Source organism: Streptomyces sp. NBC_00096, from assembly GCF_045041305.1.
In the GTDB taxonomy this organism is placed as follows: domain Bacteria; phylum Actinomycetota; class Actinomycetes; order Streptomycetales; family Streptomycetaceae; genus Streptomyces.
The window spans coordinates 56,283-112,614 of the sequence record NZ_CP108221.1 but is presented as its reverse complement, the minus strand read 5'-3'; the positions used below and the strand labels follow the sequence as shown (position 1 = coordinate 112,614).

Genomic DNA, 56,332 nt, shown 5'->3' with positions numbered 1-56,332 from the left:
GACCGGCCGCGAGAGCGACCGCCAGGTCATGACCGGCCCGTTCGCCTACGAGAAGGGCAACTGGACGGTCACCGTGGGCATCACCGAGGCCCGCTTCCTGACCCGGAACCTGGGCCGGCCGCAGAACCCGATCAGCCTGCCGACCCCGGCCGAGCTCCAGTGGGCGATCGACGACCCGACGTACGACAGCTCGCCCTGGGACTCGACCGCGGCGCGCGGCGGCTTCCGCAACAAACTGGAGGGCTGGGCCGCCCCCAAGAGCGAGAAGTGGCGCAACCACAACAAGGTGCACCAGTGGATCGGCGGCCACATGACGGGCGGCACGGCACCCAACGACCCGGCGTTCTGGCTGCACCACGCCTTCGTGGACCTGCTCTGGGACCGCTGGCAGCAGAAGCACGCCGGATCCGGCTACCTGCCCGCCGCCCCGCTCGCCCCCGGCGACCTCCAGCGCGGCCGGGTGATCGCCCTGGACGAGCCGATGCCGCCGTGGGACGTCACCCCGCGCGAGATGCTCGGCCACCAGGGTTCCTACCGCTACGAATGAGCGGCCGGGCGCGGCCGACGGGCGCGCCGGGCACGGGGAAGGGCCCCCGCCGGGAGGCGGGGGCCCTTCGGGTCACCGGGCGATCAGCCGCCGTAGTTGCCCTCGGTGTGGTGCTCGCCACCCGACGCGTTGACGCAGGTGTTGCCGAACGCCGGGTTCAGCAGGCCGACCACGTTGACGGTGTTGCCGCAGACGTTGACCGGGACGTGCACCGGGACCTGGAGCAGGTTGCCCGAGAGGACACCGGGGGAGTTGGCCGCCGCGCCGTGCGCTCCGGCGTCGGCAGCCGCCAGACCCGCACCAGCGGCCAGGGCGCTACCGGCGGCAGCGGTGATGACGAATGCCTTCGCGATACGCGACATCAAGATCTCCTCGAGTGAAACGGGGGAACCGCGGGGAAAGAACCCGCGGCGTTCGACATGGCATACAACGCGGGGAGCGCCCAAGGGTCACGGCCGCTGGGCCGCCGGTGATCCTGAAACCCGCTTCTGCTCGAACGCGGCACCCTTCTGGACGCCGCACCCGCTCGAACGCGGTACCTACGGAGCGCGGCACTTCCGGAGCGCGGTACCTCCGGAGCGCCGCGCCTCCGGAACGCCGCGCCTCCGGAACTACGTGGCGCTCCCGAAGCGCGCGGAGGCGAAGTACGGGCGCACCGGCATGACGGCGCCCGGCCGCAGGACCTCCACCGGGGTGCCCGCGCAGCCCGGCTCCCGGTACAGCGCCACCCGTCCCCGGGTCTTGTTCGTCACCGCCCGCCCGCCACCGCCCCGCGCGTCCACGCAGCCCTTGGGGGAGGCGACGCCGTGCGGCCGGTCGTCGGTGCCCAGGTACTGGAAGGCGGGCCCCACGGACGACGGGGTCCCGAGGGCCGCGGTGGGGCCGTCGGCCGCGTGCGCGGAGGCGGCGGCCAGCGGCCCGGCCGCCGCCACGAGCAGCAGGACGGGGACCGATCCGGCCCGGACGAGACTGCGGAGGGCGGGGTGGAGAGTGAGGGATCGCATGCCCGCCCAACCCGGCCCGCCCCGGCCGGGGTCACGCCTTGTCACCCGGTGCACGCCTGTGCGACCGTGCGACCGACGGTGCGCGGAAGAGGAGGGTCGATGGCCACAGCGGCCGGCGAGGACCGGGATCCGGACCGCCCCCGGGTCCGTACGGAGTACGGCGTGGTCGAGGGCAGGACCGGACCGGGCGGCACCGCCGTCTTCCGGGGCGTCCCCTACGCCGCCCCGCCCGTCGGCGCCCGCCGGTTCGCCGCGCCAGGGCCTCCCGGGGCGTGGGACGGCGTACGGGACGCGGGTGCGTACGGCCCCACCGCGCCCAAGGTGCCCTACCCCGAGGCCTTCGCCGCGCTGCTGCCCGATCCGGAGATCCCCGGGGACGACTGCCTGAACCTCAACGTCTGGACCCCGCGGCCGCGGCCGGGGGCCCGGCTTCCGGTCATGGTGTGGATCCACGGCGGCGCCCTCACCCGGGGCTCCTCGGCGGTGCCCGTCTACGACGGCTCAGCCTTCGCCCGCGACGGCGTCGTGCTCGTCTCCGTCAACTACCGCCTGGGCGTCCTCGGCTACGGGCTCTTCCCCGACGCCCCCGCCAACCGCGGCCTGCTCGACCAGATCGCCGCCCTGACCTGGGTGCGGGAGAACATCGCGGCCTTCGGCGGCGACCCCGGCCGGGTCACCGTCTTCGGCGAGTCCGCCGGGGCCATCAGCACCGGCGCCCTGCTCGCCGCACCCCGCGCCGCCGGCCTCTTCCACCGGGCGGTCCTGCAGAGCGGCGCACCCGAGGCGCTGCCGCGGGACCGGGTGCGCGCCATGGTCCGGCGGATGGCCTCGCTGCTCAAGGTGCCGGCCACCGCCGAGGCGTTCACCGGGGTCGCGCTGCCCGACCTGCTCGCCGCCCAGGCGACCGTACTGCGCCGCTCCTCACCGCTGGTCGGCGGCCCCGCCTGCGGCCTGGTCACCGACCCGGACACGCTGCCGCAGGATCCGCTCGAGGCGGCGGCCGCCACCGACGTCCCGCTGCTGCTGGGCTGGACCGCCGAGGAGCACCGGCTCTGGCTGGCCCCGACCGGGGCCGTGCGGCTGCTGGACCGGCTGGGCCCGCTGTCCGTGGCCCTGGGCCGGATCCGCAGCGGCAAGGACCGGGCCGCCGTACGGGCGCTGCGTGCCGAGCGGCCCGGCGCGGGCCCGGCCGATCTCCTCGGCCACCTGCTCACCGACCGGCTGCTGCGCGATCCGCTGCGCGCCCTGGCCACGGCGGCCGGGCGCACCGAGCCGGCCTTCGTGTACGAGTTCGCCTGGCCGTCCGGGGTGGCGGGCCTCGGATCCTGCCACGCGCTGGAGCTGGGCTTCGTCTTCGACACCCTGGACGTGCCCGAGGCATCCTGGCTGGCCGGGCCGGGCGCCCCGCAGGAACTGGCCGCCGAGATGCACACGGCCTGGGTGCGCTTCGCCGTGGAGGGGGATCCCGGCTGGGCCCCCTGGAACGGCAGCGGCCCGCCGAGGGTGTTCGGCGGACCGGGGCTGGAGGAACCGCGGCCGGTTACTCCACGGGTCCTTCCATGACCTTGCTGATGAACTGGATCGGCCCCTCACCCATGTTGGGCACATAGGTCTTGGCGTTGTGCTGGCCGCCCTGGATGACCCTCAACTCGGTGTGGACCGGCCCCTTGCCGTACGTGGCGATGAACTTCTGCACGTTCGGCAGGGTGTTCTTGTTGCTCTCGTTGGTCCCGACCTGGAAGGCCAGGTAGACGTCCGGGCCCTTCTTGTCGATCAGCTCCTTGGCCAGCAGCTCGGGGTTGTTCTCCGCCTTCTCCTTGTCGTGGCCCTTCCACAGCGAGGAGTCGGGGACGATGTCGGGACCGGAGCAGATGGCGGCCTTGAACTTCTCGGGGTACTTCAGCACGGCCTTCAGGCTGGCGAAGCCGCCGGTGGAGGAGCCCATGTAGGCCCAGCCGTCGCGCGACTTGACCGTGCGGAAGTTCGCCCGCATCAGGTCCGGGACGTCGTCGGTCAGCCAGGTGCCCATCTTGGGCTGGCCCGGAATGTCGGATGCGTCCCAGTAGATGCCCTTGTCGTCCGGCGCCGGGTTCAGCACCGGCATGGCCAGGATGAAGGGCTTGCTCTTGCCCTCGCTGTACCACTTGCTGATGCTGGTCTGGAGCCCCAGGTCGGTGCCCATCCAGTAGTTGTTCGGGTAACCGGCGCCGCCGGGCAGGGCGATCATGACCGGGAAACCGCTCTTGGCGAACTTCGGGTCGTTGTACTCCTTGGGAGCCCAGACCCAGACCTTGCCCTTGAAGCCGGACTTCTTGCCGTCCAGCGTGGTGACGGCGACGTGCGTACCGTCGGGCAGCGTCATCGAGTTCTTGAAGTCGGCCTGCGGCCCGGTCGGCATCGACATCTTCGAGTTCGCCGGAGGCTTGGCGGCCGCACCGCCGTTGCCGCCACCGGCGGAGCCGGCGGGCGGCTGCCCGAAGGAGACGGCCTCGCCCTTGTCGGTGAAGGGCGGTATTTCGTAGTGGTTCATCACGAGTGCCGCGACACCCGCGAGCGCCAGCACGGAGGCACCCGCGATCACCCACCGCCGGACCCGGGACGGCCGCCGCACCTCCTGGGGCTGCTGGTACGGCTCCCCGTAGGACTGCTCGTACGGCTGCGTGTGCTGCTGCTCGTACTGGTGCTGCCCGTACTGCTGCTGCCCGTACTGGTGCTGCTCGTCCTGCTGCCGGCCGCGTTGCTGTCCGTACTGCCCGTACTGCTCTCCGTGGGGCTGTGCGTGCGGCTGCCCGTACTGCTGGGCCCGCTGCTGCCCGGATTGCTGCCCGTATTGCTGCCCGTACTGCTGTGCGTGCTGCTGACCGTACGGATCGCCGTAGGGAGGCTGCTGCTGGTAGGGCCCTTCCGACCGGTACGGCTGCTGCTGTCCGTCGGGTGAGTGCGACATGAGGGGTTGCTCTCCGGCTGGTGCTGCCCCGTTGGGGCGGGGTGGGACTGCTTTCGATCGAAAGATGAGCGTACGTGGTTGCGGGTTCCCGATTTTTACGTCTCTTGGTGTTCCGCTGAGAAGGACGTTGCCCGACGCGAAATCGGCCTGTGGAGTTCCCGTGCTGTTCGCCAAGTATCTCTGGCCCATGCACATGCCCCTCGGTACGGTACGTCCGCGCCGCCCCCAGACCCCCCTGCCCGGAGGTAATTTCCGTGTTCGGCATGCCACTTTCACGGTCCCGTCGCAAGACCGCCCTCGCCACCGCCTTCGGCGTCACCGCCGTCGGCGCCGCGCTGTGGGCGGGCATCGGTTCCGCCCAGCCCGCGCACGCGGCCGGCCTGCCCGCACCCGACCACATCGTCGTCGTGGTCTTCGAGAACCACGCCTACAACCAGGTCATAGGCAGCTCCAGCGCCCCGTACATCAACTCCCTCAAGACGGGCGGAGCCAACCTCACCAACTCCTTCGGGGTCACGCACCCCAGCCAGCCCAACTACATGCAGCTCTTCTCGGGCTCCAACCAGGGCGTCACCGACGACAGCTGTTACACCCCCGGCTTCAGCTCCGCGCCCAACCTGGCCTCCGAGCTGATCGCCGCGGGCAAGACCTGGGGCAGCTACAACGAGACCCTGCCGAGCCAGGGCTCGACCACTTGCTCCAGCGGCAAGTACGCCCGCAAGCACAACCCCTGGTTCGCCTTCTCCAACGTGCCCACCAGCACCGCGAAGACGATGACCCAGTTCCCGACGGACTTCACGACCCTGCCCAAGACGTCGTTCGTCGTCCCGAACCTGTGCAGCGACATGCACGACTGCTCGGTGGGCACGGGCGACACCTGGCTCAAGAACAACCTGAAGGCCTACGCGGACTGGGCCAAGACCCACAACAGCCTGCTCGTCGTCACCTTCGACGAGGACAACAGGCTCGCCGGAAACAAGATCCCGACCGTGTTCTACGGCCAGCCCGTCACCCCGGGGGCCACCGCCTCCACCACCTACAACCACTACGACATGCTGCGCACCCTGGAGGGCCTCTCCGGCCTGACCACCCACGCCGGGAACGCGGCCACCGCCACCGACATCACGGGGATCTGGGCTTCCTGACCATGTACGTTGCGGACAGCCGCGGTACCCCCGCGCCCGCCGTGACCCCCGAGCCGCAGCGCGTCGCCCCGGGCATCCGCCCGGGGCGGCGCGCCGCGCTCGCCCCCACGGTGCTCGCCCTCGGCACGGTCAGCCTCATCACCGACGTCTCCTCGGAGATGGTCACGGCCGTGCTCCCCCTCTATCTCGTCGCCGGACTCGGGCTCACCCCGCTCGGCTTCGGTCTGCTCGACGGCCTCTACAACGGGGTCAGCGCCCTGGTCCGGCTCACCGGAGGCCACCTCGGCGACCGCTTCGGCCGCCACAAGGCGCTCGCCGGCATCGGCTACGGGCTCTCCGCCCTGTGCAATCGGCTGCTGCTGCTCGCCCACACGCCACCGGCGGGATCGGCGCGGTCCTCGCCCTCGACCGCACCGGCAAGGGCCTGCGCACCGCCCCGCGCGACGCGCTGATCTCCCTGGCCGCGGCCCCCGCGGAACGCGGCCGGGCCTTCGGCGTGCACCGGGCCATGGACACCGCCGGCGCGCTGATCGGGCCGATCCTGGCCTTCCTGATCCTGCGCGGCGCCGCCGACGGGTACGACGCCGTCTTCACCGTCAGCGCCTGCGTGGCCGCGCTCGGCGTCCTGGTGCTGGTGCTCTTCGTACCCGGCCGTCGCACCGAGCCCGTACCGGCTCCGGCGGCGCACGCCGGCCCTCCAGCGGCCGCCTCCCTCGGCCCGCAAGGTGTTCGGCGCCCTGCGCGATCCCGCCTTCCGGCGGATCCTCTGGGCCGCCGCCCTGCTCGGCGCCGCCACCGTCAGCGACGCCTTCGTCTACCTGCTGCTCCAGCGCCGCACTGGGACTCGACGCCGGCTGGTTCCCGCTGCTGCCGCTGGGCACCGCCGCCGGCTATCTGCTCCTCGCCGTGCCGGTGGGCCGGCTCGCCGACCGGGTCGGGCGCCGGCTGCCGTCTTCCTGTGCGGACACCTCGCACTGCTCGGCGCCTACCTCGTCCTGCTCGCCCCGGCCGGCGGCACCGGACCGATCCTGCCGTACGCCGTCCTCGCGCTGCTCGGCATCTTCTACGCGGCCACCGACGGGGTGCTCATGGCGGCCGCCGCCGGACCCGTCCCCGAACAGCACCGCGGCGGAGGTCTCGCCCTCGTCCAGACCGGTCAGTCCCTCGCCCGGTTCGCCGCCTCCCTCGGCTTCGGCGCCGCCTGGACCTTCTGGGGAGCCCGCCCCGCCCTGGCCGTCGCCGCCGCCCTGCTGGCCGGAGCCGTGCTGCTCTGCGTCCGGCTGCGGCCGGGCGACCCGGTCGCGGACGCCGCAGCAGCAGCCTGAACCATCCCCGCAGATCCAGAAAGGCCCCCACACATGCCCCTCCAGCGCCGGATCCTGATCCTCGTCTCGGCCGTGGTCCTGCTCGCCGTCGTCGGCGCGCTCGCCGTCGTACGGGCCTCCTCGCGCGCCGAGGAGAAGAACCGGGTCCAGGCCGGCGGGCCGTCGATAGCCCCGGGCGAGGTCTCCCTCACCCCGGGCGACGGCGGCCGGCGGATCGTGTTCCGGAACATGGCCTGGGGGCCGCACCGCGACGAGCTCGCCACCGCGGCGGCCGACGCCCCCGAAGGCCCGCGGACCGCCTCCGGGGTCAGCTGCCTGCGCTTCCACTCCGCCGCCGGCACCGGCATCTGCCTGCGGGCCGACAAGGGCGGGGTGCAGGACAGCTACCGGGCCGTGGTCCTCGACGCCAGGCTGAAGGAGGTCACCAGCCGCCCGCTGGCCGGCATACCGACCCGGGCGAGGGTCTCGCCCGGCGGCCACCTGGTCGCCTGGACGGTGTTCGTGGGCGGGGACTCGTACGCCGGTACGAACTTCTCCACCCGGACCTCGCTGCTGGACCTGCGCAGCGGGAAGTACGACGCCTCGCTGGAGGACTTCACGATCCACAAGGACGGCAAGGCGTACCGCAACGCCGACGTCAACTTCTGGGGGGTCACCTTCACCCCCGACGAACAGGGGTTCTACGCGACGCTCGCGACCGGCGGCCAGACCTACCTGGTCCGCGGCGACCTGGCCGCACGCACGGTGACCACGCTGCGGGAGAACCTGGAGTGCCCGTCGCTGTCGCCCGACGGGAAGCGGCTGGTGTTCAAGAAGCGGGTACCCGGACTGTCGCCGGACGCGCCGTGGCGGCTGTACGTCCTGGACTTGGCCTCGATGGCCGAGACCCCGCTCGCCGAGGAGCGCAGCGTCGACGACCAGGTGGTGTGGACCGACGAGAAGACCGTCGTGTACTCGCTGCCCGGCGACTTCGGCGCCGACCTGTACTCCCTGCCCGCCGACGGCAGCGGCGCCCCGGCCCGGCTGATGACGTCGGCCCTCGCCCCCGCCTTCCTCGGCTGACACCGGGAAGAGGGGATGAGGGCCGTCCGCCGTCCGGGCAGAAGGACCGTTACGCCGGGATGAGCGTCTTGCGGCGGCGCTTTCGCTGCGCGGCCGCCGAGAGCCTGAGCTCGATGACCGACCGCACGGTCGGCCACTCCTCGTCGAGGATCGAGTAGAAGGCCGTACTGCGGACCGCCCCGTCGAGCCCCCGCGAATGGGCCCGGCGGACCCCTTCACTGGTGAACCCGAGCCGTTCCATCGCGGCGCGCGAGCGTCCGTTACGGGCGTCCGCGCGCAGCGAGATGCGCCGGACGCCCCAGGTTTCGAAGGCATGGCGGAGCATGAGCAGCTTCGCCTCGGTATTGATGCCGGTTCCCTGGGCTGCCGGGGACAACCAGGTATTGCCGATCTCGGCGGCATCGGGGATCGCCGTCGCAGGATCGCCGAACGGGACTCCCGGCACGGCGGGCCACACCAGCGGCCCCTGCCAGTAGTCCAGTTCCAGGAACCGGGTCGAACCGACCACCCGGCCGTCGGTGGCTCTGACCACCGCGAACGGGAGCGATCGACCCGCTGCCTGATCGGCGAGGGCACGGTCGATGTACTCGTGGGACGCCTGCACGCCGTGGGGTACGGGGGTGAAGGCGTAAGTCGTACGATCCTCGGCCCCGGCCATGGCCAAGGCCTCGGTGTGGTGGGGGGCGAGGGGCTCGAGCCGCACGGAGCGGCCGGCGAGGAGTACGGGTACGGGCACGGAGCCTTCGGTCCTTCTGGGCGGTGGGGTGGTTGCACAGTCTGCGTCTCTGACGTCGCCCCCCGTGCAAAACACGGGTGAAAGGCAACGGGCTGTCAGGTGAACGCGAGTGGCTCAATGTAGCCCCTTAGAGTCCTCTCATGAACCCCCTAATCGGCAATGGCGCGACACTCTTTTTCGAGGACTTGGGTCCCCGCGACGGAGCCCCCGTAATCCTGATCCACGGACATCCGTTCAACCACACGATGTGGGCCCCCCAGACGGCGGCACTGATAGCGGCCGGTTACCGTGTGATCGCCCCTGACCTGCGGGGATACGGGCAGAGCCCGGTGCTGCCGGGCAAGACGCTGCTCGCCGACTTCGCCGATGACCTGGCCGCTCTGCTCGACCGTCTCGGCGTCGAACAGGCGGTCGTCGGCGGTGTGTCCATGGGCGGGCAGATCGCCATGGAGATGCGGCTGCGCCACCCGGGCCGGGTGCGGGCCCTCGTCCTCTCCGACACCTCCTCTCCGCCCGAGACGGAAGAGGGCAAGACCTTCCGCCGCGACCTCGCCGAGCGGCTCCTCGCGGAGGGCATGAAGCCCTACACCGACGAGGTCATCGACAAGATGCTCGCGCCGTACAACGTGACCGGGATGCCGCAGGCCGCGGCGAAGGTGACCGCGATGATGTACGCGACCGCCCCCGAGGGCGCGGCCGCCGCGCTGCGCGGGCGGGCCGAGCGGCCCGACTACGCCCCGGTGCTCGCGGCGCTCCCGGCCGGGGTGCCCTGCCTGATCGTGGTCGGCCGGGACGACGTCTACACCCCGGTCGCCGAGGCCGAGTCCCTGCACGCGCTGGTGCCGCATTCGGTGCTCGCGGTCGTGGAGCGGGCCGGGCACCTGCCGGGCGTGGAACAGCCGGAGGCCTTCAACGAGGCGCTGCTGGGGTTCCTCGCAGGGCTCTGACCGGCCGGGAGGCGGCCCGTGAACGGCCGCGAAGTGGCCCGGGAAACCGAACGGGAACCGGACCACCGGAATGGGCCATTCGGCTGGTCCAATGATCCGGTGACGATACGGATCCTGCCCCCGCCCGGAGCGCCCCGCCGACTGGCCGCCGCCCAGCTGAGCAACTCCGTCGGCGACGGAGCCTATTACGTGTGCTCGGCGCTCTACTTCACCCGGGTGGTCGGCCTCTCGCCCGCCCAGATCGGCCTGGGCCTCACCATCGCCTGGGCGATCGGCTCGGTCGCCGGAGTCCCGCTCGGGGCGCTGGCCGACCGGCGGGGGCCGCGCGGTACCTCCGTGGTGCTGGCCGTGGCCACGGCCGCCTCCGTCTGCTCCTTCCTGGTCATCCGCTCCTTCTGGGCCCTCCTGGCCGCCGTGGTCGTCTACGCCACCGCCCAGTGCGGGCTGGCCGCCGCCCGCCAGGCCCTCCTGGCGGGTCTGGTCGCTCCCGGGGAGCGGACCGGGGTGCTGGCCCACCTCCAGGCCGTCCTCAACGGCGGCCTCGCGGTCGGCGCGGCCCTGGGCGGGCTCGCGCTCGGCATCGGCACCGAGCGCGCCTACCTCGCCGTCTTCGCGCTGGACGCCGTGGCCTTCCTGCTCTGCGCCGGCGTGCTGCTGCGCCTGCCGGCGGTGGCGCCCACCGCGGACCGCAATGCGGGGGAGCCGCGGCTGGCCGTGCTCCGGGACCGCCCGTACGCGCTGGTCACGCTGCTCAACGCGATCCTGCTGCTGCGGATGCCGCTGCTGAGCCTCGCGATCCCGCTGTGGATCGTGGAGCGCACGCAGGCCCCCGGCTGGCTGGTCTCGGCGCTGTTCGTGCTCAACACGGTGGCGGTGATGCTCTTCCAGGTGCGCACGGCCCGCCCGGTGACCGACCTGGACAGCGCCCGCCGGGCGGTACGGGTCTCCGGGCTGGTGATGGCCGCGTCGTGCGCGGTGTTCGCCGTCTCCGCGCTGCCCCGGGCGGGGTGGGCGGCCGCGGCGCTGCTCGTGGCGGGGGCCGTGCTCCAGGTGGACGCGGAGATGCGGCAGTCCGCGGGGTCCTGGCAGATCGGCTTCGAGCTGGCCCCCGCCGAGCGGATGGGCCAGTACCAGGGGTTCTTCGGCACGGGGGTGCCCGTGGCCCGGACCCTGGGCCCGCTGGTGCTGACCTCGCTGCTCCTGCTCTGGGGGATCCCGGGCTGGCTGTTCCTCGGAGCGCTCCTGCTGGCCGCCTCGTACGCGATGGGCCCGGCCGTGCGCCGGGCCGGGGCCTCCCGGACCGGCGGTGGAGCCGCGGAGGCGGCCGTACGGTCGTAGGGCCCGCCCGGGCCGGGCCGTACGGTCGTAGGGCCCGCCCGGGCCGGGCTTCCGTGGGGTTTTCGTCGGGGCCTCCAGCGGGGCTTTCAGCGGGGCCGGAGCGGCCCTTCGGCGTGCGGACGGGTGCCGAACGGGGCTACCGGGTGCCGGAGGGCCGGTGTCAGTCTGTCTGCAGGGTGGTGCGCAGCCGGTAGCGGTCACCGCTGTACTCCACCGTGGACAGCAGCAGGGGTCGCTGGTCGCGGGTGTACACGGTCTGGTCGAGGACGAGTACGGGCGCGCCCTCGGCGATGCCCAGGTGCCCGGCGAGCCCGGGGTCGGCGTTGCGCGCCTCGATGGTCGCCTCGGCGCGGTCGGGCTCCACGCCCCAGCGGCGCAGTTCCTCGAAGAGGGACGTCTCGCGGAAGTCGGTCCGGGCGAGGTCGGGTGCGAGGTCGGCGACGACCAGGGTCCGGTCGAGGGCGATCCGGACGTCGTTGAGCAGCCGGACCCGCTCCAGGAGCAGCAGCGGGGTGCCGGCGGGCACCCCGAGGCGGTCCGCGTCGTCGAGTGATGCGGTCACCGTGTCGTGGCGCAGGACCACCGAGCTGGCGCGCATGTGCTTGCGGCGGGCGGTGGCGGTGAACGACTCCAGGTCCTTGGGCCACTCGCGGGCGGGCGCGGGGGCCACGGGCGCCGCGACGAACCATCCGCGCCCGTGGGACGCGGTGACCAGGCCCTGCTCGACGAGGTGACCGAGCGCGCGGCGCAGGGTGACGCGGGAGACGTCCAGCCGGGTGCAGAGCTCGCGCTCCGGCGGCAGCTTGCTGCCCGCGGACAGGCCGCGGCGGGCGATCTCCTCACGGATCCGGTCCGCGGCCTGGGACCAGAGGGGGTCGGCGGCGCGGGCGGAGGTGGAGGCGGCGGCGATGGCAGCGTCGTCGGTCATGGGGAGACCATACCACTTGGTACCACTTTGTTTCGGCTTCCGACCTCGGGACAGTGGGACCTAAGCCCTCATCTTGATATTTTCCGTAAGACCACTAAAGACCACCATTGACCAATCCAAAACCACTAGTTACCTTCGAGTCGTCCCCACCACCCCGCTCGACGAGGAGTACCCGCGATGAGTACGGCCACAGTCCCGGCCACCGCACCGGCCGCCGGAAAGAAGCCGGGCCGGATCATGCCGGTCATGCAGCGCATCGGCCGCAGCCTGATGCTGCCCGTGGCCACGCTCCCGGCCGCCGCCCTGCTGACCCGGCTCGGCGGAGCCGACCTGCTGGGCCGCGAGAACTTCCCGCTGATCATCCAGAAGTTCGCGATGGTGCTGGCGGCCGCCGGTGACACCGTCTTCGCCAACCTGCCGCTGCTCTTCGCGGTGGGCGTGGCCATCGGCTTCGCCAGGAAGTCCGACGGCTCCACCGCTCTGGCGGCCGTGGTCGGTTACCTGGTCTTCAAGGCCGTACTCGCCAGCCCCGCCTTCCCCAAGGGGGTGGACGGCGAACCGCTCGACGCCAAGGTCCTCGGCGGCATCGTGATGGGCCTGATCGCGGCCCTCCTCTACCAGCGCTTCAGCCGCACCAAGCTGCCCGAATGGCTCGGCTTCTTCGGCGGCCGCCGGCTCGTGCCCATCCTGAGCGCCTTCGCGGGCGTCGGCATGGGAGTGGTATTCGGAGTGGTCTGGCCGACCGTCGGCGGCTGGTTCTTCCACTTCGGTGAGTGGCTCGTCGGCACCGGCGCCTGGGGCGCGGGCCTCTTCGGCCTCGTCGTCCGGGCCCTGATCCCGATCGGGATGCACCACTTCTTCTCGGTCTTCCCCTGGTTCGAGGCCGGCTCCTTCGTCAACCCGGCCACCGGCACCGAGGTGCACGGGGACATCGCCCGCTTCCTCGCCGGCGACCCGACCGCGGGCCAGTTCATGACCGGCGGGTTCCCGATCTACATGTTCGCGCTCCCGGCCGCCGCCATGGCCATCGCGCACACCGCCCGCCCCGAGAACCGGACCATGGTCAAGGGCATGATGATCTCCGTCGCGCTGACCTCCTTCGTCACCGGCGTGACCGAGCCCATCGAGTTCGCCTTCATGTTCGTGGCCCCGGTCCTCTACGCGATCCACGCCTTCCTCTTCGGCGTCTCGATGGCCGTCTGCTACGCCCTCGGCATCCGTGACGGCTTCGGCTTCTCCTCCGGCGCCATCGACTACATCGTGAACTACGGCATCGCCACCAAGCCCTGGATGCTCATACCGATCGGCCTGGCCTTCGCCGCCATCTACTACGTGCTCTTCCGCTGGGCGATCGTGAAGTTCGACCTCCCGACCCCGGGCCGCGAACGCGAAGAGGAGCCCCGGCCGGGCGCCGGGGCCGACGCCTCCGCCTGAGCCCCGGCCCCCGCGCCGCCGACCCAGCCCCGCCCGATCGCACCGCCCCGCGATCGCACCGCCCCACCGTCGCCCATGCCGGCGGGGGCACCGCGGCCCACGGGCACCCCGAGACTTCAAAGGACCCCCCACCATGTCCGGATCCCGCATCACGTTCCTCGATGGCCAGGCCGGCCAGGGCGCAGCCCTCGCCCGGATCGCCGACCGCGTCCGCACCCAGCTCGCCTCCCCGGAGCTCGCCGGGCTGCGCGCCGCCGAGCGCCCCCTGTTCACCGGCATCGGTGCCTCGTACGCCGCCCTCGCCGTCCCCGTACAGCAGCTGCGCGAGGCCGGGATCGTCACCCAGCGCGTCCTGTCCAGCGAGATCGAGACCGGCACCGCCGGCTTCGACACCGACTGCCTGATCGCCGTCTCCCAGGGCGGCCGCAGCTCCGAGACCATCGCCGCCTTCGAGTGCGCCGCCCCCGGCATCACCAGGACCGCGCTGCTCAACGTCGTCCCCTCGCCGCTCGGCGACCTCGCCGACCTGACCGTGGACCTCGGCAACGAGCCCGACTCGTACGCCTCGACCATCGGCTACACCGGCACCGTCGTCGCCCTCGACCTGATCGCCGGCGCAGTCGCCGGCCGCGAGGGCGACCCGTGGGGCGAGATCGCGGAGCAGACCACCGCGGTCCACCAGCAGGCCACCGGGATCATCGCCGGTCTGCGGGAGCGCGGCGCCCGCTGCATCGCCTCCGACGGAGTGGCGGCCGGGGCCTCCCGGGCCTCCGCCGAGGAGGGCGCGCTGCTGCTGCGCGAGGTGGTGCGGATGACCGCGGCCGCCTCGGCGACCCGGAACTACCTGCACGGCGAGATGGAGTCGGCGGGCAACACCCTCCACCTCGTCTACGGCGACGGCCGCGAGATCGAGCTGGCCCGCTCGCTGGCGGGCGCCGGACACCTCACGCTGCTGATCACGGCGGCCGGGGTGGAGCCTGCGGACAGCCTGTCGGTGGTCCGCCTGCCCCAGGTCGCGGACGCGGTCCGGGTGGTCCTGGAGACGGTGGTCCTCCAGGAGCTGGTCGCCCAGCTCAGCGACGAGCGGAACGTCCCGATCGAGTCCTTCGTCTTCGCCAACGACGACACCAAGCAGGGCGGCCTCGACATGTCCGACTTCGAGGTCGCGGCCTTCACCCAGCCCGTCCAGGCCTGACGGCCCGCACGGGCCGACGGGCACGCGCCGACACGCGGCAGCGGCCCGAGGCGGCGGCCCGAGGCGGCGCCGGGACCCGCGGATCTTCCGGATCCGCGGGTCCCGGCGTTTCACGTGCCGGGCCCTGCCGCCCGTACCGGTGGGCGGACGCCGTCCGGCACGGTGAGATCATCGGCGCATGGATACGGAGCCCGGGATGGACGGCGTACTGCGGCAGCTGAGCTCCGTCGGACCGTTCTTCACGGTGGCCTGCGGGAAGGAAGCGCCGGGGCCCGGCTTCCGGCCGCTCGGCGAGCTGTACGGGGAGCGGCTGGAGCCCTACGTGGCCGAGGTCGGGCGGCGGATCGGGAGCGGGCCGGGCCGGGTGGCCGCCTCGACCGCGCAGTTCGGGATCGCCGGACGGCTCTGGTCGCTCGCGCTCGGCTGCGCCGTGCTGTCAGGGCGGGTGCCGGACCTCGGACCCGACCGCCTGCGCTGGCGGCTGCCCGGCGCGGGGTCGCTGGAGCTGTGGCTGCCCGGGCCCGCCGAACTGCCCGGTCCGACGCCCGCGCGGGCCCTGGCGGACACCGTGCTCGGCAACCTCGCGGTGCTCGACGCGGAGCTGCGCGAGCGGTTCGGCGTCTCCCCGCAGGTGCTGCGCGGCAACGCCGCCTCCGGTCTGGTCGGCGCCGTCCGGGTGCTCACCGACCGGGTGCCGGGGGAGACGGCCGCCGCCCTCGCCGCCGAACTGCTCGCCGACGGCGGTCCGCTCGGCGGGACGGGCACCTTCGTCCATGAACCCGGGCTCGGGGTGGCCTTCGTGCGCCGCAGCTGCTGCCTGTACTACAAGGTGCCGGGCGGTGGCCTCTGCGGGGACTGCGTGCTGCGGACCGGGCAGGGCCGTTCGAAGCAGTGAAGGGTGTGGCGGACGGCCCGGCGCCCGTGGGCGCTCCTACGTTCCCTGCCATGACGCACGATCAAGCCGGTACCCCGGCCCCCGCCCGTCCCGCTCGCCCGGCCCACCCCGCTCGCCCCGCCCGCCCCGCGCTCCCCGACGCGTCCGGGATCTCCCGCCGCGCCGCCCTGACCGGGCTGGCCGCCGGGACCGGGTCCCTCGCCGTCGGAGCGGCGACCGTGCCCGCCGCGGCCCTCCCGGCGCCCGCGCCGAAGGCCCTGCGGGCCACGGCGGCCGCGGCCCCGGAGCCCGCGCCCGGAGCCATGAAGCTCTTCGCGGACCCCGGCTTCAACTTCGCCGGCCTCTTCGCCCTGGGGGCCGCCGGCATGCGCGCCTCCGAGGTCGGCGAGGTCCTCACCGCCGTCAACGCGATCAACACCGCCGGGCTGTCCGAGCAGACCTTCACCGACACCTTCCGCGCCTGGGGAGACCGGCTCGCCGCGCCCCCGGCCGCCGGCCGGCACGGTGGCGGGTCCCCCTCGCAGACCCACAGGTTCCGCTCGCTGCGGGCCGCGCAGTACTACGCGCAGGCGCTCTTCTACGTCCTGGGCACCGACCGGCCGGGGGACGAGAAGGAGGTCTACCTCGCGGGGCGCCGCGCCTGGGACACCTTCACCCAGCTCTGCTCCCCGGCCGCCGTCCGCGCGAAGGTCCCGTACGGCAGGACCCGGCTGCCGGTGTGGTTCTTCCGTCCCGGCGGCCACGGCCCGGCCGAACCCCGCCCCACGGTGATCCTCACCAACGGCAGCGACGGCCAGAACGTCGACATGTGGACGTACGGGGTGTCCGCAGCCCTCGACCGGGGCTGGAACGCCCTGGTCTACGACGGCCCCGGCCAGGGGGAGCTCCTCTTCGTCCAGGAGCTGCCGTTCACGCCCCGCTGGGAGAAGGTGGTCGGCCCGCTGATCGACTGGCTGGACCGGCGCGAGGACGTGGACAGCTCGCGCATCGCGCTCACCGGCCTCAGCATGGGCGGCAACCTCGTGGCCCGCGCCGCCGCCTTCGAACCCCGCATCGCGGCCCTGGTCTGCCAGCCCGGCTGCGTCAGCCCGTGGCTCGGCTTCGACAAGGAGCTGCGCGACGTGGTCACCGCCGACAAGGCGGAGACCAACCGGGTGTGGAACGAGGAGGTGGTCCCCGAGCTCACCCCGCAGCTCGCGTACACGGTCAGGAAGCGGTTCGAGATCTTCTCGGAGGAGGCGCTGCGGGAGGCCCGCGCCGGGCGGGTCCTCACCGACCTGTGGACCCCGGCCCAGCTGGCCATCGGCCTCGACGTCACCACCGTCGTCCCGAAGATCAAGGCTCCGACCCTGGTCCTGGACTACGACTTCGAGCAGTTCTACCCCGGCCAGCCGAAGCAGATGTACGACCTGCTCCGGTCGCGGCGCGAGTACGTGAAACTGACGCAGGCCACCGGGGCGCAGTTGCACTGCTCCCCGATGGCCCCGCAACAGCACTGTGACCTCGTCTTCGACTGGCTGGCGGACGTCCTGCACCACTGATCCGGTGCGGGGACGTGCTGCCCGGCCGGTTAGAAGGTCAGGTTCCAGGCGTCGATCTTGCCGGTGTCCGCGTTGGCGTTGTCGTTCACGCGGAGAATCCAGACGCCGTTGGCGACCTCGGAGGAGGCGTTGACGGTGAAGGTCTGGACGATGTTGTCCGTGCCGCCGCCGGCCCGGTTGCTCAGGGTGTAGACCGAGCCGTCCGGAGCCACCAGGTCGACCTTGAGGTCACCGATGTAGGTGTGCTTGATGTCCACGCCCACCTTGAGGGTGGCCGGCGCGTTGCCGGTCACCCCGCTGACGGTGATCGGGCTGTCGACGGTCGCGTTGTCGTTGACCGCGTAGTCGGTGAGGTTCTCGAAGTACTTGCCGGTGGGCGGCGTGGTCGTGCCGCCGACCGCCTTCAGCGCGTCGACCTGGCCCTCGCCGAAGAATCCGTTGTTGGCCGTGGTCCCGGTGCAGCGGCTGTCCGACGGGCAGGCGGTGTCGTTGGCCTGGGTGGCCAGCGCGGTGCGGATCTGCGCCGGGGTGAAGGACGGGTTGGCGCTGGCGATGAGCGCCGCGACGCCGACGACGTGCGGGGTGGCCATCGAGGTGCCGCTCTTGGTGCTGTACCCGCCGCCCGGAGCGGTGGAGTACACGTTGCTGCCCGGCGCCGCGACGTCGATGACGCCCTGGCCGAAGTTGGAGAACGAGGCCTTGGTGACTCCGGTGCCGTTGGCCGCGACCGTGACCACGCCCGGGAGCTCGGTCGGGATGTCGAGGCAGGCGTTGGTGATGGTGCGGGTGGTCGGGGTGGAGTCGTTGGGGCTCGCGGTGTCCGTGGTCTTGTGGGCGAGGTCGTAGTTCTCGTTGCCCGCCGCGGCGACCTGGAGCGAGCCCTTGCTCTCCGCGTACTCCTGGGCGCGCTTGACGCCCTCGATGATGGCGGCCTGGTCGATGTTGTCCGGGCAGTTGTACTGCCAGGGGTCCGTGTAATAGCTGTTGTTGGTGACCTTGAACCCGTGGTCGCCGGACCAGACGAAGGCGCAGATGGTGTTCTCGGCGAAGAAGAAGGAGTTGCCGGGCTCGGCCACGCGGACCGAGGAGATCTTCACGCCCGGGGCCACGCCGACGACGCCCTTGCCGTTCTTGGCGGCGGCCACGGTGCCCGCCACGTGCGTGCCGTGGGTGTCCACGTCGCGCCAGGCGCCGACCCGGGTGTCCGGCTTGCCGTAGGCGCAGGAGGCGGAGTCGGCGGCATTGAAGTTCGGCGCCAGGTCCTGGTGCTGGTCGTCCACACCGGTGTCCAGGATGCCGACCTTGACGGAGGCCGAGCCGGTGGTCACGGCCCAGGCCTGGTCGGCCTTGATCTGGCTCATGTCGGCGCGTACGGGCTCGCCCGCCGGGGTCGTCGACTGCGCCGGGTTGGCGGGCAGCGCCGGGTTGTAGGCGTCGGCCGGGACGTCCGAGGTGCGCGTCGCGCCGACCTTCTGGACTCCGCTGACCCCGCGCATGGTGGCGGCGAAGGTCGAGGAGGTCGAGTGGGCGACGATCACGCCGATGGAGTCGAAGTACGAGAAGACCGTGCCGCCGTTGGCCGTGACGGCGGACCGGACCGCCGAGCTGTCACCGGCGGCGGTGATCACCAGGTAGGCGCGGGTGCCGGCAGCCCAGGTCGCACTCTGGGAAGACGGCGCCGCGGCCGGGGCCTTGGCGGGTGCGGAGGTGACCGGGGTCCCGGCCGGGGAAACGGGCGCGGTGCCGGCGAGCGCGGCCGGAGCACCGAAGGCCAGGGCGGCGAGGGCGGCCGCCAGCACGAGGGTACGTCGAGGTCGGCTGGATATGTGGGGTATCAATGCGTCCTCCGAAGACGGCCCCGCGGTGCGGATGGCACCTACAGGGCCGTACGAAACGAGTGGTGGACGCAAGATGTCAGAAGCACGCCCCGCTATGGAAGTACCTTTTACAGCAGGACAGTTCATGTGATCTTGGCTGGAAAATGACCCTGGCTCGAGGTGTCGGGACCGGCCGGACTGGGCACCGTGGGGGCGAGCCCTGGCCGGCCGGTCCGCGGGGCGTACGCGCTAGGCGGGTACGCCGTCCTTGGCGCCGCCGGACTGGACGGGTACGGCGGCGGTCCGTTCGGGCCCCTCATCGCTCAGGGTGGTCTCGTCGAACGGCAGTCGGCCCGCGAGGACTTCGGTGGCCCGGGCCCGGTCGAACTCCTTCGTCCAGGTCCCGATCAGCACGGTGGCGATTGCGTTCCCCGCGAAGTTCGTCAGCGCCCGCGCCTCGCTCATGAACCGGTCGATGCCCACGATCAGGCCGACGCCGTCGACCAGTTCAGGCCGGTGCGACTGGAGCCCGCCCGCCAGTGTGGCCAGGCCCGCGCCCGTCACCCCGGCCGCGCCCTTCGAGGCCACGATCATGAACAGCAGCAGCGAGATCTGCTCACCCAGGGCCAGGGGCTTGCCCATCGCCTCCGCGACGAAGAGCGAGGACATCGTCAGGTAGATCGCGGTCCCGTCCAGGTTGAAGGAGTAACCCGTGGGGACCGTGATGCCGACCACCGGCCGCGAGACCCCGACGTGCTCCATCTTGGCGATCAGCCGGGGCAGCGCCGACTCCGAGGAGGAGGTGGAGAGGATCAGCAGGAACTCCCGGCCCAGGTAGCGCAGCAGGGCGAAGACGCTGATCCCCGTGCACACCCGCAGCAGGGTGCCCAGGACCACGAACACGAAGAGCAGGCAGGTCGTGTAGAAGCCGATCATGATGACCGCCAGGGACTTCAGCGCGTCCATGCCGGTCGCCCCGACCACCGCCGCGATCGCGCCGAACGCGCCCACCGGAGCCGCCCACATGATCATCGCGAGCACCCGGAACACCAGCTTCTGCACGTGCCCGATCCCGCGCAGCACCGGCTCGCCCGCCGCGCCCATCGCCTGCAGCGCGAACCCGCACAGCAGCGCCACCAGCAGGGTCTGCAGCACCTCGCCCCCGGTGAAGGCCGACACCAGGGTGGTGGGGATGATCCCCAGCAGGAACTCCGGCGTGCTCTGCGCGCCGCCCGCCTTGGCCTGTGCCTCGCCCGCGTGCCGGGCCGCCTCGGTCAGGTGCAGCCCGCTGCCCGGCTCCAGCAGGTTGCCGACCAGCAGCCCGATGGCCAGTGCCACCGTCGACATCACCATGAAGTAGCCGAGTGCCAGCCCGCCCACCGCGCCGACCTTTGTGGCCTTGCGGACCGAGCCGATGCCCAGCACGATCGTGCAGAAGATGATCGGCGAGATCATCATCTTGATCAGGTTCACGAACCCGGTGCCCAGCGGCTTCAGTTCCACGGCCGTGCCGGGTGCGGCGAAACCGACGGCGATGCCGAGCAGCACCGCGCCGATCACGGCGATGTACAGATAATGCGTCTTGTCGCGCCTGGCGGCCACGATGCCTCCCGGTGATGCACCCACGTGCCTCCTGGTGGTGAAGGCGTCCCGGGAGACCATCGCCCACCGCTGTGACCCCGGTCACCCTTGCGTTCATTGAGTTCACGCTCCGGTGCACACTGAGCGCCATGTTCCGCTTCCCCCGGCCGCCGCGCAGCCTCGCCGGCCAGCTCTTCGTCATGCAGGTGGTGCTGGTCGCCGTGGTCGTCGCCGGCTGCGCCGTCTTCGCCTACGCCACCGCCCGCGGCCAGGCGGAGGAGGCCGCCCGGCGCCAGGCCGGAGCGGTGGCCCGCGCGGTCGCCGACTCGCCGTCCGTACGGGACGCGGTACGGGAGGCGGCGCGCGGGGCGGCGAGCGGTCCGGCCGCCGGGGCGCTACGCGGGGCGGCGAGCGGGGGCGATCCGTCCGGCGGCCCCTCCGCGGCCCTGCAGTCCTACGCGGAGCGGGTCAGGCTCGACGCGGGCGTGGACTTCGTGACGATCATGGCTCCGGACGGGCGGCGCTGGACCCACCCCGACCCGCTGCGCATAGGGGAGCCCTTCCTCGGCAACACCGCCCCCGCGCTGCGGGGCGAGACCTTCAGCGAGACCTACACCGGCACCCTCGGCCCCTCCCTCCGCGTGGTCACCCCGCTCGTGGACGGCGGCCGCGTCGTCGGCATGGTCGCCGCCGGCATCACCGTCCGCGCGGTCAGCGCCCGGCTCGCCGCGCAGCTCTCCGCACTCGCCTGGGTGGCCGGCGGGGCCCTCGCCCTCGGCGGGGCGGGCACGTACATCGTCAACGCCCGGCTGCGCCGCCACACGCACGGCATGAACGCGGGCGAGCTGAGCCGGATGTACGACTACCACCAGGCGGCCCTGCACGGGGTCCGCGAAGGACTGCTGATGCTCGACGGCCAGCGCAGGATCACCCTCGTCAACGACGCCGGCCGCGAACTCCTCGGGCTGCGCGGGGAGATCAGGGGAACCGGGGTCGCCGAGCTGGGCCTGCCCGCCCCGCTCACCGGGGCACTGCTCGCCGACCGGTCCCGTGTCGACGAGGTCCACCTGACCGCCGACCGGGTGCTCGTGCTCAACAGTTCGCCCGTGGCCGGCGGCGGCCGCCGGGGCACGGTGATCACCTTGCGCGACCGCACCGAACTGCTCTCCCTGGCCGGGGAACTGGACCAGGAGCGGGGATTCACCCGGGCGCTGCGCGCGCAGGCCCACGAGGCGGCCAACCGGCTGCACACCGTGGTGTCCCTCATCGAACTGGGCCGCAGCGAGGAGGCGGTGGAGTTCGCCACCGCCGAACTGTCCCTCGCCCAGGCCCTGACCGACGAGGTGATCGCCGCCGTCGGCGAGCCGGTGCTCGTCGCCCTGCTGCTCGGCAAGGCCGCGCAGGCCCACGAACGGGGCGTCGAACTGGTCGTGACCCCGGACAGCGGGGCCATCGACACCGGGCCCGGCGGCCTGCCCGCCCGGGACCTCGTCACCGTCCTCGGCAACCTCATCGACAATGCCGTCGACGCGCTCACCGGCATCCCCGGCGGCCGCGTCCAGGTCACCGTCCGCCCCGACGGCCCGGCCGGCCCCCACGGAAGCGGCCTGCTGCTCCGGGTGGCCGACAACGGCCCCGGACTCCCCGAGGGCGCGGACGTGTTCCGGCGCGGCTGGTCGGGCAAGGGTGAGGGGCGGGGCCTGGGCCTCGCGCTCGTGCGGCAGGTGGCCCAGCGGCACGGTGGCAGCGCGGACGCCGATCAACTGCCCGGGGGAGGCGCGCGGTTCACCGTACGGCTGCCCGCGCGCGGGGAGGCGGGCGCGTGAGCTCAGCCGAGGTGCGGGTCCTGGTGGTCGAGGACGATCCGGTGGCCGCCGACGCGCACGTGCTGTACGTCGGCCGCGTGCCCGGCTTCACCGCCGTGGCGGCCGTCCACTCCCTGGCGCAGGCCACCCGGGTCCTCGAGCGGACCCGGATCGACCTGCTGCTGCTCGACCTGACCCTGCCCGACGGCCACGGGCTGCGCTTCGCGCGCGGCCTGCGGGCCGCCGGGCATCCCGCCGATGTGATCGTGGTGACCTCGGCGCGGGACCTGGGGGTGGTCCGCGAGAGCGTCTCGCTCGGGGTCGTGCAGTACGTACTGAAGCCCTTCGCCTTCCCCACCCTGCGCGAACGGCTGCTGCGCTACGCCGAGTTCCGCGCGACGGCGGCGGGAGAGGCGGCCGGCCAGGACGACGTGGACCGGGCCATGGCGGCCCTGCGTCCACCCCGTCCGGCCGAACTCCCCAAGGGGATCGGCGCGCCGACCCTGGTCCGGGTCGCCGCACTGCTGCGGGCGGCCCCCGAGGGGCTGACCGCAGCAGCGACGGCCGGGGCGGCCGGGATCTCGCGGATCACCGCCCGCCGGTACCTGGAGCACCTGGTGGACACCGGCCGCGCGGACCGGACCCCCGGTACGGCCAGGTCGGCCGCCCAGAACTGCACTACCGCTGGCTGGCCGAGGCTCAGGCCGCGGCCGGCTCGGTGTCGAAGGTGTAGAACTTCCGGTGGTCCAGCATGTCCGCCGGCGTCACGTTGTTCCACGGCCGCATGGTGTCGCGCAGGTCCACGACGTTCGCGGTGCCGGCGGCGGGCAGGTAGGGCGACTGCGGGTGCAGCGCCTGCCAGTCCGCCCACAGCTTGTCGACGAAGGCGTGGTGCAGCCAGAACACGGGGTCGTTGGGCGAGGCCCCGGTGGCCATCTGGCCGCCCACCCAGACGTGGATCCGGTTGTGCAGGTTGACCCCGCGCCAGCCCTCCAGGTTGTTGCGGAAGCCGTTGGAGGAGCTGTTCCAGGGCGCCGCGTCGTACACCTGCATCGCGAGGACCGAGTCCACCTCGGCCCGCGTGGGCAGCTGGGCCACGCCGGCGCCGATGTCACGGCGCAGGTAGTTGCGCCCGTCGACCCGTACGGTTATCTCCCACTTGCCCGCCGAGTACGCGAACGGCCCGTCGATGACCTGGCCGTCGCGGGACCGTCCCGTGCCTCCGAGGAAGTCCGCGCCCCAGAGGGAGGAGCGGGGCGTCCGGTCCGTCGTCCAGTCCCAGTACGGCAGGGTCACCTTCGGATCCACCGACTGCAGCGCCGCTTCGAACTCCAGCAGAAACCGGCGGTGCCAGGGAAGGAAGGAGGGGGAGCGGTGGCCGACCCGGTCGCCCGTGTCGGTGTCGTTCGTGATGAAGCCGTTGTGGGTGGTGACGAAGCGGTCGTAGCGGCCGGTGCGCTTGAGTTCGAGGATCGCCGCGACGAAGGCGCGCTTCTCCTCGGCGGTGAGCTTGGCCTGGTTCTTGCGAACGGCCATCACATGCCTGCCATCGGGACGAGGTCGGCACCCTGGAGCTCGCGCACGGCGGCACGGGCGAGCGGAAGCGGATCGGCGAAGGTCTCGTAGTGGTTGACGACACTGATCCAGGTGCCGTCGGCGTTCTGCATGACGTGCAGTGCGCGGCCGTCGATGAGGACGGTCGGCATGCCGGTCATGTCGTGTCCGGCGTGGTGGCCGGTGTGGTGGTCCATGCCCGTGGCGGCGGGGGTTATGCGTATGTGACGGCCCTGGTAGACCTCGTCGATGGTGCCCGCAGGGGTGGCGGGTTCGGCGGGGCGGGATCCGGTGACGGCCGCGTGCGCGGTGGCGCCGGCGAGGCCGAGAGCGGCGAGTGCGCCGACAGTGCTGCCTAGAGCTTGACGGCGGGTGATCTTCTTCATGGCCCGAGAGGTATCAGGGCGCGAGGGGCAGGGGACCTGTATCCGGACATCAAAGGATAAGTTGCCCATCGAACTATTTGGATGATCTTCCCGTCCGGACCGGCTCCGGTGGCCCGAACGGGAAGACCTGCCCGAAAAAGATTAACTGACAAGAAATACTGCGGTCATGCGGGGAAGGTATGGAGGGGATCACACCGCCGAGTCGGCTGGAAGCCGCAGCCGGAATCATGACCTCCGAGGCCCGGTCCGGCGCTCGGCACACCCCCGCGCGCGCGACCGCGATGGACCGCCCCGCGTCGAGGCGGGCCCGTTCTCACGGCCCCGCCCGAACCGTCCCCGAAGGATCCTGAAACCGACTTCTCGACGATCCGTCACCTATAGTCCCGATATGGCTCTCCACGAGACGAAGGACGCACGCTCCCGCGACGCCGACACGGACGTGTTCGCGTCCGCCCTCAGCGGCGAGGTCCTGCCCAAGTACCGGATGCCCGAGGACCACTCGTCCTCCGAGGTGGTCTACGAGCTCCTCCACAACGAGCTGCTCCTCGACGGCAACGCCGCCCAGAACCTGGCCACCTTCTGCACCACCTGGTCGGACGACGGGGTCCACCGGCTGATGAACGAGTGCCTCGACAAGAACATGATCGACAAGGACGAGTACCCGCAGACGGCGGAGATCGAGTCCCGCTGCGTGAACATCCTGGCCGACCTGTGGAACGCCCCCGCCGGCAGCACCGGCACCGGCTGCTCCACCACCGGATCCAGCGAGGCCGCCATGCTCGGCGGCCTCGCCCTCAAGTGGCGCTGGCGCGAACGCCGCCGCGCCGCCGGACTCCCCACCGACAGGCCGAACCTGGTGTGCGGGCCGGTCCAGATCTGCTGGGAGAAGTTCGCCCGCTACTTCGACGTCGAGCTCCGCCAGGTCCCGCTGGCGCCGGGCGCCAACGGACTGCTCCCCGAACAGCTCGCCGCGCACGTCGACGAGAACACCATCGGTGTCGTCGCCATCCTCGGCGTCACCTACACCTGCGTCTACGAGCCGGTGGCCGAGATCGCCGCCGAGCTCGACCGGATCCAGGCCGAACACGGCTGGGACGTGCCCATCCACGTCGACGCCGCGAGCGGCGGCTTCGTGGCGCCCTTCCTCCACCCCGAGGTGGTCTGGGACTTCCGGCTGCCGCGCGTGGCCTCCGTCAACACCTCCGGGCACAAGTACGGCCTCGCCCCGCTCGGCGTCGGCTGGATCGTCTGGCGCACCGCGGACCTGCTCCCCGCCGACCTCGTCTTCTCCGTGGACTACCTCGGCGGGGACATGCCCACCTTCGCCCTCAACTTCTCCCGCCCCGGCGGCGAGATCATCGCCCAGTACTACCTGTTCCTGCGGCTGGGCCGGGGCGGCTACCGCCGGGTCCAGCAGGCCTGCGCCGACACCGCCCAGTACCTGGCCGGCGAGATCGGGAAGATGGGCCCCTTCACCCTCCTGTACGACGGGCGGGGAGCACTGCCCGCCGTCTCCTACCGGCTCACCGACCCGGAGGGCGCCGGGTTCAGCCTGTACGACCTCTCCGACAGGCTGCGCATGCGCGGCTGGCAGGTTCCCTCGTACCCGCTGCCGGCCGACCGCGGGGACACGGTCATCCAGCGCGTCCTGGTCCGGCACGGGGTGACTCGGGACCAGATCGCGCTGCTCGTCGCCGATCTGCGCCGGTCCGTGGAGCACCTGGCCGCGCATCCGCAGCCCGTCACCGACGCCGCGCCCCGGTCCGGCTTCCACCACTGACGCGGGGCGCCGGGGCGCGGGGCCGCCGGGGCGCGGGGCCGCCGGGCGGGGGTACGCGGGGCCGGGTGCGCGGGGCCGCCGGGACGCACGCCTCCCGGCGGCCCTCCCGGCGCGGCACGGTCAGGAGGCCGGCCAGCGCATCCCCAGTTCCGTCAGCGCGGCCGTCCGCTCCGGGGTGAGGGACGCGGCGCGGGAGCGCTGGTTGGCGATCCAGGCGCCGAGCCGCACCTCCCGGTCACCGACCCGCTCCACGTGCGTACGGGGCACCCGCAGGTGCCGCTCGCGGCCGTGGAACTGCCGGGCCGCCTCCAGGTGCGTCGCCCACGCGGCCGCGTGACCCACCCGGGGCTTCGGCCGGTCCGCCTCCCCGGGCGGGGTCACCCCGAGGGCGTGCTCCAGCAGCCAGCGCTGTGCCCAGGCGAGCCGCTCCCAGCCGGTGCGCTGGCCCCGCACCCACACGCCGAGGTCCTCGCCCTGGACGACGGCCTCCCCGGGGCGGGCCGGGAGCCGGCCGCCCGCGTCCAGGTGGACCCGCGTGAGGTGGAAGGCCCGCTGCCAGGAGATCTCCCAGTCCGGACACCAGGACGCGTCGACGGCCTCCAGGGCCTCCCGCCGCTCCTCCGACAGGGCGCCCGGGCCCTCCCGGCGGGCCGCCGCGCGCTGGTTCTTGACCCACACCCCGACCGGGGCGCCCCGCCAGGTGGCCTCCACCGGCGGCAGCAGGTGCCCGTGCTCGGCCGCCCAGCCGCTCGCCGCCGCCAGCCCCTCCTCGAAGGCCACGTCGAAGTGGCTCCACACCATGCCCAGTTCGTCGAGCTGGGCCACCCGCTCCCGGCCCAGCGCGCCACGGCGGTACGTGCGCCGCACGTCCGCGATCCACTGGCCGAGCGGGAACCGGGCCAGCCCGGCCGGCCACTCCTGCCCGGCCCCCTCCGTCCCGGTGGCGGGCCCACCCGTCCCGGTGGCGACCCCGGCGTCGCCGGGACGGACGGCGTGCGCGGCCTGGCCGGCCAGGACGGCCCGCCCGGCTTCCCCGGCCCGCCCCGTTTCCCCGGGCGCCGCATCCCCGGCGTCCGGGCCCTCGGGCACCTTGAACGCGAAGGGCACCTTCAGGTCCCCGACGGCCCTGGCGTAGACCCGTGCCGCCTCCACCCCGCGCCGCCAGTGCTCGTGCTCCGGGTGCAGGACCCGGAGCCGGATGAAGGCCGCCAGGAGCGCCGGGTCGCGCGGCGTGGAGAAGCTGAGCAGGGACTGCGCGCCGTCGCGCAGCCCGGGGCCGCTCACGCTCTCCGTTCCGGCGGAGCCCCGCGCGCCGCGCCGGCTCGGTGCCTGAGGCTGCGCCAGGGACTCGACGAGCCGGGTGTCGTGGGCCCGCAGCGCCTCCAGGAGCCGCGCGAGGTCCCCGTACGCCCGTGAGGTCAGCATCGTCTCGGGGGACTCGCCCGGTCCCAGCAGCACCGGGACCACCAGGGAGGCGACCTTGCCCTCGCCGGGCCGGATGCGCAGCGCCCGGCCGACGGCCTGGACCAGGTCGGGCATGGAACCCCGTACGTCGGCCCAGAAGACCGAGTCGCACTCCTTGGTGTCCACGCCCTCGCCCAGCACCCGGACGCTGCCGAGGAAGGCCTTGTCGGCGACCCGGTCGTCCGCGAAGGCGCTCAGCACCCGCCGCCGGTGCGCCGCGGTGTGCTGGCCGCACAGCCAGTCCGCCCAGACGGTGCGCGGGTACACCGGCCGGGGGGCCCAGCTCGTGGCGCGCAGCCGGGCGGCCACCGCGGGCAGCCCGGCCGCGAAGGCCTCGGCCTCCTTGGTCAGGTGGTGGAAGACGAGCGTGCGCCGGAACCCCTGCCGCACGGCCGCCGTCACCAGCGCCGTCTGCAGCGCGGCGAGCCGCACTCCGCGCACCGCGTCGGAGCGTCCCTCCGGCCCGAGCAGCACGGCCGCCTGGAACTCGGGATCGCTGACGTCCACGCAGACCACCCGGTACGGAGCGCAGATGCCCCGGTCGATGGCCTCGGAGAGGGTCAGGGTGTAGCAGCGGGCGCCGAACGGTCCGTCCGCGTCGTCCTCCATGGAGGCCACGAGGTCGCCCCGGCCGCGCGCCTCCCGCTGACGGTCGGCGCCTTCGGAGCCGCCGGCGTCGTCGGAGTACGCGGTGCCTTCCGCACCCTCGGTGCCTTCCGCACCCTCCGCGCCTTCTGTGCCCTCCGCGTATTCGCCGTCCTGCCAGACCCGGGGCGTGGCCGTCATGTACAGCCGGCGGACCGAGGGGATCCGGGTGTTGTCGTGCACCACCGCCCAGGGCTTGCCGATCCGCCCGGAGGTCCGGTGCGCCTCGTCGACCACGATCAGGTCCCAGCCGGGCAGCCCCTCCCGGTGCGCGCGTTCGATGGTGCCGAGACCGAGCGAGGCGTACGTGGCGTACACCGTCACCCGGTCGACGGGCGGGCCCGCCCAGCCGGCCAGCTCGGCCGGGTCCGTGGTGGTGGGCACCCCCGCGTCCTCGCCGCGCAGCGAGCACACGGCGAAGGCGCGGCCGGTCCGGCCGCCCTCGCGCCAGGCCGCCGCGGTCTGCACGAGGAGGTCGAGCGAGGGCACCAGCACCAGGACCCGCCCGGCCCGCAGCTCGTCGGCCGTGTGCACGGCCACCAGCGACTTGCCGGATCCGGTCGCCATGATGACCTGTGTACGGAGCCCCGCCCGCGGCACCCGGCGCCCGGCGGGCAGCTCGAGCGCCCGCACCGCGGCGTCGACGGCCTCACGCTGGTGCGGACGGAGTTTCTGCCTGACCATGCGGACCACCTCCCCCGTGAACTGCCCGTTCGCTTCCAGCCCCTATCTTGCCCCGGTTTTGAATCACGGTGGGAAGATCGGCGGAGCGGGTTCGGGCGATTCGTGGCGGTCCGCGGCGGGCCCGGCGGGGAGGGCTACATCCGCGCCCCGAAGTTCTGCGTCCACCAGGGGCCGCCGGGGCCCTGGTGGACGCCCACGCCGATGTCCTTGAAGGAGCAGTTGAGGATGTTCTCGCGGTGTCCCTGGCTCTTCATCCAGGTGTCCATGACCTGCGCGGGGGTCTGCTGCCCCTTCGCGATGTTCTCCCCGTACGTGGACCAGCGGTACCCGGCGGCGGTCGTCCGCTTGCCCGGGTCCGCGCCGTCCGGGTCGGTGTGCGAGAAGTAGTCCCGCCGCGCCATGTCGTCGGAGTGTCCCTGAGCGGCCGTACGCAGCTGCGCGTCCTCCTTGAGCGGCCCGCAGCCGGCCGCCGCGCGCTCGGAGTTGACCAGCGCTATCACCTGCGCGGCGGCCCCGCCGCCCTGCGGGGCGGGAGCGGGGCTCTTCGGCGGGGTCGACTTCGGGCTCGGCTGCGCGGAGGCCGGGGGCGTCGGAGCGGCACTCGGGCTCGCGCTCGGGCTGCCGCTCGGGGAGGCGGACACCGAGGGGCTCGGGGTGGGCGAGGGCGACTCCGGGGGCAGCGCGCGCCCCGACCCGGGCGCCGCCAGCGCGGCCGCCGGCGCCTCGGGGGAGACGGCGCCGGGCCGGGTGACGAGGTAGGTCAGCCCGCCTCCCGCGACACAGGCGGCGAGCACCGCACCGCCGATCACCCGGCGCCGGCCCCGGGTGCGGCGGAGCCTGCGCAGGGAGGCGCGGCTGGCGCCGGCATCTCCCGCCGGGGCGAGCTGCGTGGCGGTGTCGTGGGCATCGAGCCCGTCGCCGCCGGGGCCGAAGCCCGCGTCGCCGGCGGGGCCGAGGTCAGCGGCGGGACCGGAGCCCGCGTCGCCGCCGGGGCCGAAGCCCGTGGCGGGACCGGAGCCCAGGCCCGCGGTGGGGTCGGCGGCCGGGCCCGCGTCGAACGCCGCAGCGGCGGTGGTCATGCCCGGGGAGGCGAAGCCGCCCGCCAGGGCCGACCGTACGCCCGCGAGCAGTGCCACCGAGACCGGTACCAGCGCCAGCCCGGCCAGCAGTCCCTCGGCGGGGAGCAGACCGCTCCACAGCCCGGAGCACCGCAGGCACTCGCGGGCGTGCCGGGCTATTCGCTTGCGCCACAGCGCGGAGGGCAGGCCGTCCCAGCCCGCCGCCACCGCCCGCAGGTCCTCGCACGGGGGCTGGACGGCCAGCGCCCGCTCCACCACCCGGGCCGCTTCCAGCTGCGCCTTCATCCGCTGCACCCGTACCGCGGTGTGCTGCGGGGACAGCTCCAGCGCCTGCGCCAGCTCCGGACGCGTCAGCTCCCCGGCGCACTCCAGCCACCACAGGGACAGCAGCGCCCGGTCGTCGGGCTCCAGCCAGCGCGTGGCCCGGGCCGTCTCGCGCCGCTGGCCCTCCAGCTGGAGCCGCACCACGGTCAGGTCCACGAAGTCGGCGCCCGGATCGGCCAGTTCCCAGGCAGCCTCCAGGCCGCTCTCACCGGGGGCGCTGCGGCGGTCCTGCCAGTGGGCGCGTACGCGGTTCATGGCGATGGCGACCAGCCAGGACCGGAAGCTGTGGTCGTCGCGCAGGCCGCCCAGCCCGTCGAGCGCCCGCAGCATCGTGTCCTGGACCACGTCGTCCACGTCGACGGACCCGTTCAGGGCCCGGCCGACGATGTTGTAGACCAGGGGCAGATACGCGCTGACCAGGTCGTCCTGTGCGCGGGCATCGCCCGCGCGGGCCGCTGCGACCAGCGCTGCCGTGTGCTGAGTGCTCATGTGAAATTCCCTGTCCCTACCGGCGGCCGATGATGCCCAATACCTGGGAGACCGTCGAGGGGGACTCCGATAACACTTATCCGCCGATTGAATCAGGGGAAGTGGAATCCGGTGCCACCGGGCCCCGGGCGGGGGCGGGAGCCGCGGCCGGAGCGAGGCGGGCGGCCAGGGCGTCGAGGTCGGGCAGGAACCAGATGTGGCGGCCCCCGTTCGATTCCCGTACCAGGTCGGCGAGTGCCGACCCGGCCCGCAGGCGGTCCGTGAGGTCCCCCAGGACCGCGAGCCTGACCCGGTAGTTCACGAACTTCTGCATGACCGCCCCGGCGAGACCGGTGCTGAGGTCGAAGAAGCTCTCGTCCAGCCGCTCCGCCGGGACGGCGACCACATCGGTCCGGTGGAAGGCCGCGCCGATCAGCTGGTCGAGCGCGTCCTGGGCGCTGGCGACGGGCGGGCCGTCGGCGGAGCAGAGCAGGACGGGTACGCCGTGGCGCTCCACGATGAGGTCAGCCACGGCGCACCGTCCCCATGCCGTTGTCCGGGCCGAGCACGCCGTCGACCAGTTGCAGCAGGTCGGCGGTGGTGGCGGCGTCGCCGAGGATCACGATCTTCATGCGGGCCCGCTCCTTGTCGTAGACGGTCTGGACGCGCAGGGCGGCCGGGGATTCCCGCGGGGACTGGGCGGTCGCCGTGACGAGGTTCGCGAGCCGGCTCGCGGCGTCGGGGCCGATCGCGTCGATCTGCACGATGCTCGACACCTCCAGGTGTGGCCCCCGCCCCTCGCCGCCAGCGGAGGCCTCCGCGGCGGCCGGTGCGGGGAGGCTGGTCAGGGCCTCGAGGTCCTCGCGGCTGATCCGGTACTGCTTGCCGATCCGGACTGCCTTCAGCCGGCCCTCGCGGACGTAGTTCCGGACGGTGCGGACGTGCAGTCCGAGCAGTTCGGCGACCTCGCCGACGGTGTAGAGCTCGCGTCCTTCGTTACTCATAGATCCGGATCCTACCTCTTTGAGGTGCGGATGAGGAGTGATGGGGAAGGTTAGGGAATTCTCGATGGGGGTGACGGTCCGGAAGCCCCCGAACAAATCGCCGTGGCGGTCGCCCGGGGCTCTCCTACGATCGCGAGATGACGGTTCCCCGCTACCCCGCCAAGCCCCGACCCGGAGACGCGGTCGCGGTCCTCTCCCCCTCGGCCGGTCTGCCCGCGCTCTTCCCGCACCCCTACGAACTGGGGCTGCGGCGGCTCCGGGACGAGTTCGGGCTGAATCCGGTGGAGTACCCGACGACCCGCGCGACGGGTGCGACGCCCCGGGCGCGGGCAGCCGACATCCACGCGGCCTTCGCCGACCCCGGGATCAAGGCGGTGATCGCGAGCATCGGCGGAGACGACCAGATCACCGTGCTCCCGCACCTGGACGCGGATCTGCTGCGCGCCAACCCCAAGCCGTTCTTCGGATACAGCGACAACACCAACCTGCTCCTGTACCTGCGGGAGCTGGGGCTGGTCGGCTACCACGGGGGCTCGGTGATGGTCGAGCTCGGACGGCCCGGTGCGCTGCACCCGATGACGGCCGGCTCCCTGCGGGCGGCACTGTTCACCTCGGGCGAGTGCGAACTCACCCCCGCAGCCGCCAGCGGGGACGTCAACGGCCCCTGGGACGACCCGCGCACCTTCGACGGCGAACCGGAGCTGGAGCCCACCGCCGGCTGGACCTGGCACAACGCCGACCGGGTGGTCGAGGGCCTCGGCTGGGGCGGCAACCTGGAGATCATCTCCTGGCTGCTGATGGCCGACCGCGCGGTGCGGCCCGCCGGGGAGTACGCGGGCGGCGTGCTCTTCCTGGAGACCTCGGAGGACATGCCGCGCGCCCGGGAGGTCTACTGGATCCTGCGCGCCATGGGTGAGCGCGGACTGCTGGGGCAGTTCCCCGCCCTGCTGATGGGCCGGGCGAAGAGCTGGTCGTTCGAGAACCGCCTGGCCGCGGGGGAACGGGAGCGCTACCGGCGCGAGCAGCGCGAGGCCGTGCTGCGGGCCCTGCGCGAGTACGCCCCCGACACCATGGCCGTCTTCGACGTGGACCTCGGGCACACCGACCCGCAGGTCGTGATCCCCGTGGGGGGCCTCATCCGGGTGGACGGCCGGGCCCGGCGGGTCTTCGTCACTTACTGACCCCGGGGGTCCTGTGATCCCAGGGCCCGCGCGTACGCCCTTACCGGGCGTGCTACAGCAGCGGGGCCAGTGCCCGCGTGGCCGCCAGCAGGGCCGGTGCGTAGGCCTCGATCTCCGTGCGCGTGACCAGGAAGGTGACGGTGGTGACGCTGACGCCGCCGACCGGACGGCCCTGCGGTCCCGGGATCGCGGCCCCGATGCAGCGGATGGTCGCCTCGTTCTCCTCGTCGTCCAGGGCGAACCCCCGCGCCCGCACCGTCTCCAGCTCCGCCTCCAGGCCCTCCGGCGTCGTGAGCGTGCGGGGCGTGCGCCGCGGCAGCCCCGTGGCGGAGACCAGCTCGCGGAGCTCGGCCCGCGGCAGGCCGGCCAGGATGGCCTTGCCGATCGCGGTGGTGTGCAGCGGCATCCGCATGCCGACCCGCGAGGCGGTCCGGAAGGGCTGCTCGCTCTCCAGCTTCCGGATGTAGGTGATGGTCTCGCCGCTGTGCAGGGCGAGATGGACCGCCTGGCCGGTGGCCTGCTGGAGCTCGCGCAGGATCTGCTCGATGCTCGCCGGCTCCCCGCCGCTGACCAGGGCGGACAGTGCGCGCAGCCGGGGGCCGACGCCGTAGCGGCTGTCGCCCTCGGAGCGTACGAAGCCCTGCTCGACCAGCGAGGCCAGGATGCGGAAGGTGCTCGACTTCGGCACGGCGGCGGCCGCCATGACGTCGGTGAGCCGGTGCGGGCCACCGGGGGCGGCCACGGCTTCGAGGATCCGCATCGACTTCTCCAGCGCCGTGCCCGCGGCGGAGGTCCGGCCGCCGCGGGCGGCGCCGGCCGCCTCCGCACTCTCAAGTCCTTCGTCCGTGGACACGTGATCTCCAAAGCTGGGTATGGTCTGGAGCGGGAGTTCCGCTACACGATACCAAGTTCCACTACGTGGAACAAATGGAGGATCCTTTGTCCTGCCACCCGTATGCGGCCATCGCCGCGCAGCGACTGCTGCCGGTCCTGCGCAACGCCGACGCCGACGAGGCCGTCCGCCAGACCGCGGCCCTGCTCGCTGCCGGGTGCCGGGTCGTCGAACTCACCACCTCCACCCCCGGCTGGGCCGGTGCGGTGGCCCGCACCGTGCCGCTCACCGACGCACGGGGCCGCCCCGCCCTCATCGGAGTCGGCACCGTCACCACCGCCGGGGCGGCGCGCACCGCACTCGACGCGGGCGCCGCCTTCCTGATCTCCCCCCACCCGGCCCCCGAGGTCCGCGAGGTCTCCCGGGAACGCGGAGCCGTCTTCATCGAGGGCGGCTTCACCCCGGGCGAGATCGCCGCCGCCGTCCGGTTCGGCGGCGCCGCGAAGGTGTTCCCCGCCCATGTGGGCGGCCCCCGGTTCATCCGCTCCCTCAAGGCCGTCCTCCCCGAAGCCCTGATCATCCCGACCGGCGGGATCCGGCCGGGCGAGGTCGGCGACTGGCTCGACGCGGGAGCCGCGGCCGTCGGGATGGGCGACGGCCTGCCGGCCGACCCGGGTGAACTGGCCGCCGTCTTCGCCGGCCTCGCCCGGCCCTGCTGCCCACGCTGCGCGGACCGGGCGGGTACGGAGCGCACGGGTACGGAGCGCACGGGTACGGAGCGCACGGGTACGGAGCGCACGGGTACGGAGCGCACGGGTACGGAGCGCACGGGTACGGAGCGCCGGCCGTGACCCGATCCGCCACCTCGGCCCCTTCGGCCCCATCGGCCCCTTCGGCTCCCGTGGAGGGCTACGACGTCCTCGTCCTCGGCGAGGTGCTCGTCGAGATCCACGCGGACACCGCCCTGCGGGAGGCGGCCGACGGCACCACCGCCCGCGTCTCCTACTCCGGCGACGCCCTCAACGCCGCGGCCGCCTCCGCGGCCGCCGGGGCGCGCACCGCCCTGCTGGCCGTCGTCGGCGACGACGAGCTGAGCCTCCCGCTGCTGGCCCGCGCCACCGAGCTCGGCGTCGACGTCTCCCACGTACGCCGGGCCCCGCGCCCCAACGGCGCCTACCTGCTCTGCGCCGACACCGAGGGCGACCGCGAGTTCGTGTACTGGCGCACCGGCAGCGCCGGCTCCACCCTCTCGGTGGAACACATCGAGTCCTGGCGGGAGTTGCTGACCGGCTGCAAGGCCCTCATCACCAGCGGCATCACCGGCGCCCTGTCACCGGGCAGCCGCGACGCCGTGCTCCTCGCCGCCGAGACCGTCCACGGGGCCGGCGGACACCTCTCCTACGACCCCAACTTCCGTTCCCGGCTCACCGGTCGGGGCGAGGCCCGCTCCCTGCTGGCGCGCATCGCCCCGCTCACCGGACTGCTGAAGACCTCCTGCCCGGCCGACGCGCTGGCGATGGTCGGCACCGACTACCCCGCCGAGGCCGCCGCCCGGTACCGGGCACTGGGCGCCCGTACCGTCGTGGTCACCGCGGGCGCCGACCGGCTGCTGCTGGACACCGGCGCGGGGGCGGGGTACGTCCCGGTCCCCGTCGACCCCGACCCCGTCGACGCGACCGGCGCCGGGGACTGCTTCACCGGCACCGCGACCGCCCGCCTCGCGCTGGGCGACACCCTCGCGGACGCCGTCGCGTACGCCACGGCCGCCGCCTCGCTCTCCGTGTCCGGCCGCGGTGGCACCGGGTACGTTCCCGGGTTCACCGAGACGGCCGCCCTCGCGGCCGCGCACCGCGAGCACGTCCTGCGCCTGCGGACGGGGCGGGCACCTACACGTACGGCGTGAAGCCGGGCGCGTTCCCGGGCCGGGCCCCCGCGCGTTCGGGTGGCCCGGCAGGATCCGAAAGGGGCGGCCTAAGCCGCTTCGAGCAGCGCGATCTCCTCGGGCGACAGCCGCAGCGCCCCGGCGGCGACGTTCTCGGCCAGGTGCCCGGGGTTCCCGGTGCCCGGGATGGCCAGGACGTGCGCGCCCCGGCTCAGGGTCCACGCCAGGCGCAGCTGGGCCGTGGAGACGCCGCGGGCCCGCGCGAGTTCGAGTACCGCCGGACCGTCCTCGGTGACCACCCCGGCCTCCCTTCCCGCGCCGGCGATCGCGAAGAAGGGGACGAAGGCGATCCCCTGCTCGCCGCACGCGTCGAGGAAGGCGTGCTCCCCGGCCGGGGAGCCGATCCCGTACGCGTTCTGCACGCACACCACGGGCGCGATGGCCCGCGCTTCGGCCAGCTGCTCCGGCCGTACGTTGGACACGCCGAGGTGGCGGATCAGCCCGGCCGTGCGCAGTTCGGCGAGCACCCCGAAGTGCTCGGCGATCGAACCGGGCGTCTGCGATCGCGGGGCGCGCAGGTTGACGACGTCCAGGTGGTCGCGGCCGAGCTGGCGGAGGTTCTCCTCGACCTGCCCGCGCAGTTGCCCGGGGGTGGCCCACCACCAGTTGCCGGACGGATCGCGGCCCGGCCCCACCTTGGTGGTGATGACCAGCTCATCGGCGTAGGGGGCGAGGGCCCGGTTGATGAGCTCGTTGGCGGAGCGGGTCGGGGAGAAGTAGAAGGAGGCGGTGTCGATGTGGTTGACCCCCAGCTCGACCGCCCGCCTCAGTACCCCGGTCACCCGGTCCCGGTCGCTGGGCGTGCCGTCGGCGAGGTGCGTGAGACGCATCGCGCCGAAGCCGACGCGGCGGACGGTGAGGTCGCCGAGCCGCCAGGTGCCGGAGTCGGCCGCGGTGGTGCCGTCCGCGATCCCGTGGGCGGGGGTTTGGTGCGAAGTCATCGGGTGAGCGTATCCCTCTCCGTGGGCCCGTCCCGAGGAGAGCCCGAGGGCAGGGCGTCAGCCGGCGGTGCCCCGGGGGGTTCCGCCCCACTCCTGCGCATCCGCGTCGGCCCAGTCCTCCGCTTCCCGCGCCGCGTGGTCCTCCTCCTCGTACCCGACGGGTTGCGCCACCCAGCCCCCGGCGAGGACCAGACGGGAGGTCCGGTGGACGGCGAGGAAGCCGAAAGGGCGGTGGAAGGCCACACCGGCCCGGCGGACGCGGTACCTCAGCCGGGAGCCGGGCGCGGCGCCGGCGACGGCGGCGAGCGCCGTCACCGCGGCGGCCTCGAAGCCTTCGGCGTGGAAGCGCGCCATGGCCGACTGCCGCGCCGAACCGATGGCCAGCGGGTCGGCGCTGATGCCCGGGAAACGGCCCCTGTCCGTGTCCGCGGCGCTCGCCAGCCCGAACAGCCCGGGGCGCGCCAGGAGATCGTGCTCGCCCGTCACCTCGAAGGCCACCGTCTTGATGTGCAGCCGGTCGCGGCGGTCGGCCGAGGGCACCTGCTCGATGTGCAGCCCCGGCCCCGGGCCGCCATCGGGGAGCGCGCCCGCGCCCGTCGAGGGAACGGCCCGGGTGACGGCCGCGATACCGGCACGGAGGGTCTGGCCCGGCGGAGCCTGCGGCTCGCCGAGGACGAGGTGGACGTCCACCCCGCCGTCTCCCACCACCTCCAGCAGGGTCACCGGCCCCGTGGGTGCCTGCGCCACGCGGACCCGGTCCAGGAGGGTCGTGGTGCGGGACAGCCCGAGTACGGGACCCCCGGCCCAGGGGCCTTCGTCCAGCCACGTGGCCCGGGACGTGAAGGGCCGGATCCACCGCAGACCGAGCGCCAGCGCGGAGGCGAGGACGAGGCGCGTGTCCTCGTCGACGCGTACCGGCATCCTCTCGATGAGGCCGCCGGTACGATCGGCCGCCCAGGCGTCCAGGGCCTTGCGGTCGGTGTCCCTGTCGCCCGTGAGGGTGCCCCGGGTGCCGGCGGGCAGCCCCTGCGACCACCGCTCCTCCAGCGGGAGGTCCCGCCGCGCCCACAGGCCGGTGGCCGCGCGCAGGCCACGTACGCCGTCCAGCGCGCTCAGCAGCTCCCGCGCGGCCCCGGCCGCCTCCCCGGCGGGTATGCCGAGGGCTTGCTCCAGCTCGGTGCGGGCCGGGCCGCCGGCGCCGTCGGCGAGGAGGGCCAGCAGCGGCCAGACCCCGGCGGCGGTGAACGCCGTGCCCGCGCCGTCCGTGGCCGCGTGCCCGGCCCAGCGCGAGGTGAGTGAGTTGACCGCCCGTACCGTTGTCGCCTTCATGCGGGGGAGCGTAAGGGTTGGGGCGCCGCCGGGACGGGTCATTTTCCACGGCCCGGCGGCGCTGTTCGGGGGCTGGTCAGTGGCCGCGCAGGCCCTGATCGACCGCGGTGATGAGCTCGCCGTCGGCGGTGTCCGCGTCCAGGGACCAGAACATCGCGCCGCCGAGGCCCTCTTCGCGGATGTACCGGGTCTTGGTGCGCAGCACCGTCGGGTCGTCGTACGTCCACAGGGTGGTGCCGTCGAACAGCCAGGCGCTGCCGGCCCGCCGGTCCCGGTAGACCTTGTACGCGCCCGAATCGGCCAGCTTCTTCAGCGCCTTGTAGTCCTCGTACCCGGCCGACCAGGTGGCCGGCGCCGGACCCGTCGCGGGCTGCCCCATGCCGTCCCCGCCGCCGCCGACACCGGTCCAGCCCTGCCCGTAGAACGGCATGCCCATCACCAGCTTGTCCGCGGGCGCGCCGCGCCGCAGCCAGGCGTCCACGGTGCCGTCCACGCTGAAGTCGTTCCTCGCGTACAGCGCGGACTGCTGGGCGGTGGTCTTCTCGCCGGAGACGTGGAAGTCGTAGCCCTGGAGGGTCACGAAGTCGAGGTCGCGCATGATCCGGCGGACGTCGAAGCCCGCGTCGATCTTGGCGGGGGCGGTCGGGACGAAGGCGGACAGCTCGTACTTCGATTTCCGCTTCTGGCTCCGGGCGTAGTCGTCGAGCTGCGCGCGGAACTCGCCGACCAGGGCCGCGAAGTTCTTCTTGTCCTCGGGGCGGTAGGTGGTGTCGGAGTCACCGGCCGAACCGGGCCACTCCCAGTCGATGTCGAACCCGTCGAAGATCCCGGCGGCCGAACCCGCGCCACCGCGGCTGCCGTCCTGCGGGAGGTTGCCCTTGATGTACAGGTCGATGCAGGAGGCCACCAGGGCCTTGCGGGAGGCCGGGGTGAGCGCGGCGTCCGAGAAGTGCGTGGACCAGCTCCAACCGCCCAGCGAGAGCAGCACCTTGAGGCCGGGGTGCTTGGCCTTGAGCTCGCGCAGCTGGTTGAAGTTGCCGGCGACCGGCTGCACCCAGTCGTCGGCGACCCCGTCCACGGAGTTCTCGGCGTCCAGCGGGCGGACGTAGTCGGCCCAGGCGTCGGCCTCACCGGGGACGTTGCCGGTGAAGCACTTGCCGTCCGCGCCGATGTTGCCGAAGGCGTAGTTGATGTGCGTGAGCTTGCTCGCGCTGCCGTTCTTCTCCAGGTCCTGGACCTGGAAGTCCCGCCCGTAGACACCCCATTGGGTGAAGTAGCCGACCTTCTTGTACGAGCGGCCGTGCCCGGAGTCGTCGTGCCCGACGCCGTCGTGGGCGGGCGCGAAGGCGGTCAGCAGGGAGAGGGAGCAGGCGGCGACGGCCAGCCTGCCGAGCATGCTGCGGCGCATGGGCTTCCTTTGCGGATGCGGGGAGTGGTGCCGGGGCGCGTGCGCTGTGCATGCGGAAACTATTGGTCTGGACCACAGTGGGTCAAGGGGGGCGGCGCGATCCGCCACGATCCGTCACGATCCGACTCGGCGGGGCCGTGCCGTTGAGTCGTGTGCCGGCGGCGTCTGCGGCCGCGTCCACGGCTGCGGGCATGGCTGCGTCCACGGCAGCGTCCAGGGCCGCGGGCTCGTCGAAAACCCACGTGCGTCGAACAGTGCCGTCCGTGCACACTCCCCGCATGGATGCTGACACTGCCGTATCGCCCCAGGAGAAGGCTCTGCGGCATGTCGCGGCTTCGGGCAGGGGAGGGCCGCTCGCCCGCGACCTGCGGGTCACGATGCACTTCCATCCCGATCGCCTCGCGGGGGACCGGCTGACCCTGGCCCGGATGGCGGAAGACGGTTTCTACCGGTCACAGTTCGTGACGGGCACGAGCAACGGTGGGCTGACCGCTCATCCCGGTGGTGACCGATGGCGCTGGGAGTGCCGCATCTTCGGCGGCGCGTACGACGACGTCCCCGCTGATCAGCGCCCCGTATACGGCGCGTTGAACCACCGCCGCCATCCGGTCGGTGGCGCACCGCGGTTCGGCTCCTCGTACTTCAGGCTCAACGCCGGGACCCTCGCTCGCACCACGTTCTGTTATCCCGACAGTTGTACCGAACCGTCCGACTTCGGCACGGCCGACAGCTGCTCGCTCATCGAGCTTGCCGAGGGCGACGCCCTGGATGCCCTGGACGATCACATCGAGGCGCAGATCCACGGACCGGTCGGGTTCGACCGTGACGTGGAGGCGCTGGTGCTGGATCCCAGCTACCGCGGCACGGACGTCGAATCTGCGGCTCATGACCTCCCGTGCCCCATCGAATGGCATCCCGGGTTCCGGCTCGGCGTGGCTGAACTGCGACGCCACCCGAGCTTCCGCGGACAGGAATGCGTCGATCTGGGTGCTGAGATCGCCGTTGACGGCTCGCTCGATCCCAAGGTCATCGGGGACGCCGCCCGTACGGGCCGATACGGGCTTCAGGACCTCAAGAAGGTCTGGCACTGCCTCGCCCGCTTCGGGCAGCGCACCACCTGCTGACCGGCAACACCGCCTCAGGGCCGTCCCGTACCCGTACCCGCTCCCGCACCCGCTCCCGTACCCGCTCCCGCACCCGCTCCCGCTCCCGCTCCCGCTCCCGCTCCCGCTCCCGCTCCCGCTCCCGCACCCGCTCCCGCTCCCGCTCCCGCACCCGCTCCCGCTCCCGCTCCCGCTCCCGCACCCGCTCCCGCACCGGTACCGGCACCGGCCCGTGCCCCGTGATGTCGACGCCGGCCGCGGCCGGCGAACTCGTAGCCTGGGCGGCATGCTCTCTCTCGCATCGGACGACCCGCTCGCCGTCGCCGTCGCGGCGGCGATCCGCGGCGGCGACCTGGACGGACTCCAGCGCTTGCTGGCAGAACACCCCGGGCTCGCCGGGGGCCGGATCGTGAAGCGGGGCGAGGCGGAGGGTGAGCGGAGCCTGCTGCACATCGCCGTGGACTGGCCCGGCCACCGCCCCCGGACCGCGGAGGTGATCCGTACCGCCGCCGGGGCCGACCCGGGGGCCCCGTTCATCGGCGCGCACGCCGAGACCCCGCTGCACTGGGCCGCGAGCAACGACGACGTCACCGCGATCGACGCCCTCGTCGAATCGGGTGCGGACGTCGACGCCCCGGGTTCGGTGCTGGGCGGCGGCGGCCCACTGGCCGACGCGAGCGGCTTCGGACAGTGGCGGGCGGCGCGCAGACTCCTCGAGCTCGGCGCGCGCCCCACCCTCCAGGACGCGGCCACCCTCGGACTGCTGTCCCCGGTCGAGGAGTTCGTCGCCGCGGGCGCCGCCCCCGGGGAGGTCAACAGCGCCTTCTGGGGGGCGTGTCACGGGGGTCAACTGTCCATTGCGCAATACCTGTTGTCTCAAGGCGCGGACATCAACTGGATCGGCTACGACGGGCTGACCCCGCTCGACGCCGCCCTGACCAGCGAAGACGAGCCGCTGCTCGGCTGGCTCCGGTCCTCGGGCGCCAGGACCCGCGAGGAATTTTCTCGCGGCTGATCGCCGAATTCAGTGGATCTTCGGCGTGCGCCATGACATGGTTGGTCCCACCGAAGGGGTGTAGCTCAGCTGGTCAGAGCGCTGGTCTCCAAAACCAGATGTCGCAGGTTCGACTCCTGCCACCCCTGCAAGATCAGATGGCAGACGCGAGTCTGCTCTCGGCCCCCCGGCCGTACTAGGCCGGGGGGCTTTCCTGTGTCCGCCGGGGCGTGGGGCTACGCGGTCCGGATCGTGGCCGCGGGGATCTCGAAGACGAGCGTGATCCCCTCCTGTTCGTTCCCCTGCTCGCCGACGCGGGTGAAGCCGAAGCCTGCGATGGTGGCCAGGGAAGGGGTGTTGTCGGATCTGATACGGGCCCGCACGGTCCGGACGTCAGGGTCGGCGGCGGCCCTGGCGAGCAGCGCGGCCAGTATGGCGCGGGCATAGCCCTGGCGGCGGTACCCGGGCACGACGGTGAAGCCGACCTCGACCATGCCGGCCCCGTCCGGCGGGCCGTGGAACCCGGCGTCGCCGACCACGGTCCCGTCCGGCTCGGAGACCGCGGCCCGAACGGTCCACGGTGCGGCGGACGGATCCCTGGCGAGCTGGTCGGCACGGTAGCCGAAGATCCAGCGGGCCCGTTCACCCACGAAGTGTTCGTCAAGGACGGCCCCGGCCTCGGCGCTGCCGCCGGCGAGGTCGCCGTCGGCCAGCGCGCGCAGCGCCCTCTCGCTGAGCTCGAGGAAGCGGATGCGTCGGGGGGTGGGGAGGAGTTCGTTGTTCATCGCGGAGATGCTCGCCCGGAACCGGAGGCCTGTCCATTGCATTTACGCGGGGTGGGGGCCGTGCCCCTGGTTCGGGGCGGGGCGGGGAAGAGGTGGGTCAGGCCTGCTGGCCGGTGGAGGCGAGCACGATCTCGCGGATGGTGACGTTGCGGGGCTGCCCGTAGGCGTACGCGATCGCCTCCGCCACCACCTGGGGCGCGAGCGCACCACCCGCGGACTCCTTCCACGCCTGGTAGTCGCTCTTGATCCGCTCGTCGCTGGTGTGGGAGAGCAGCTCGGTCTCCACGGCGCCCGGTGCGATGGTCACCACCCGGACCCCGGTCGCGGCCACCTCCTCGCGCAGGTTCTCCGACATCGCGTGGACGGCGAACTTCGTCCCGACGTACGCCGCGTGGTTCGGAAAGGTCTTGCGGCCCGCGACGGAGCTGATGTTCACGATCGTGCCTGCGCCGCGCGCGATCATGCCGGGGAGGACCGCGCGGGTTCCGTAGAGCAGGCCCTTGACGTTGATGTCGATCATCCGCTCCCACTCGTCCACCGGCTGGTCGGCGATCCGCCCCAGCAGCATCGCGCCGGCGTTGTTGACCAGCAGGTCCACCGGGCCGAACCGCTCCTCGGCCGCGCGGACCGCCGCCTCCACGGCCGCCCGGTCGGTGACGTCGACCTTGAGGCACAGGGTGTCGGGCAGTCCGAGCTCCTCCAGCTTGTCCAGCCGGCGGGCGAGCAGGAGCAGGGGGTGTCCCTGGGAGGACAGCAGGCGGGCGGTGGCCGCGCCGATGCCGGAGCTGGCGCCGGTGACGACGACGAGGGGCTTCGCCATGGTGATCTTGATCCTTTGCGGGGAGGGGAGACGGGGGAGGGGTGGAGGGGCGGAGGGGTGGAGCGGGGACGCAGGGCGAGCGGGCTACCTCTCCAGGAGAGCACCGTCCGGCGGGCTCCACCGGCCGCCCCGGGGGTGGAGTCGTACCAGGGGTACGCAAGACCCCCCCCTTACAGCGGATCGGCCGCTTCCATTCCTGCCCGGGCGCCCCCGGCAAGATTCGGAAGGGACGGCCTAGCCTGGAGGGATGACCGTCACTGCCGGGCGCGAGCCCAATCCCGACCTGCGGGACTTCCTGCGCTCCCGGCGCGCCCGGATCGCTCCAGAGGAGATCGGCGCCGCCGCGCACGCGGGCCGGCGACGGGTGCCAGGGCTCCGCCGCGAGGAGGTCGCGCAGCTGGCCGGGGTCAGCGTCGACTACTACATCCGGCTGGAGCAGGGCCGCAACCTGCACGTTTCCACCGAGGTGCTCGACGCGGTGGCCCGTGCGCTACGGCTCGACGCCACCGAGCGCAGCCACCTCTTCGACCTGGCCCGGCCGCAGCGGGCCGACGGGCGCGGGTCCGGAGGCGGAGGCGGAAACGGCCACGGACATGGGCACGGGCTCGGGCTCGGGCTCGGGCTCGGGCTCGGGCTCGGAGATGGGCTCAGAGATGGGCCAGGACATGGGCCAGGACATGGGCTCGGGCATGGGCGCGGACACCAGCCGGGAAGCGACCCCGTACGCGGATCCGCGCCCGGAACCGTCCGCGCCGCCGGATCCACCGGAGCCGCCGTACCGCAGCGCGTGCGGGCCGGGCTGTACCGGGTGCTGGACGCCCTGGACGGCACCCCGGCGATGATCATGGGGCACCGGCTGGACGTCCTGGCCGCGAACCGGCTCGCCAAGGCCCTCTACACCGACTTCGACGCACTGGCCCACCGGGACCGCAACCTCGCCCGCTTCATCTTCCTCGACCCCGCCGCCCGCGAGCTCCTCGCCGACTGGGAGACCGGCGCGCGCGGAGCCGTCGCCGCGCTGCGGCTCTACGCGGGCCGGCACCCGTACGACCCCGCGCTGCGCCCCCTCGTCGACGAACTGTCGGAGAGCGACGAGGACTTCCGGCAGTGGTGGGCCGCGCACGACGTGCTCGAATACACCCACGGCACCAAGCGCTACCGCCACCCCGTCGTCGGTGAACTGGCCCTGGAGTACGAGTCCCTCACCCTCCCGGACGACCCCGACCAGGCCCTCTACCTCTACACCGCCGAGCCGGGATCCCCCTCCGAAGAGGCCCTGCGGACGCTCGCCTCCCGGACGGCCGACGCGCTGCACCCGAACGGATGATCGCACTCCGTATGGCAGAGTGGACCGGGTCATCCAGGCGGTGCAGGACAGGAATCCGGTGCGAATCCGGTGCGGTCCCGCCACTGTGACCGGAACCCCCAGGGGAACCGGGAGCCAGACACTGACGCACCGCCTTTTCGGTTCGACCAGGGGACGCGGATCCCCCGGAGAGGCTTCGTCATGCCGTCGTACCCCCGCGCACTTCTGCGCGCGCTCCTGCCCGTCCCGCTCCTGATACCGCTGACCGCGTGCGGGGCCCCGGCGGGATCCCCGGCCGGGGCGAACGACGCGGCCGCGGGGGCGGGCGCCGCGCCCGGGTACCCGTACACCGTCACCAACTGCGGTGTCAGCAGCACCTATCAGGCGCCGCCGCGGCGCGCCGTCGCGATGAACCAGCACGCCACCGAGATCCTCCTGGCCCTCGGGCTGGAGGAGAAGATGGCCGGGACGGCCTACCTCGACGACGCCGTGCTGCCCGCCTACCGACCCGCCTACGACAAGATCAAGGTGCTGGCGAAGGAGTACCCCTCCAAGGAGGTCCTGCTCGGCGCCAACCCCGATTTCGTGTACGGGGGTTACTCCAGCGCCTTCGACAAGGCGCAGGGCCGCGACCGCGAGGGCCTCGCGAAGTCCGGCATCAACTCCCGGCTCAGCGTGGAGTACTGCACCGACGGGAAGGTCGGCCTGGAACAGCTCAGGACCGAGATCACCGAAGTGGCGCGGACCTTCGGTGTGCCCGAGCGCGGCGACAAGCTCATCGCGGACGAACAGCGCCGCATCGACGCCGTTCGCGGGCGGGTGAAGGACAAGGCCCGGCCCGCCGTCTTCGTCTACGACTCGGGCGAGGCCTCCGCCTTCACCTCGGGAGGCAAGGGCATCGGCAACGAGATCGTCTCGCTGGCGGGCGGGACGAACGTGTTCGCCGACCTCGAGGACACCTTCGGCGACGTGTCGTGGGAGAAGGTCATCGAGCGCAAGCCCGAGGTCGTCCTCATCTACGACTACGGCGGCACCACCGTCGAAGCCAAGAAGCAGCGCCTGTTGAACGACCCGGCGCTGGCGCAGGTTCCCGCCGTCAGGAACCAGCGGTTCGTCGTACTGCCGCTGTCCTCCGCGGTACTCGGCGTGCGCGTGGCCGACGCCGTGGAGTCGCTGGGCGGCGGGCTCCACCCCGACGCCGCGTGAGGCGTCGGTTCGCCCGCGCGTCCACCCGTACACCGCTCGTCCTGGCCGTACTCGCCGGCGCGCTGGCCGCGTCGGCCGTGGCGGGGCTGGCCCTGGGGCCGGTACGGATCCCTCCCGGCCAGGTGCTCGACATCGTGCTCGGGGGACCCGGACCGGGAGGGGGCGCGGGCGCCTTCGGGGCGATCGTGTGGGACGTCCGGATGCCGCGCGTCCTGCTCGGGGCCGTCGTCGGCGCGGGACTGGCCGTCGCGGGAACCGTGCTCCAGGCCCTCGTACGCAATCCGCTCGCCGACCCGTTCCTGCTCGGAGCCTCCTCCGGGGCCTCGGCGGGAGCGGTGCTGGTGATCGTCTTCGGCGCCGGGGTCCTCGGGTTCGCGGGCGGGGCCGCCGTACCGCTCGCCGCCTTCGCCGGGTCGATGGGCGCACTCGTCGCCGTCTACGCGATGGCCCGGCGCGGCGGCGCCATGACCACCGGCCGGCTGATCCTCGCCGGAGTCGCGGTGCAGTACGTCCTGTCCGCCCTGACCAGCCTCATCCTGGTGCTGGCCGCGCACCCCGACCAGATCCGCAGCGTGCTGTTCTGGACGCTCGGCGGACTCGGCGGGGCCCGCTGGGGCGAACTGGCCCTGCCCGCCGGCGCCCTGCTCCTCGGCACCGGGCTGCTGGTCGCCCTCGCCCGGCCGCTCGACCTGCTGCTCGCGGGGGAGGAGGGCGCCCACACGCTCGGCCTGGACACCAGCCGGTTCCGGGCCGCCGTCTTCGTCCTCACCTCGCTGGTCATCGGGGTGCTGGTGGCCTACAGCGGGGCGATCGGCTTCGTGGGGCTGATGGTTCCGCACGCCGCCCGCATGGTCGTCGGCGCCGGGCACCGGGCGCTGCTGCCGGTGGCCGCCCTGGGCGGGGCGGTGTTCCTGACCCTGGCCGACCTGGTGGCCCGTACCGCCGCCGCGCCGGAGGAGATCCCGGTCGGTGTGGTCACGGCTCTCGTCGGCGGACCGTTCTTCCTGTGGATGCTGCGCGGGTCCAGCCGGAGCGAAGGGGTCGTGGGATGACGGCGGGTAGGGCGGCAGGGGCGGCGCGGCCGGTCTCGGGGCCGGTCTCGGGGCGGCTATCCGGTCGGGTCTCCGGTCGGGTCTCCGGTCGGGTGTCCGGTACGGTCTCCGGTCCGGTGGAACTCGTCGTCGAGGACGTGCGTTATGAGATCGACGGGCAGCCGCTGCTGCACGGGATCGACCTCACCGCCCGCCCCGGCGAGACGGTCGGCGTGGTCGGGCCCAACGGCAGCGGCAAGACCACGCTGCTGCGCTGCGTCTACGGCACCCTGCGCCCGAGCGGCGGGCGCGTGGTGCTGGACGGCACGGACGCGGCCACGCTGGGGGTCAAGGACCGTGCCCGGCGGGTGGCGGTCGTGCCCCAGGACGCGGCCGGCACCTTCGGGCTGACCGTGCGCGAGGTGGTGGCCATGGGGCGCAGCCCGCACAAGAGGTTCTGGGAGCAGGACGGCCCGGACGACGTACGGCGCGTCGCCGAGGCCCTGGACACCGTCGGCGCGGCCGCGCTCGCCGGGCGCCGTTTCGACGGGCTCTCCGGCGGCGAGCGCCAGCGCGCCCTGGTGGCCCGCGCCCTGGTCCAGGACCCCGGCCTGCTCGCCCTGGACGAGCCGACCAACCACCTGGACATCCGCTACCAGCTGGAGATCCTCGGCCTGGTCCGCGCCCTGCCGGCCACCGGCCTGCTGGTCCTGCACGACCTCAACCTGGCGGCGATGTACTGCGACCGCCTGTACGTCCTGGCGGGCGGCCGCGTCGCCGCATCGGGCACCCCGGCGCAGGTATTGACGGAGCCGCTGCTGGCAGAGGTGTACGGGGTGCGCACCCGCATCGCCACCCACCCGACGACGGGCGCGCCGAGCATCGTCTACCTTCCGGAGGATGGGGAGCGAACAGGGCACTGACGTGCCGGACTGGGACGGGCTGGAGTTCGGGGAGGCGGCGGGGGATCGGCTGCGCCGGGCCCGTCGCGAGGGTCTGAGCATGAACCGTGCCGCGCCCGACGGGATCCTGGTGGGGCTGATCGGCGCCAGCGAGCAGCTGCTGCACCGGCCGGACCTGCCGCAGGCGGTGCTGGAGGCGGCGATCGGGCATCCGGACCGGCGCGTGCGCGGCGCTCTCGCCGAGTACCGGGGCGCCACGATGCGGTTCTCCAGGACCGGTACCCGGACCTGCGTCCCGCTGACCGCCGATCAGTGGTCCCGGCTCGTGCTGGGAGAGGCAGGCTCGCAGCGGAGGTACTTGGTGGCTGCCCTGGCGGCCGACGCCGGGGTGCCGTTGACGGAGGAGGCGTACGAGGCGCTGACCACTGCCGGCTCCCACGCGGTCAGGGCGGACGCCGCGAGCCTGCCCGGCCTGCCGGAGCGGCTGCTCGCCGCCCTGGCCCGCGATCCGGCGGCGACCGTACGCGCGGCGGTCTGCGGGGCGGCCTGGGCGGAGCTCGGGGACGAGGTGCGGGACCGGCTGGCCGCGGACCCCCACGAGACGGTGCGCAGGGCCGTCGCGGTGGCCCGCCACGAGGAGGTCCCGGTCACGGCCGAACTGTTCGACACCCTGCACGGGAAGTACGCCGCGGTGGAGGCCCTGCGGCTCGAACCGGACCTGGCGGCCCGGCTCTGCGCGGACGAGGAGCCCTCCGTGCGGCGGAGACTCGCGGAGAACCCGTACCTGGGCCCGGACCTGGTCGCCGTACTCGCCGCCGATCCGGAGCACGGCGTACGCCTCGCCGCATCGGTGCGGCCCGAGCTGACGGAAGATCAGCGGGCCGGCCTCCTGGCGGGCTTGGAGCTGGACGGGATGCGGCGCACGGTCCCGTGGGTGGTGGCCCTGCACGGCGACCCCGGGGCGATGCGGCGGCTCGCCGCCTCCGTCCATCCCGTGCTGCGGAGCAGTGTGGCGACGGCCCGGCGGCTGCCGGCCGATGTCGTGGAGCGGCTGGCCCGGGACGAGGACCGGGTCGTGCGGCTCTTCCTCGCGGAGGAGTGCGAAGACGCCCCGGCGGACATGCTGCTGGAGGTCTGGAACTGGTGGACCGGGAGCCTGTCCACGCCCGACCGGCCCTACGGCCACCCGAACTTCCCCGGCCGGGACCTCCTCCGCTACGCCGGGGATCCCGACCGGCGGCTGCGGCAGCTGGCGCTGGACGACCCGGACTCGACGGCGGAGCTGGTGGAACGCTTCAGCCGGGACGGGGACGAGGAGGTCCGGGCCCGGGCGGCGACCGACCCCCGGCTTTCCGCGGAGTCGGTGCTGCGACTGCTCGACGACCCGGACCCCTGCGTCCGACAGCTCGCCGCCCGGCACCCGCGACTGCCGGTGCCCGCCCTGGCCGGGCTGCTCGGCGACGAGCAGACGGCGAGGGCGGCGGCGCGGAACCCGGCGCTGCCGGAGCGGGTCATGCGGCGCATGCTCGACTGACTTGCCGACTTGCCGACTTGCCGACTTGCCGACTTGCCGACTTGCTGACCTGCCGGGCGCCGAGCCGCATCCGCATCCGCTCGGGGCGGTGGCGGACCCCGCTCCGGTGCTACTCCTTGAAACCGCCGTACGGCCGGGTGATCAGTTCCATGCCGTGCCCCGAGGGGTCCTGGAAGTACACGCCGCGGCCGCCGTCGTTGTGGTTGATCTCGCCGGGGTGCCGGCCGTGCGGGTCCGCGAAGTAGGTGATCTTCGCCCGCTGGATCCGCGCGAAGGCCTCGTCGAACTCGGTCTCGGAGACGAGGAACGCGTAGTGCTGCGGGGTGATGGACCCGTCCGGGACGGTCGCGAAGTCCAGGGTGACGCCGTTGGCGGTTTCGACGGGGATGAAGGGGCCCCAGGGCGCCCCGACTTCGAGGCCCAGGAAGTACGCCAGGAATTCCGCGGACTCCCGGTTGTCACGGGAGTGGATGATCGTGTGGTTGAGCTGGATCGTCATGAGTGGATGCCTCCGAAAGGCATGTCCCGGCACCTCCATGTCTCACCCAGCCGGTGACCGACACGCGATGCCGCGACATGATCCTAAACATCCCTTACGTATGGAGTCCAGGCCTTCCGAACCGCCCGGCGAGGTGCGGCGCCCCGGTGCGGGGGCGGCGCCGCCGGTCATCCGTCCTTCCTCCCCGAGGGCGAGGGCCTGCCCGACGCCGGTGCCGGCCCGGGCGCCGCACCCGTCTGAGCGGCCCTCGGGCCTCCGGATCAGCTCCCCGAACCCCCGTACACCGCCTTCACGTTGTCCTGCGCCGGATGCGTCCGTCCCGCCGGGCCCGCGGCGAAGGCGCGCAGCAGGTTCTCCGTCACCCGTGTGGTCAGGGCGCCCGAGCGTGCGTCCAGGCCGTGGTTGGCGCCGCTGCGGCCGTCGCCCTTCGCGTCGAGGGCCTCGACCCAGCGCATCGTTCCGGTCGCGAGGACGGCGGCGCCGCTCGGCACCGTGTAGTACGCCGTGTCCTGGTGGCTGGGACGGCCCTCGCAGACCACGGGGGAGTGGGCCAGGATCTCGATCGGGCGGGGGGTCGTGAAACCGGTGTTGACCTTGTCGTACTCCACGCCGACCAGGTGCGCGAACGTGTCGCCCGCCTTGGCGCCGGTGCCCTCGAAGAGCCAGTGGCCCGGGTTGGTCACCACGTACGGGGCGTCCACCGGGTAGCCGTCGTAGATCACGCCGAGCAGCGAGCTCTCCGGGTCCGCGGCGGGCGGGGAACGGAAGTCGACGGTGGCCGGGTGGCCGCGTTTGAAACCGGGGTCCTGGTCGTAGGAGGACTTGTAGCAGACCACCGTGCGGTCCGGTCCCAGGTCGGAGGCCTCCAGCCGGATCCGGCGGTAGCAGCAGTTCGCACCGAGGATCGCGATGTTGGTGCCGGCGTCCCGGGCGGCGGTGAAGTGCGCGCGCTGCTCGGGCGACCAGTACTCGTCGTGCCCGAGGGACAGGACCGCCGAAGCGCCTTCCAGCAGCCGCTTCTCCCGGGCCACGTCGGTGGTCGTCGTGTAGCCCAGGGGGATGCCGAGCCGCTCGGCGAGCGCGAGCAGCGGGGCCTCGTAGACGAGGAACAGGCCCGCGCCGTCGTCGTACTCGTAGGGCCGGTCGAAGGTCACGGCGAGCGAGCGGGAGGCGTAGCCGCCGCTGGGGCCGTCGTAACTGCCGTAGCCGCCCCACCGGTTGTACGCCTGCCAGGTCGCCACCGCGTTGACGACGACGGTACGTCCTGACGCGCCGGCGGACCGCACGGTGACGGGGACGAAGCGCTGGCCCTCTCCGCCCTGCGCGTCGAGGCGGAGCAGGTAGCAGCCTTCGGGCCAGTCCTTCGTCTCGACGGTGGCGCTACGGGTCCACCGGGTGCGGACCATGCGGGTCCCGGAATCCACCGTGTGGTCGGGCTGACGCACCCCGGGCAGGGCTTCGGACCGCCAGACCAGCCGGGCCCGGGCCCCGCCGTACCAGCCCATGCGGTAGGCGGAGACGGTGAACCGGGGCGCGGTGGTGGAGACGTGCAGGCCGAAGGGCTCGCCGGGCAGGACGCTGACCCTGTCGGCGAAGCCCTCGATGGCCCGCGCCGGCCCGGCCTTGGTGACCTGCCAGTCGGCGTTCCCCGGGCGGGCGTTCTCGGCCTTGACGTCGAAGCCGTGCGGCCCGTCCTTCTCCGGAGAGCCGGCAGGCTTGGGGCTCGGGCCGGGCCCCGCCCCCTCCGCCTCCCCGGCGTCCCCGTTCGCGCAGCCGGCCACGGCCCCCAGCCCGGCGGCGGTGGCCGCCGCCCCCGTCGCCAGGGCGAGGAACCGCCGCCTGCCCGCGCCTTCGCCGTCCCCGGCTATGTGCTCCTGATCCATGAAGGGCACGCTATGTCACCGTGTGGCCTACACATCTACCGCCCCGCGCTCGGCCGGGGATCCGGTCAGGAGAGCGCGCCCGGAGCCTGGAAGTCACCCCAACCGGACCACCACCTCCTGGCCGGCCCCTTCCAGCGCGGTGAGGCTGCCGAAGCCCAGCTGGAGCGTGGCCCCGGTGGTTGCCGAGACCACGCTCGCCGCCCGGGTCAGCACCTGGGCCACGGGCCGGTTCCACACCAAGGTCAGCGCCGTCAGGGTGCGGGTCGGGTCCGAGACGCGGAGCGCTGCCGTGCCGTCGCCGGGCTCCCGCACCGTCACCGAACACGGCGCGCTCGCCCACAGGGTGCCGACCGTCGCGGCCTGCCAGAAGTTGACCCCCGTGAAGCCGAGCGAGCCCACCGCCACACCCTGGGCGGTCACGTTGTTGGAGAGCACCGTGAGCCATCCCGTGGCGGCGGACCGCGCCGAGGTCTGGGCGGCCGAGGCGCCGGGCATCAGCTGGTAGACGTAACTGCCGCCGGCCGGATCCGTCCCGTGGTCGTACCAGAGGGTCAGGTACCGCCGGGTCAGGGCCGTGGTGGAGGAGCTCCGGTTGATATCGCTCCACCGGCCGGTGCGGGCCTCCCGCAGCGCCCTGAAGGTGCCAGACCCCGACATCACGTACCCGCCGAAGCCCGCCAGGTGCGCCCATCCGGGCCCGGGGAAGGAAGCGGTCCAGCCCAGGGCGGCCGGCTGGACCGTGCCGCCGACGGTCAGTGCGTGACTCCCGGCCGCGCCCAGATTCCGGTTGTCGATGACCGTATCGACCGCGGTGCCGTCGGTGGCACTGATCCCCGCGCCCAGGCAGACCACCGTGTCGTCCAGGAAGAACCACGATTTGCGGGCCGTGAGGGTGCTCCCCAGCCCCTTGAGGTGCTGGCCCACCGAGGCGAACTCTCCGTCCGTCGTACCCCCCACCCAGGTGGCGTCCGGCCGGGAGGCCCCCCAGTCGCCGCCCGCGCCGTCGGCGAGCACCTTGCGCGACACGGTCGTCCCCGGCAGCCGGTACGGATCGACCGTGGGCCAGAACGCGTCCGAGTACTGGCCGTTCCCGTAGCTGGAGCCCCACCAGCAGAGCATGCCGCTGCCGGTGTGCCAGCCGCGCAGGTTCTCGCCGTTGCCCGTCTCGTAGTGCGTGATCCGCTTCGAGGACATGGACAGGGAGGCCGCCCAGCCCGGCCGCCGGTGCGCCGCCCGGTCCATCGAGGGGAACAGCCGGTGCGCCACCGGTTCAGGCGCGGCCGTCACCGCGGTGTCCGCCGCGACCTCGGAGAGCCTGGCCAGGGCCGACAGGGTCTGCGTGGCATCCGCCGACGGGGGACTGTAGTAGTCCCGTGCCACCCAGCCCTTCACCAGGGCCCGCCAGCAGGCCCGTTCGGCACTGCTCGCGCCTTCGGCGAGGAGCAGGATCGCGGCGAGTACGGCGTGCCCGCGGGTGTGGTCGTCCGTCTGGATCCGGAGGGGATCGGCTACCTGGACGCCGCGGCTGGGCGCCCGCCCCGACACCGCGTCCATGATCAGCCCGTTGAAGAGGAACGGCGCCCACGCGTGCTCGACCGCGTCGAAGACGGTCTGCGCGCCGGGGTCCGTGACCTCCCACGCCGTCCCCTTCAACAGGCCGAAAAGCATGCCCAGTCCGCCGAGCATCACCGCCCCGTACGAGCCGGTGTACGCGACGTAGAAGTGCTGGACGAAGGATCCGTCCCGGTAGAGCCCGTCACCGGTGGTGACGTACGGGAAGACCGGTGAGAGCGCGTCCCGGGCCAGGGCGATCTTCGCGTCGTCCCCGCCGACCACGCCGCGCAGCGCGAGCACCCGGCACAGGTCCACCCGGTTCGCTCCGGTACTCGTCCCCGTGTACGCGCCGACCGAGGAATCGGGCACGAAATGGTCCACGGCGGCGCAGTAGTCCGCGAGCTGGGAGGCGGACAACTGGCCGTACATCAGGACGACGGTGTCGAGCAGCGCCTGTGGGGCGCCGATCTGCCAGCACCACCAGTTGCCGTACCGCGTCTGGCCGGCGTTGTAGGCCTGGGCGTGGAGATGATCCAGCCCCGTCAGTACGGCCGTGCGCAGTGCGGCGTCGCCGGTGAGCCCCGTCCCGGGCCGGACGTAGGCCTCCGCCATGCCGCGCAGCCGGTAGTAGCTCTGTGCCAGCCATTCGGGGTCCGTGGTGAACACCTGGTCGGGCCAGAGCGATCCGGTGGCCGGGGCCATGGCGGAGCGCCACTGCCCCGCCTGCGCGCCCAGTGCCGCCAGCCGGGTGCGGAACGGCTCCGCTGTGGGGGAGAACGGAGCCCCCAGGACGAGCCCCTGCCACACCGTGCGCATGGCCTCGTGGACCGATGTCACCGTCCCGGCGGCCGCCTGGAAGGCCGGAGTGCCGAGCAGCACCACACTTCCGCCCACCGCCGTGAGGAAGGCACGGCGGCTCCACACATCTGTCATCGCAGTCTCCTTTGACTGAAACGCTCCGGCCCCCCGGGTTGTCCGCCCCCCCCGCTACCTCACGCGACGTGCTCGCGGTAGCGGTCGATCACCTCCTGGAGCACCTCCCCACCGTCCCGGGCCCACAGCCCCGGATTGAAGATCTCCACCTCCACCGGCCCCAGATACCCGGCTGCGTCGGTCAGTTCACGGAAGGCCCGCAGGTCGATCGAGCCGTCGCCCAGCTGCCCCCGGCCCAGCAGCACGCCCTCGGGAAGCGGGGTCACCCAGTCGGCCACCTGGACCGACACGATCCGTCCGGCCTCGCCGGCCCGCAGCACCTCGGAGGGGAAGCGCTCGTCCCACCACAGGTGGTAGGCGTCGACGACCACGCCCACCTGCCGCGCCGGGAACCGCTCGGCGATGTCCAGGGCCTGGCCCAGGGTGGAGACCACGCAGCGGTCCGCCGCGTACATCGGGTGCAGCGGCTCGATCCCCAGACGCACCCCGTGCGCGGCGGCGTACGGGGCCAGGTCGCCCAGGATGCCGACGATCCGCTCCCGGGCTCCGCTCAGGTCCCGGTCCCCGTCCGGCAGCCCGCCCGAGACCAGGACCAGCGTGTCGGCGCCCAGCTCGGCGGCTTCCTCCACGGCCCGGCGGTTGTCTTCCAGAGCGGCTGCCCGTCCCACCGGATCGGCGGCAGTGAAGAAGCCGCCCCGGCACAGTGAGCTGACCCGCAGGCCGGCCCCGGCAATCAGTTTCGCGGTCTCCCGCACCCCGAACCGCCGTACCGGATCGCGCCACAGCCCGACCGCGCGGACCCCGGCCGCCGTGCAGCCGGCGACCAGCTCGGGCAGCGACCACTGCCGGACCGTCTCCTGGTTCAGGCTGAACCGGTCGGGCGCCGGCGCCGGGCTCACGAGGTCACCCCGTGCAGGGCCAGCAGCTGCCGCATCCGGCCCTCGGCGAGCTCAGGGTCCGGGAACAGGCCCAGGTCGTCGGCCAGTTCGTACGCGGTGCACAGATGGGGAAGGGAGCGGGCCGAGTGCAGTCCGCCCACCATCGCGAAGTGCCCCTGGTATCCCGCCAGCCAGGCCAGCAGCACCACGCCCGTCTTGTAGTAGCGGGTGGGCGGCGCGAACAGGTGCCGGGACAGCGCCACCGTCGGATCCAGCAGCTCGCGGAACCCCGCGGCGTCGTCCTGGTCGAGGGCGAGCGCGGCCCGCGCCGCGATCGGGGCGATCGGATCGAAGATGCCCAGAAGGGCGTCGCTGGCCAGCTCCCCGTCCCCGGCGATCAGCTCCGGATAGTGGTAGTCGTCGCCCGTGTAGCAGCGCACGCCCGCCGGCAGCCGCCGCCGGATCTCCACTTCGCGCCCCGCGTTGAGCAGCGAGACCTTGATCCCGTCGACCTTTTCCGGATACTCCGAAATGATCTTCAGGAAGACGTCCGTGGCCTCGTCCAGGTCCTCGTGGCCCCAGTACCCCTCCAGCGCGGGGTCGAACATCGGCCCCAGCCAGTGCAGGACGACCGGCCGGGAACTCTGCCTCAGCAGCCGCCCGTACACCTCCAGGTAGTCCTCCGGGCCGCGCGCCGCCGTGGCCAGGGCCCGCGAGGCCATGAGCACCGCCGGTGCCCCGCAGGCCTCCACGTGCGCCAGCTGCTCCTCGTACGCCGCGGTCACGGCGGCCAGGGAATGCGCGGTGTCCGGAGCCAGCTGATCGGTCCCCGCCCCGCAGACGATCCGGCCGTCCACCGAGCGGGCCTCGGCGGTCGACCGGCGGATCAGCTCCGCCGCGACCGGCCAGTCCAGGCCCATCCCGCGCTGCGCCGTGTCCATGGCCTCGGCGACCCCGAGGCCCTGGGCCCACAGCCGGTGCCGGAAGGCCAGCGTGCTCTCCCAGTCGATCACCGGCTCCGCTTCGGACGAGGCGAACAGCGGGTCGGCGACCACGTGCGCGGCCGAATAGAAGGTGCGGCTGCGGGCCGGGCCGCAGGCCAGCGGCGCCAGCGGGGCGGCGACCGGCGAGTGGAGCCGGAATCCGCCGTCCACCGAGGGCAGTCGGATGCTCACAACGCCACCTCCGGTACCACGAGCCGCCGGCCCTCGGCGGAGGAGCGGAGCCCGAGATCGGCGAGCTGCACCCCGCGGGCCCCGGCCAGCAGGTCCCACTGCCAGGGCTCGTCCAGGACGACGTGGCGCAGGAACAGCTCCCACTGGGCTTTGAAACCGTTGTCGGCAGGGCTGTTGTCCGGAACCTCCTGCCACTGGTCCCGGAACCGCTCGGTCAGCGGCAGGTCCGGATTCCACACCGGCTTCGGAGTCGCCGCACGGTGCTGGATCCGGCAGCCGCGCAGCCCCGCGACGGCCGAGCCGTGCGTGCCGTCGACCTGGAACTCCACCAGCTCGTCGCGGTTGACCCGGACCGCCCAGGAGGAGTTGATCTGAGCGACCGCGCCGCCCTCCAGCTCGAAGATCCCGTACGCCGCGTCGTCCGCGGTGGCCTCGTACGGCTTGCCCTCCTCGTCCCAGCG

48 protein-coding genes, 1 tRNA gene, 2 pseudogenes and 1 riboswitch (2 of these 52 only partly in view) are annotated in these 56,332 nt (G+C 73.2%); of the genes and pseudogenes, 26 read left to right on the top strand and 25 right to left on the bottom strand.

Features of this window, described 5'->3' with window-relative positions:
• Window positions 1–547 carry the 3' portion of a tyrosinase family protein gene (locus OG904_RS00515; RefSeq protein ID WP_405486159.1) on the top strand. 317 nt of this gene lie to the left of the window's left edge, so only the last 547 of its 864 coding nucleotides appear in the window; its start codon lies off the left edge, out of view; it ends in the stop codon at window positions 545–547.
• Window positions 548–630: 83 nt separating this feature from the next.
• Here the strand turns inward: OG904_RS00515 and OG904_RS00510 are convergent, their stop codons facing one another.
• Together OG904_RS00510 and OG904_RS00505 are read right to left on the bottom strand one after the other, a co-directional pair.
• Window positions 631–909, bottom strand: coding sequence for a chaplin (locus OG904_RS00510; RefSeq protein WP_405486158.1), 279 nt, complete (start codon window positions 907–909; stop codon window positions 631–633).
• Window positions 910–1,158: 249 nt separating this feature from the next.
• On the bottom strand, window positions 1,159–1,551 hold the full coding sequence (locus OG904_RS00505; protein WP_405486156.1) for a hypothetical protein: 393 nt from the start codon (window positions 1,549–1,551) through the stop codon (window positions 1,159–1,161).
• A gap of 99 nt (window positions 1,552–1,650) precedes the next feature.
• On the opposite strand from OG904_RS00505, the gene OG904_RS00500 reads away from it, so the two are divergent.
• Window positions 1,651–3,114 (top strand): carboxylesterase/lipase family protein, encoded by a 1,464-nt coding sequence (locus OG904_RS00500; protein WP_405486154.1) that lies wholly within the window; start codon window positions 1,651–1,653, stop codon window positions 3,112–3,114.
• Here the strand turns inward: OG904_RS00500 and OG904_RS00495 are convergent.
• The gene (locus OG904_RS00495) at window positions 3,092–4,081 is read right to left on the bottom strand and encodes an alpha/beta hydrolase (RefSeq protein ID WP_405486152.1); all 990 of its coding nucleotides are present in this window, start codon (window positions 4,079–4,081) and stop codon (window positions 3,092–3,094) included. The genes OG904_RS00500 and OG904_RS00495 overlap by 23 nt on opposite strands.
• Here OG904_RS00495 and OG904_RS00490 point away from each other — a divergent pair.
• From OG904_RS00490 to OG904_RS00475, 4 genes and pseudogenes are all read left to right on the top strand, one after another.
• Window positions 4,073–4,489 (top strand): hypothetical protein, encoded by a 417-nt coding sequence (locus OG904_RS00490; protein WP_405486150.1) that lies wholly within the window; start codon window positions 4,073–4,075, stop codon window positions 4,487–4,489. The genes OG904_RS00495 and OG904_RS00490 overlap by 9 nt on opposite strands.
• A gap of 272 nt (window positions 4,490–4,761) precedes the next feature.
• Window positions 4,762–5,643 (top strand): alkaline phosphatase family protein, encoded by an 882-nt coding sequence (locus OG904_RS00485; protein WP_405486148.1) that lies wholly within the window; start codon window positions 4,762–4,764, stop codon window positions 5,641–5,643.
• Window positions 5,644–5,645: 2 nt separating this feature from the next.
• Window positions 5,646–6,968: pseudogene (locus OG904_RS00480) on the top strand (MFS transporter).
• A 33-nt stretch (window positions 6,969–7,001) separates the two neighbouring features.
• Window positions 7,002–8,030, top strand: a complete 1,029-nt coding sequence (locus OG904_RS00475) for a hypothetical protein (RefSeq protein ID WP_405486146.1) — start codon at window positions 7,002–7,004, stop codon at window positions 8,028–8,030.
• Window positions 8,031–8,079: 49 nt separating this feature from the next.
• Here OG904_RS00475 and OG904_RS00470 read toward each other — a convergent pair whose 3' ends face one another.
• The gene (locus OG904_RS00470; RefSeq protein ID WP_328302635.1) at window positions 8,080–8,766 is read right to left on the bottom strand and encodes a GNAT family protein; all 687 of its coding nucleotides are present in this window, start codon (window positions 8,764–8,766) and stop codon (window positions 8,080–8,082) included.
• 140 nt (window positions 8,767–8,906) lie between these two features.
• Between OG904_RS00470 and OG904_RS00465 the strand changes: the two genes are divergently transcribed.
• The gene (locus OG904_RS00465; protein WP_405486143.1) at window positions 8,907–9,713 is read left to right on the top strand and encodes an alpha/beta fold hydrolase; all 807 of its coding nucleotides are present in this window, start codon (window positions 8,907–8,909) and stop codon (window positions 9,711–9,713) included.
• Between the two features lie 99 nt (window positions 9,714–9,812).
• Window positions 9,813–11,051: an MFS transporter gene (locus OG904_RS00460; protein ID WP_405486141.1), complete on the top strand. Its 1,239-nt coding sequence runs from the start codon at window positions 9,813–9,815 to the stop codon at window positions 11,049–11,051.
• Window positions 11,052–11,211: 160 nt separating this feature from the next.
• Here the strand turns inward: OG904_RS00460 and OG904_RS00455 are convergent, their stop codons facing one another.
• Window positions 11,212–11,979 (bottom strand): GntR family transcriptional regulator, encoded by a 768-nt coding sequence (locus OG904_RS00455; RefSeq protein ID WP_405486139.1) that lies wholly within the window; start codon window positions 11,977–11,979, stop codon window positions 11,212–11,214.
• A gap of 177 nt (window positions 11,980–12,156) precedes the next feature.
• Here OG904_RS00455 and OG904_RS00450 point away from each other — a divergent pair, with 177 nt between their 5' ends.
• The 4 genes from OG904_RS00450 to OG904_RS00435 all read left to right on the top strand — a co-directional run bounded on the left by OG904_RS00450 (window position 12,157) and on the right by OG904_RS00435 (window position 17,044).
• Window positions 12,157–13,413: a PTS transporter subunit EIIC gene (locus OG904_RS00450; RefSeq protein ID WP_405486137.1), complete on the top strand. Its 1,257-nt coding sequence runs from the start codon at window positions 12,157–12,159 to the stop codon at window positions 13,411–13,413.
• A gap of 133 nt (window positions 13,414–13,546) precedes the next feature.
• Window positions 13,547–14,608: an SIS domain-containing protein gene (locus OG904_RS00445; protein WP_405486135.1), complete on the top strand. Its 1,062-nt coding sequence runs from the start codon at window positions 13,547–13,549 to the stop codon at window positions 14,606–14,608.
• A 178-nt stretch (window positions 14,609–14,786) separates the two neighbouring features.
• Window positions 14,787–15,503, top strand: a complete 717-nt coding sequence (locus tag OG904_RS00440) for a (2Fe-2S)-binding protein (RefSeq protein ID WP_405486133.1) — start codon at window positions 14,787–14,789, stop codon at window positions 15,501–15,503.
• A 50-nt stretch (window positions 15,504–15,553) separates the two neighbouring features.
• Window positions 15,554–17,044, top strand: a complete 1,491-nt coding sequence (locus tag OG904_RS00435) for an alpha/beta hydrolase family protein (RefSeq protein WP_405486131.1) — start codon at window positions 15,554–15,556, stop codon at window positions 17,042–17,044.
• Between the two features lie 29 nt (window positions 17,045–17,073).
• Here the strand turns inward: OG904_RS00435 and OG904_RS00430 are convergent, their stop codons facing one another.
• The gene (locus OG904_RS00430) at window positions 17,074–18,843 is read right to left on the bottom strand and encodes a S8 family peptidase (RefSeq protein WP_405486052.1); all 1,770 of its coding nucleotides are present in this window, start codon (window positions 18,841–18,843) and stop codon (window positions 17,074–17,076) included.
• 267 nt (window positions 18,844–19,110) lie between these two features.
• A complete protein-coding gene (locus OG904_RS00425) occupies window positions 19,111–20,523 on the bottom strand; it encodes a cation:dicarboxylate symporter family transporter (RefSeq protein WP_405486054.1) in 1,413 nt (470 codons plus the stop codon).
• Window positions 20,524–20,591: 68 nt separating this feature from the next.
• Between OG904_RS00425 and OG904_RS00420 the strand changes: the two genes are divergently transcribed.
• Both OG904_RS00420 and OG904_RS00415 read left to right on the top strand, forming a co-directional pair.
• A complete protein-coding gene (locus OG904_RS00420) occupies window positions 20,592–22,268 on the top strand; it encodes an ATP-binding protein (RefSeq protein WP_405486056.1) in 1,677 nt (558 codons plus the stop codon).
• Window positions 22,265–22,980, top strand: a pseudogene (locus tag OG904_RS00415) (response regulator). The gene OG904_RS00420 and the pseudogene OG904_RS00415 overlap by 4 nt, the downstream one beginning before the upstream one ends.
• Here OG904_RS00415 and OG904_RS00410 read toward each other — a convergent pair.
• Complete coding sequence (locus OG904_RS00410; protein WP_405486060.1) at window positions 22,947–23,783, bottom strand: tyrosinase family protein; 837 nt, start codon at window positions 23,781–23,783, stop codon at window positions 22,947–22,949. The pseudogene OG904_RS00415 and the gene OG904_RS00410 sit on opposite strands and share 34 nt — an antisense overlap.
• Entirely contained in the window at window positions 23,783–24,187 is a 405-nt protein-coding gene (locus tag OG904_RS00405; protein WP_405486062.1) for a tyrosinase cofactor, read from the bottom strand. Before OG904_RS00405 ends, OG904_RS00410 begins: the two co-directional genes overlap by 1 nt.
• A gap of 388 nt (window positions 24,188–24,575) precedes the next feature.
• Between OG904_RS00405 and OG904_RS00400 the strand changes: the two genes are divergently transcribed.
• A complete protein-coding gene (locus OG904_RS00400) occupies window positions 24,576–25,967 on the top strand; it encodes a glutamate decarboxylase (protein ID WP_405486064.1) in 1,392 nt (463 codons plus the stop codon).
• 120 nt (window positions 25,968–26,087) lie between these two features.
• Here the strand turns inward: OG904_RS00400 and OG904_RS00395 are convergent, their stop codons facing one another.
• The 4 genes from OG904_RS00395 to OG904_RS00380 all read right to left on the bottom strand — a co-directional run bounded on the left by OG904_RS00395 (window position 26,088) and on the right by OG904_RS00380 (window position 31,635).
• Window positions 26,088–28,760 carry a Helicase associated domain protein gene (locus tag OG904_RS00395; RefSeq protein ID WP_405486066.1) on the bottom strand — a complete coding sequence of 891 codons (2,673 nt, stop codon included), beginning with the start codon at window positions 28,758–28,760 and terminating at the stop codon, window positions 26,088–26,090.
• A gap of 134 nt (window positions 28,761–28,894) precedes the next feature.
• Entirely contained in the window at window positions 28,895–30,652 is a 1,758-nt protein-coding gene (locus OG904_RS00390) for a sigma-70 family RNA polymerase sigma factor (protein WP_405486068.1), read from the bottom strand.
• Between the two features lie 76 nt (window positions 30,653–30,728).
• Window positions 30,729–31,163 (bottom strand): DUF4180 domain-containing protein, encoded by a 435-nt coding sequence (locus tag OG904_RS00385; RefSeq protein ID WP_405486070.1) that lies wholly within the window; start codon window positions 31,161–31,163, stop codon window positions 30,729–30,731.
• Window positions 31,156–31,635 carry a helix-turn-helix domain-containing protein gene (locus OG904_RS00380; RefSeq protein WP_405486072.1) on the bottom strand — a complete coding sequence of 160 codons (480 nt, stop codon included), beginning with the start codon at window positions 31,633–31,635 and terminating at the stop codon, window positions 31,156–31,158. Before OG904_RS00380 ends, OG904_RS00385 begins: the two co-directional genes overlap by 8 nt.
• 137 nt (window positions 31,636–31,772) lie before the next feature.
• Between OG904_RS00380 and OG904_RS00375 the strand changes: the two genes are divergently transcribed.
• A complete protein-coding gene (locus tag OG904_RS00375; protein ID WP_405486074.1) occupies window positions 31,773–32,816 on the top strand; it encodes a S66 peptidase family protein in 1,044 nt (347 codons plus the stop codon).
• A gap of 52 nt (window positions 32,817–32,868) precedes the next feature.
• Here OG904_RS00375 and OG904_RS00370 read toward each other — a convergent pair whose 3' ends face one another.
• Window positions 32,869–33,669, bottom strand: coding sequence for an IclR family transcriptional regulator (locus OG904_RS00370; protein ID WP_405486076.1), 801 nt, complete (start codon window positions 33,667–33,669; stop codon window positions 32,869–32,871).
• 74 nt (window positions 33,670–33,743) lie between these two features.
• On the opposite strand from OG904_RS00370, the gene OG904_RS00365 reads away from it, so the two are divergent.
• Together OG904_RS00365 and OG904_RS00360 are read left to right on the top strand one after the other, a co-directional pair.
• Complete coding sequence (locus OG904_RS00365; protein ID WP_405486078.1) at window positions 33,744–34,499, top strand: bifunctional 4-hydroxy-2-oxoglutarate aldolase/2-dehydro-3-deoxy-phosphogluconate aldolase; 756 nt, start codon at window positions 33,744–33,746, stop codon at window positions 34,497–34,499.
• Window positions 34,496–35,551 carry a PfkB family carbohydrate kinase gene (locus tag OG904_RS00360; RefSeq protein WP_405486080.1) on the top strand — a complete coding sequence of 352 codons (1,056 nt, stop codon included), beginning with the start codon at window positions 34,496–34,498 and terminating at the stop codon, window positions 35,549–35,551. The genes OG904_RS00365 and OG904_RS00360 overlap by 4 nt, the downstream gene beginning before the upstream one ends.
• 68 nt (window positions 35,552–35,619) lie before the next feature.
• Here OG904_RS00360 and OG904_RS00355 read toward each other — a convergent pair whose 3' ends face one another.
• The 3 genes from OG904_RS00355 to OG904_RS00345 form a co-directional block, all read right to left on the bottom strand.
• On the bottom strand, window positions 35,620–36,531 hold the full coding sequence (locus tag OG904_RS00355) for an aldo/keto reductase (protein ID WP_405486082.1): 912 nt from the start codon (window positions 36,529–36,531) through the stop codon (window positions 35,620–35,622).
• Between the two features lie 57 nt (window positions 36,532–36,588).
• Window positions 36,589–37,860, bottom strand: a complete 1,272-nt coding sequence (locus OG904_RS00350; RefSeq protein ID WP_405486084.1) for a serpin family protein — start codon at window positions 37,858–37,860, stop codon at window positions 36,589–36,591.
• A gap of 76 nt (window positions 37,861–37,936) precedes the next feature.
• Entirely contained in the window at window positions 37,937–39,268 is a 1,332-nt protein-coding gene (locus OG904_RS00345; RefSeq protein WP_405486086.1) for a glycoside hydrolase family 18 protein, read from the bottom strand.
• A gap of 377 nt (window positions 39,269–39,645) precedes the next feature.
• Between OG904_RS00345 and OG904_RS00340 the strand changes: the two genes are divergently transcribed.
• The 3 genes from OG904_RS00340 (at window position 39,646) to OG904_RS00330 (ending at window position 41,514) form a co-directional block, all read left to right on the top strand.
• Complete coding sequence (locus OG904_RS00340) at window positions 39,646–40,392, top strand: DUF3626 domain-containing protein (RefSeq protein WP_405497670.1); 747 nt, start codon at window positions 39,646–39,648, stop codon at window positions 40,390–40,392.
• Between the two features lie 265 nt (window positions 40,393–40,657).
• Complete coding sequence (locus OG904_RS00335) at window positions 40,658–41,386, top strand: ankyrin repeat domain-containing protein (protein WP_405486088.1); 729 nt, start codon at window positions 40,658–40,660, stop codon at window positions 41,384–41,386.
• A 54-nt stretch (window positions 41,387–41,440) separates the two neighbouring features.
• A tRNA-Trp gene (locus OG904_RS00330) sits at window positions 41,441–41,514 on the top strand.
• Window positions 41,515–41,601: 87 nt separating this feature from the next.
• Here OG904_RS00330 and OG904_RS00325 read toward each other — a convergent pair.
• Window positions 41,602–42,150 (bottom strand): GNAT family N-acetyltransferase, encoded by a 549-nt coding sequence (locus OG904_RS00325; RefSeq protein WP_405486090.1) that lies wholly within the window; start codon window positions 42,148–42,150, stop codon window positions 41,602–41,604.
• Window positions 42,151–42,247: 97 nt separating this feature from the next.
• Entirely contained in the window at window positions 42,248–42,970 is a 723-nt protein-coding gene (locus tag OG904_RS00320) for an SDR family oxidoreductase (RefSeq protein ID WP_405486092.1), read from the bottom strand.
• Between the two features lie 247 nt (window positions 42,971–43,217).
• Between OG904_RS00320 and OG904_RS00315 the strand changes: the two genes are divergently transcribed.
• The 5 genes from OG904_RS00315 to OG904_RS00295 all read left to right on the top strand — a co-directional run bounded on the left by OG904_RS00315 (window position 43,218) and on the right by OG904_RS00295 (window position 48,949).
• Window positions 43,218–44,297 (top strand): helix-turn-helix domain-containing protein, encoded by a 1,080-nt coding sequence (locus OG904_RS00315; protein ID WP_405486094.1) that lies wholly within the window; start codon window positions 43,218–43,220, stop codon window positions 44,295–44,297.
• Between the two features lie 2 nt (window positions 44,298–44,299).
• Window positions 44,300–44,442, top strand: a riboswitch (cobalamin riboswitch).
• 35 nt (window positions 44,443–44,477) lie between these two features.
• Window positions 44,478–45,482, top strand: coding sequence for an ABC transporter substrate-binding protein (locus OG904_RS00310; protein WP_405486096.1), 1,005 nt, complete (start codon window positions 44,478–44,480; stop codon window positions 45,480–45,482).
• Window positions 45,479–46,534 (top strand): FecCD family ABC transporter permease, encoded by a 1,056-nt coding sequence (locus OG904_RS00305; RefSeq protein WP_405486098.1) that lies wholly within the window; start codon window positions 45,479–45,481, stop codon window positions 46,532–46,534. The genes OG904_RS00310 and OG904_RS00305 overlap by 4 nt, the downstream gene beginning before the upstream one ends.
• A 116-nt stretch (window positions 46,535–46,650) precedes the next feature.
• On the top strand, window positions 46,651–47,436 hold the full coding sequence (locus OG904_RS00300) for an ABC transporter ATP-binding protein (protein ID WP_405486100.1): 786 nt from the start codon (window positions 46,651–46,653) through the stop codon (window positions 47,434–47,436).
• A complete protein-coding gene (locus tag OG904_RS00295) occupies window positions 47,414–48,949 on the top strand; it encodes a PE-PGRS family protein (RefSeq protein ID WP_405486102.1) in 1,536 nt (511 codons plus the stop codon). Before OG904_RS00300 ends, OG904_RS00295 begins: the two co-directional genes overlap by 23 nt.
• 109 nt (window positions 48,950–49,058) lie before the next feature.
• On the opposite strand, the gene OG904_RS00290 is transcribed toward OG904_RS00295, so the two are convergent.
• The 6 genes from OG904_RS00290 to OG904_RS00265 form a co-directional block, all read right to left on the bottom strand.
• Entirely contained in the window at window positions 49,059–49,448 is a 390-nt protein-coding gene (locus OG904_RS00290) for a VOC family protein (protein WP_405486104.1), read from the bottom strand.
• 260 nt (window positions 49,449–49,708) lie between these two features.
• On the bottom strand, window positions 49,709–51,331 hold the full coding sequence (locus OG904_RS00285) for a N,N-dimethylformamidase beta subunit family domain-containing protein (RefSeq protein ID WP_405486106.1): 1,623 nt from the start codon (window positions 51,329–51,331) through the stop codon (window positions 49,709–49,711).
• Between the two features lie 93 nt (window positions 51,332–51,424).
• Window positions 51,425–53,818: a polysaccharide lyase 8 family protein gene (locus OG904_RS00280; RefSeq protein ID WP_405486108.1), complete on the bottom strand. Its 2,394-nt coding sequence runs from the start codon at window positions 53,816–53,818 to the stop codon at window positions 51,425–51,427.
• 59 nt (window positions 53,819–53,877) lie between these two features.
• The gene (locus OG904_RS00275; RefSeq protein WP_405486110.1) at window positions 53,878–54,717 is read right to left on the bottom strand and encodes a sugar phosphate isomerase/epimerase family protein; all 840 of its coding nucleotides are present in this window, start codon (window positions 54,715–54,717) and stop codon (window positions 53,878–53,880) included.
• Complete coding sequence (locus OG904_RS00270; RefSeq protein WP_405486112.1) at window positions 54,714–55,871, bottom strand: dihydrodipicolinate synthase family protein; 1,158 nt, start codon at window positions 55,869–55,871, stop codon at window positions 54,714–54,716. Before OG904_RS00270 ends, OG904_RS00275 begins: the two co-directional genes overlap by 4 nt.
• Window positions 55,868–56,332, bottom strand: partial view of a Gfo/Idh/MocA family protein gene (locus OG904_RS00265; protein WP_405497672.1) — the end only. Its footprint extends 660 nt past the window's final position; 465 of the gene's 1,125 nt are visible here — the last part of the coding sequence; its start codon lies off the right edge, out of view; it ends in the stop codon at window positions 55,868–55,870. The genes OG904_RS00270 and OG904_RS00265 overlap by 4 nt, the downstream gene beginning before the upstream one ends.

Coding starts and splice junctions, on each gene's coding strand:
- OG904_RS00510 (WP_405486158.1), bottom strand. CDS start 909: ATGTCGCGTATCGCGAAGGCATTCGTCATCACCGCTGCCGCCGGTAGC.
- OG904_RS00505 (WP_405486156.1), bottom strand. CDS start 1,551: ATGCGATCCCTCACTCTCCACCCCGCCCTCCGCAGTCTCGTCCGGGCC.
- OG904_RS00500 (WP_405486154.1), top strand. CDS start 1,651: ATGGCCACAGCGGCCGGCGAGGACCGGGATCCGGACCGCCCCCGGGTC.
- OG904_RS00495 (WP_405486152.1), bottom strand. CDS start 4,081: ATGAACCACTACGAAATACCGCCCTTCACCGACAAGGGCGAGGCCGTC.
- OG904_RS00485 (WP_405486148.1), top strand. CDS start 4,762: ATGCCACTTTCACGGTCCCGTCGCAAGACCGCCCTCGCCACCGCCTTC.
- OG904_RS00475 (WP_405486146.1), top strand. CDS start 7,002: ATGCCCCTCCAGCGCCGGATCCTGATCCTCGTCTCGGCCGTGGTCCTG.
- OG904_RS00465 (WP_405486143.1), top strand. CDS start 8,907: ATGAACCCCCTAATCGGCAATGGCGCGACACTCTTTTTCGAGGACTTG.
- OG904_RS00455 (WP_405486139.1), bottom strand. CDS start 11,979: ATGACCGACGACGCTGCCATCGCCGCCGCCTCCACCTCCGCCCGCGCC.
- OG904_RS00450 (WP_405486137.1), top strand. CDS start 12,157: ATGAGTACGGCCACAGTCCCGGCCACCGCACCGGCCGCCGGAAAGAAG.
- OG904_RS00445 (WP_405486135.1), top strand. CDS start 13,547: ATGTCCGGATCCCGCATCACGTTCCTCGATGGCCAGGCCGGCCAGGGC.
- OG904_RS00440 (WP_405486133.1), top strand. CDS start 14,787: ATGGATACGGAGCCCGGGATGGACGGCGTACTGCGGCAGCTGAGCTCC.
- OG904_RS00435 (WP_405486131.1), top strand. CDS start 15,554: ATGACGCACGATCAAGCCGGTACCCCGGCCCCCGCCCGTCCCGCTCGC.
- OG904_RS00425 (WP_405486054.1), bottom strand. CDS start 20,523: ATGGTCTCCCGGGACGCCTTCACCACCAGGAGGCACGTGGGTGCATCA.
- OG904_RS00420 (WP_405486056.1), top strand. CDS start 20,592: ATGTTCCGCTTCCCCCGGCCGCCGCGCAGCCTCGCCGGCCAGCTCTTC.
- OG904_RS00410 (WP_405486060.1), bottom strand. CDS start 23,783: ATGGCCGTTCGCAAGAACCAGGCCAAGCTCACCGCCGAGGAGAAGCGC.
- OG904_RS00405 (WP_405486062.1), bottom strand. CDS start 24,187: ATGAAGAAGATCACCCGCCGTCAAGCTCTAGGCAGCACTGTCGGCGCA.
- OG904_RS00400 (WP_405486064.1), top strand. CDS start 24,576: ATGGCTCTCCACGAGACGAAGGACGCACGCTCCCGCGACGCCGACACG.
- OG904_RS00395 (WP_405486066.1), bottom strand. CDS start 28,760: ATGGTCAGGCAGAAACTCCGTCCGCACCAGCGTGAGGCCGTCGACGCC.
- OG904_RS00390 (WP_405486068.1), bottom strand. CDS start 30,652: ATGAGCACTCAGCACACGGCAGCGCTGGTCGCAGCGGCCCGCGCGGGC.
- OG904_RS00380 (WP_405486072.1), bottom strand. CDS start 31,635: ATGAGTAACGAAGGACGCGAGCTCTACACCGTCGGCGAGGTCGCCGAA.
- OG904_RS00375 (WP_405486074.1), top strand. CDS start 31,773: ATGACGGTTCCCCGCTACCCCGCCAAGCCCCGACCCGGAGACGCGGTC.
- OG904_RS00365 (WP_405486078.1), top strand. CDS start 33,744: ATGGAGGATCCTTTGTCCTGCCACCCGTATGCGGCCATCGCCGCGCAG.
- OG904_RS00355 (WP_405486082.1), bottom strand. CDS start 36,531: ATGACTTCGCACCAAACCCCCGCCCACGGGATCGCGGACGGCACCACC.
- OG904_RS00350 (WP_405486084.1), bottom strand. CDS start 37,860: ATGAAGGCGACAACGGTACGGGCGGTCAACTCACTCACCTCGCGCTGG.
- OG904_RS00345 (WP_405486086.1), bottom strand. CDS start 39,268: ATGCGCCGCAGCATGCTCGGCAGGCTGGCCGTCGCCGCCTGCTCCCTC.
- OG904_RS00340 (WP_405497670.1), top strand. CDS start 39,646: ATGCACTTCCATCCCGATCGCCTCGCGGGGGACCGGCTGACCCTGGCC.
- OG904_RS00335 (WP_405486088.1), top strand. CDS start 40,658: ATGCTCTCTCTCGCATCGGACGACCCGCTCGCCGTCGCCGTCGCGGCG.
- OG904_RS00325 (WP_405486090.1), bottom strand. CDS start 42,150: ATGAACAACGAACTCCTCCCCACCCCCCGACGCATCCGCTTCCTCGAG.
- OG904_RS00320 (WP_405486092.1), bottom strand. CDS start 42,970: ATGGCGAAGCCCCTCGTCGTCGTCACCGGCGCCAGCTCCGGCATCGGC.
- OG904_RS00315 (WP_405486094.1), top strand. CDS start 43,218: ATGACCGTCACTGCCGGGCGCGAGCCCAATCCCGACCTGCGGGACTTC.
- OG904_RS00310 (WP_405486096.1), top strand. CDS start 44,478: ATGCCGTCGTACCCCCGCGCACTTCTGCGCGCGCTCCTGCCCGTCCCG.
- OG904_RS00295 (WP_405486102.1), top strand. CDS start 47,414: ATGGGGAGCGAACAGGGCACTGACGTGCCGGACTGGGACGGGCTGGAG.
- OG904_RS00290 (WP_405486104.1), bottom strand. CDS start 49,448: ATGACGATCCAGCTCAACCACACGATCATCCACTCCCGTGACAACCGG.
- OG904_RS00285 (WP_405486106.1), bottom strand. CDS start 51,331: ATGGATCAGGAGCACATAGCCGGGGACGGCGAAGGCGCGGGCAGGCGG.
- OG904_RS00280 (WP_405486108.1), bottom strand. CDS start 53,818: ATGACAGATGTGTGGAGCCGCCGTGCCTTCCTCACGGCGGTGGGCGGA.